Source organism: Neobacillus soli NBRC 102451 (assembly GCF_001591665.1).
In the GTDB taxonomy this organism is placed as follows: Bacteria; Bacillota; Bacilli; order Bacillales; family Cytobacillaceae; genus Neobacillus; species Neobacillus soli.
Window position 1 is genome coordinate 1 of record NZ_BCVI01000065.1, and the last position, 50508, is coordinate 50508.

Annotated in this window: 62 protein-coding genes, 3 pseudogenes and 1 riboswitch; of the genes and pseudogenes, 43 read left to right on the forward strand and 22 right to left on the reverse strand. The window is 36.1% G+C overall.

Features of this window, described 5'->3' with window-relative positions:
- Nucleotides 1–490: 490 nt before the first annotated feature.
- From BSO02S_RS21875 to celB, 5 genes are all read left to right on the forward strand, one after another.
- Nucleotides 491–2428 carry a BglG family transcription antiterminator gene (locus tag BSO02S_RS21875; RefSeq protein WP_066072730.1) on the forward strand — a complete coding sequence of 646 codons (1938 nt, stop codon included), beginning with the start codon at nt 491–493 and terminating at the stop codon, nt 2426–2428.
- Between the two features lie 193 nt (nt 2429–2621).
- Entirely contained in the window at nt 2622–2951 is a 330-nt protein-coding gene (locus tag BSO02S_RS21880; protein WP_066072732.1) for a PTS sugar transporter subunit IIB, read from the forward strand.
- Nucleotides 2952–2994: 43 nt separating this feature from the next.
- Nucleotides 2995–3318 (forward strand): PTS lactose/cellobiose transporter subunit IIA, encoded by a 324-nt coding sequence (locus BSO02S_RS21885; RefSeq protein WP_066072733.1) that lies wholly within the window; start codon nt 2995–2997, stop codon nt 3316–3318.
- Between the two features lie 76 nt (nt 3319–3394).
- A complete protein-coding gene (locus BSO02S_RS21890; RefSeq protein ID WP_066072735.1) occupies nt 3395–4483 on the forward strand; it encodes a DUF871 domain-containing protein in 1089 nt (362 codons plus the stop codon).
- A gap of 43 nt (nt 4484–4526) precedes the next feature.
- The gene (gene celB, locus BSO02S_RS21895) at nt 4527–5804 is read left to right on the forward strand and encodes a PTS cellobiose transporter subunit IIC (protein ID WP_066072737.1); all 1278 of its coding nucleotides are present in this window, start codon (nt 4527–4529) and stop codon (nt 5802–5804) included.
- 222 nt (nt 5805–6026) lie between these two features.
- On the opposite strand, the gene BSO02S_RS21900 is transcribed toward celB, so the two are convergent.
- The 5 genes and pseudogenes from BSO02S_RS21900 to BSO02S_RS21920 form a co-directional block, all read right to left on the reverse strand.
- On the reverse strand, nt 6027–6425 hold the full coding sequence (locus BSO02S_RS21900; protein WP_066072739.1) for a cytidine deaminase: 399 nt from the start codon (nt 6423–6425) through the stop codon (nt 6027–6029).
- Between the two features lie 297 nt (nt 6426–6722).
- The gene (locus BSO02S_RS21905; protein WP_066072741.1) at nt 6723–7727 is read right to left on the reverse strand and encodes a DUF3231 family protein; all 1005 of its coding nucleotides are present in this window, start codon (nt 7725–7727) and stop codon (nt 6723–6725) included.
- Nucleotides 7728–7799: 72 nt separating this feature from the next.
- Entirely contained in the window at nt 7800–8279 is a 480-nt protein-coding gene (locus tag BSO02S_RS21910) for a glutathione peroxidase (protein ID WP_066072743.1), read from the reverse strand.
- A 213-nt stretch (nt 8280–8492) separates the two neighbouring features.
- Nucleotides 8493–9662: an MFS transporter gene (locus BSO02S_RS21915; protein WP_066072745.1), complete on the reverse strand. Its 1170-nt coding sequence runs from the start codon at nt 9660–9662 to the stop codon at nt 8493–8495.
- A gap of 90 nt (nt 9663–9752) precedes the next feature.
- Nucleotides 9753–9853, reverse strand: a riboswitch (purine riboswitch).
- Between the two features lie 224 nt (nt 9854–10077).
- Nucleotides 10078–10533 (reverse strand): annotated as a pseudogene (locus BSO02S_RS21920) (catalase); the annotation flags it as partial.
- Nucleotides 10534–10739: 206 nt separating this feature from the next.
- Here BSO02S_RS21920 and BSO02S_RS21925 point away from each other — a divergent pair.
- From BSO02S_RS21925 to BSO02S_RS21950, 6 genes are all read left to right on the forward strand, one after another.
- Nucleotides 10740–10937, forward strand: coding sequence for a hypothetical protein (locus BSO02S_RS21925; RefSeq protein WP_066072838.1), 198 nt, complete (start codon nt 10740–10742; stop codon nt 10935–10937).
- Between the two features lie 97 nt (nt 10938–11034).
- Nucleotides 11035–11244 (forward strand): hypothetical protein, encoded by a 210-nt coding sequence (locus BSO02S_RS21930; RefSeq protein ID WP_066072749.1) that lies wholly within the window; start codon nt 11035–11037, stop codon nt 11242–11244.
- A gap of 254 nt (nt 11245–11498) precedes the next feature.
- Entirely contained in the window at nt 11499–12029 is a 531-nt protein-coding gene (locus BSO02S_RS21935; protein WP_066072751.1) for a P-loop nucleotide/nucleoside kinase family protein, read from the forward strand.
- Nucleotides 12030–12225: 196 nt separating this feature from the next.
- Complete coding sequence (locus BSO02S_RS21940; protein ID WP_066072753.1) at nt 12226–12693, forward strand: VOC family protein; 468 nt, start codon at nt 12226–12228, stop codon at nt 12691–12693.
- A gap of 173 nt (nt 12694–12866) precedes the next feature.
- Entirely contained in the window at nt 12867–13079 is a 213-nt protein-coding gene (locus tag BSO02S_RS21945) for a helix-turn-helix transcriptional regulator (protein WP_066072754.1), read from the forward strand.
- A 2-nt stretch (nt 13080–13081) separates the two neighbouring features.
- Complete coding sequence (locus BSO02S_RS21950) at nt 13082–13492, forward strand: hypothetical protein (protein WP_066072756.1); 411 nt, start codon at nt 13082–13084, stop codon at nt 13490–13492.
- Between the two features lie 143 nt (nt 13493–13635).
- Here BSO02S_RS21950 and BSO02S_RS26620 read toward each other — a convergent pair whose 3' ends face one another.
- Together BSO02S_RS26620 and BSO02S_RS21960 are read right to left on the reverse strand one after the other, a co-directional pair.
- Entirely contained in the window at nt 13636–13938 is a 303-nt protein-coding gene (locus BSO02S_RS26620) for a tyrosine-type recombinase/integrase (RefSeq protein WP_342351977.1), read from the reverse strand.
- A gap of 471 nt (nt 13939–14409) precedes the next feature.
- Entirely contained in the window at nt 14410–14898 is a 489-nt protein-coding gene (locus BSO02S_RS21960) for a pyridoxamine 5'-phosphate oxidase family protein (protein WP_066072760.1), read from the reverse strand.
- 222 nt (nt 14899–15120) lie between these two features.
- Here BSO02S_RS21960 and BSO02S_RS21965 point away from each other — a divergent pair, with 222 nt between their 5' ends.
- From BSO02S_RS21965 to BSO02S_RS21995, 7 genes are all read left to right on the forward strand, one after another.
- Nucleotides 15121–15507, forward strand: a complete 387-nt coding sequence (locus tag BSO02S_RS21965) for a DUF5071 domain-containing protein (protein ID WP_066072762.1) — start codon at nt 15121–15123, stop codon at nt 15505–15507.
- 132 nt (nt 15508–15639) lie between these two features.
- The gene (locus BSO02S_RS21970) at nt 15640–15837 is read left to right on the forward strand and encodes a hypothetical protein (protein ID WP_066072764.1); all 198 of its coding nucleotides are present in this window, start codon (nt 15640–15642) and stop codon (nt 15835–15837) included.
- Nucleotides 15838–16044: 207 nt separating this feature from the next.
- Nucleotides 16045–16536, forward strand: coding sequence for a DinB family protein (locus tag BSO02S_RS21975; protein ID WP_066072766.1), 492 nt, complete (start codon nt 16045–16047; stop codon nt 16534–16536).
- 242 nt (nt 16537–16778) lie between these two features.
- Entirely contained in the window at nt 16779–17444 is a 666-nt protein-coding gene (locus BSO02S_RS21980) for a hypothetical protein (RefSeq protein ID WP_066072767.1), read from the forward strand.
- A 342-nt stretch (nt 17445–17786) separates the two neighbouring features.
- Nucleotides 17787–18368 (forward strand): TetR/AcrR family transcriptional regulator, encoded by a 582-nt coding sequence (locus BSO02S_RS21985; RefSeq protein ID WP_066072768.1) that lies wholly within the window; start codon nt 17787–17789, stop codon nt 18366–18368.
- Between the two features lie 24 nt (nt 18369–18392).
- Nucleotides 18393–18734, forward strand: coding sequence for a DMT family transporter (locus BSO02S_RS21990; protein WP_066072770.1), 342 nt, complete (start codon nt 18393–18395; stop codon nt 18732–18734).
- Between the two features lies 1 nt (nt 18735).
- Entirely contained in the window at nt 18736–19050 is a 315-nt protein-coding gene (locus BSO02S_RS21995) for a DMT family transporter (RefSeq protein ID WP_066072772.1), read from the forward strand.
- A gap of 90 nt (nt 19051–19140) precedes the next feature.
- On the opposite strand, the gene BSO02S_RS22000 is transcribed toward BSO02S_RS21995, so the two are convergent.
- Nucleotides 19141–19866 (reverse strand): DUF421 domain-containing protein, encoded by a 726-nt coding sequence (locus tag BSO02S_RS22000; protein WP_066072774.1) that lies wholly within the window; start codon nt 19864–19866, stop codon nt 19141–19143.
- A 139-nt stretch (nt 19867–20005) separates the two neighbouring features.
- On the opposite strand from BSO02S_RS22000, the pseudogene BSO02S_RS26625 reads away from it, so the two are divergent.
- Nucleotides 20006–20152, forward strand: a pseudogene (locus BSO02S_RS26625) (VOC family protein); the annotation flags it as partial.
- Nucleotides 20153–20367: 215 nt separating this feature from the next.
- Entirely contained in the window at nt 20368–20925 is a 558-nt protein-coding gene (locus BSO02S_RS22005) for a DUF5412 family protein (RefSeq protein ID WP_066072776.1), read from the forward strand.
- Between the two features lie 65 nt (nt 20926–20990).
- Here BSO02S_RS22005 and BSO02S_RS28115 read toward each other — a convergent pair.
- Nucleotides 20991–21499, reverse strand: a pseudogene (locus BSO02S_RS28115) (tyrosine-type recombinase/integrase); the annotation flags it as partial.
- Between the two features lie 244 nt (nt 21500–21743).
- On the opposite strand from BSO02S_RS28115, the gene BSO02S_RS22010 reads away from it, so the two are divergent.
- The 7 genes from BSO02S_RS22010 to BSO02S_RS22050 all read left to right on the forward strand — a co-directional run bounded on the left by BSO02S_RS22010 (nt 21744) and on the right by BSO02S_RS22050 (nt 26822).
- A complete protein-coding gene (locus tag BSO02S_RS22010) occupies nt 21744–22310 on the forward strand; it encodes a hypothetical protein (protein ID WP_066072778.1) in 567 nt (188 codons plus the stop codon).
- A gap of 111 nt (nt 22311–22421) precedes the next feature.
- Nucleotides 22422–22649, forward strand: a complete 228-nt coding sequence (locus BSO02S_RS22015) for a hypothetical protein (RefSeq protein ID WP_066072780.1) — start codon at nt 22422–22424, stop codon at nt 22647–22649.
- Entirely contained in the window at nt 22646–23014 is a 369-nt protein-coding gene (locus tag BSO02S_RS22020; RefSeq protein WP_066072782.1) for a hypothetical protein, read from the forward strand. Before BSO02S_RS22015 ends, BSO02S_RS22020 begins: the two co-directional genes overlap by 4 nt.
- A gap of 238 nt (nt 23015–23252) precedes the next feature.
- Nucleotides 23253–23717, forward strand: coding sequence for a P-loop nucleotide/nucleoside kinase family protein (locus BSO02S_RS22025; protein WP_084375139.1), 465 nt, complete (start codon nt 23253–23255; stop codon nt 23715–23717).
- A 652-nt stretch (nt 23718–24369) separates the two neighbouring features.
- Nucleotides 24370–24663, forward strand: coding sequence for a 50S ribosomal protein L7/L12 (locus BSO02S_RS22035; RefSeq protein ID WP_066072788.1), 294 nt, complete (start codon nt 24370–24372; stop codon nt 24661–24663).
- Between the two features lie 684 nt (nt 24664–25347).
- Entirely contained in the window at nt 25348–25767 is a 420-nt protein-coding gene (locus BSO02S_RS22045) for a GNAT family N-acetyltransferase (RefSeq protein ID WP_066072792.1), read from the forward strand.
- A 515-nt stretch (nt 25768–26282) separates the two neighbouring features.
- Nucleotides 26283–26822 (forward strand): hypothetical protein, encoded by a 540-nt coding sequence (locus BSO02S_RS22050; RefSeq protein ID WP_066072794.1) that lies wholly within the window; start codon nt 26283–26285, stop codon nt 26820–26822.
- Between the two features lie 212 nt (nt 26823–27034).
- On the opposite strand, the gene BSO02S_RS22055 is transcribed toward BSO02S_RS22050, so the two are convergent.
- Both BSO02S_RS22055 and BSO02S_RS22060 read right to left on the reverse strand, forming a co-directional pair.
- Nucleotides 27035–27427: a hypothetical protein gene (locus BSO02S_RS22055; protein WP_066072796.1), complete on the reverse strand. Its 393-nt coding sequence runs from the start codon at nt 27425–27427 to the stop codon at nt 27035–27037.
- Nucleotides 27428–27613: 186 nt separating this feature from the next.
- On the reverse strand, nt 27614–28189 hold the full coding sequence (locus tag BSO02S_RS22060; RefSeq protein ID WP_066072799.1) for a dihydrofolate reductase family protein: 576 nt from the start codon (nt 28187–28189) through the stop codon (nt 27614–27616).
- Between the two features lie 561 nt (nt 28190–28750).
- Between BSO02S_RS22060 and BSO02S_RS22065 the strand changes: the two genes are divergently transcribed.
- Together BSO02S_RS22065 and BSO02S_RS22070 are read left to right on the forward strand one after the other, a co-directional pair.
- Nucleotides 28751–29029: a DUF2277 domain-containing protein gene (locus tag BSO02S_RS22065; protein ID WP_066072801.1), complete on the forward strand. Its 279-nt coding sequence runs from the start codon at nt 28751–28753 to the stop codon at nt 29027–29029.
- A 252-nt stretch (nt 29030–29281) separates the two neighbouring features.
- Nucleotides 29282–29581, forward strand: a complete 300-nt coding sequence (locus BSO02S_RS22070; protein ID WP_066072802.1) for a hypothetical protein — start codon at nt 29282–29284, stop codon at nt 29579–29581.
- 299 nt (nt 29582–29880) lie between these two features.
- Here the strand turns inward: BSO02S_RS22070 and BSO02S_RS22080 are convergent, their stop codons facing one another.
- A complete protein-coding gene (locus BSO02S_RS22080) occupies nt 29881–30093 on the reverse strand; it encodes a hypothetical protein (RefSeq protein WP_066072806.1) in 213 nt (70 codons plus the stop codon).
- A gap of 172 nt (nt 30094–30265) precedes the next feature.
- Between BSO02S_RS22080 and BSO02S_RS22085 the strand changes: the two genes are divergently transcribed.
- The 4 genes from BSO02S_RS22085 to BSO02S_RS22100 all read left to right on the forward strand — a co-directional run bounded on the left by BSO02S_RS22085 (nt 30266) and on the right by BSO02S_RS22100 (nt 32146).
- Nucleotides 30266–30607: a hypothetical protein gene (locus BSO02S_RS22085; protein ID WP_169802785.1), complete on the forward strand. Its 342-nt coding sequence runs from the start codon at nt 30266–30268 to the stop codon at nt 30605–30607.
- Nucleotides 30608–30838: 231 nt separating this feature from the next.
- A complete protein-coding gene (locus BSO02S_RS22090) occupies nt 30839–31063 on the forward strand; it encodes a cyclase (RefSeq protein ID WP_066072810.1) in 225 nt (74 codons plus the stop codon).
- A 165-nt stretch (nt 31064–31228) separates the two neighbouring features.
- Nucleotides 31229–31660, forward strand: a complete 432-nt coding sequence (locus BSO02S_RS22095; protein WP_066072812.1) for a hypothetical protein — start codon at nt 31229–31231, stop codon at nt 31658–31660.
- 123 nt (nt 31661–31783) lie between these two features.
- Nucleotides 31784–32146, forward strand: a complete 363-nt coding sequence (locus BSO02S_RS22100) for a hypothetical protein (RefSeq protein ID WP_066072814.1) — start codon at nt 31784–31786, stop codon at nt 32144–32146.
- A gap of 72 nt (nt 32147–32218) precedes the next feature.
- Here the strand turns inward: BSO02S_RS22100 and BSO02S_RS22105 are convergent, their stop codons facing one another.
- The gene (locus tag BSO02S_RS22105) at nt 32219–33058 is read right to left on the reverse strand and encodes a tyrosine-type recombinase/integrase (RefSeq protein WP_066072816.1); all 840 of its coding nucleotides are present in this window, start codon (nt 33056–33058) and stop codon (nt 32219–32221) included.
- A 211-nt stretch (nt 33059–33269) separates the two neighbouring features.
- Here BSO02S_RS22105 and BSO02S_RS22110 point away from each other — a divergent pair, with 211 nt between their 5' ends.
- Together BSO02S_RS22110 and BSO02S_RS22115 are read left to right on the forward strand one after the other, a co-directional pair.
- Nucleotides 33270–33665 carry a hypothetical protein gene (locus BSO02S_RS22110; RefSeq protein ID WP_066072818.1) on the forward strand — a complete coding sequence of 132 codons (396 nt, stop codon included), beginning with the start codon at nt 33270–33272 and terminating at the stop codon, nt 33663–33665.
- A gap of 278 nt (nt 33666–33943) precedes the next feature.
- Entirely contained in the window at nt 33944–34432 is a 489-nt protein-coding gene (locus BSO02S_RS22115) for a hypothetical protein (RefSeq protein ID WP_007085799.1), read from the forward strand.
- 386 nt (nt 34433–34818) lie between these two features.
- On the opposite strand, the gene BSO02S_RS22120 is transcribed toward BSO02S_RS22115, so the two are convergent.
- A complete protein-coding gene (locus BSO02S_RS22120; protein ID WP_007085798.1) occupies nt 34819–35175 on the reverse strand; it encodes a winged helix-turn-helix transcriptional regulator in 357 nt (118 codons plus the stop codon).
- Nucleotides 35176–35351: 176 nt separating this feature from the next.
- On the opposite strand from BSO02S_RS22120, the gene BSO02S_RS22125 reads away from it, so the two are divergent.
- The 4 genes from BSO02S_RS22125 to BSO02S_RS22140 all read left to right on the forward strand — a co-directional run bounded on the left by BSO02S_RS22125 (nt 35352) and on the right by BSO02S_RS22140 (nt 38085).
- Entirely contained in the window at nt 35352–35681 is a 330-nt protein-coding gene (locus tag BSO02S_RS22125) for a putative quinol monooxygenase (RefSeq protein ID WP_007085797.1), read from the forward strand.
- Between the two features lie 176 nt (nt 35682–35857).
- Nucleotides 35858–36409 (forward strand): NADPH-dependent FMN reductase, encoded by a 552-nt coding sequence (locus tag BSO02S_RS22130; RefSeq protein ID WP_007085796.1) that lies wholly within the window; start codon nt 35858–35860, stop codon nt 36407–36409.
- A gap of 302 nt (nt 36410–36711) precedes the next feature.
- Nucleotides 36712–37104: an Rrf2 family transcriptional regulator gene (locus BSO02S_RS22135; RefSeq protein WP_066072819.1), complete on the forward strand. Its 393-nt coding sequence runs from the start codon at nt 36712–36714 to the stop codon at nt 37102–37104.
- 78 nt (nt 37105–37182) lie between these two features.
- Complete coding sequence (locus tag BSO02S_RS22140; RefSeq protein WP_066072841.1) at nt 37183–38085, forward strand: NAD(P)/FAD-dependent oxidoreductase; 903 nt, start codon at nt 37183–37185, stop codon at nt 38083–38085.
- An 802-nt stretch (nt 38086–38887) separates the two neighbouring features.
- On the opposite strand, the gene BSO02S_RS22145 is transcribed toward BSO02S_RS22140, so the two are convergent.
- Nucleotides 38888–40150, reverse strand: a complete 1263-nt coding sequence (locus tag BSO02S_RS22145) for a Vps62-related protein (protein WP_066072821.1) — start codon at nt 40148–40150, stop codon at nt 38888–38890.
- A 540-nt stretch (nt 40151–40690) separates the two neighbouring features.
- Here BSO02S_RS22145 and BSO02S_RS22150 point away from each other — a divergent pair.
- The 3 genes from BSO02S_RS22150 (at nt 40691) to BSO02S_RS22160 (ending at nt 41751) form a co-directional block, all read left to right on the forward strand.
- Nucleotides 40691–41008 carry a hypothetical protein gene (locus BSO02S_RS22150; RefSeq protein ID WP_066072823.1) on the forward strand — a complete coding sequence of 106 codons (318 nt, stop codon included), beginning with the start codon at nt 40691–40693 and terminating at the stop codon, nt 41006–41008.
- Nucleotides 41009–41218: 210 nt separating this feature from the next.
- Nucleotides 41219–41482 (forward strand): hypothetical protein, encoded by a 264-nt coding sequence (locus BSO02S_RS22155; protein WP_066072825.1) that lies wholly within the window; start codon nt 41219–41221, stop codon nt 41480–41482.
- Entirely contained in the window at nt 41455–41751 is a 297-nt protein-coding gene (locus BSO02S_RS22160) for a GNAT family N-acetyltransferase (RefSeq protein WP_169802786.1), read from the forward strand. The genes BSO02S_RS22155 and BSO02S_RS22160 overlap by 28 nt, the downstream gene beginning before the upstream one ends.
- 514 nt (nt 41752–42265) lie before the next feature.
- On the opposite strand, the gene BSO02S_RS22165 is transcribed toward BSO02S_RS22160, so the two are convergent.
- The 6 genes from BSO02S_RS22165 to BSO02S_RS22190 all read right to left on the reverse strand — a co-directional run bounded on the left by BSO02S_RS22165 (nt 42266) and on the right by BSO02S_RS22190 (nt 47055).
- Nucleotides 42266–42478 carry a hypothetical protein gene (locus BSO02S_RS22165; protein WP_066072829.1) on the reverse strand — a complete coding sequence of 71 codons (213 nt, stop codon included), beginning with the start codon at nt 42476–42478 and terminating at the stop codon, nt 42266–42268.
- 315 nt (nt 42479–42793) lie between these two features.
- The gene (locus BSO02S_RS22170) at nt 42794–43675 is read right to left on the reverse strand and encodes an ABC transporter permease (RefSeq protein ID WP_084375136.1); all 882 of its coding nucleotides are present in this window, start codon (nt 43673–43675) and stop codon (nt 42794–42796) included.
- Nucleotides 43662–44432, reverse strand: a complete 771-nt coding sequence (locus tag BSO02S_RS22175) for an ABC transporter ATP-binding protein (protein ID WP_066072846.1) — start codon at nt 44430–44432, stop codon at nt 43662–43664. Before BSO02S_RS22175 ends, BSO02S_RS22170 begins: the two co-directional genes overlap by 14 nt.
- Before the next feature lie 19 nt (nt 44433–44451).
- Nucleotides 44452–45507: an ABC transporter substrate-binding protein gene (locus tag BSO02S_RS22180; protein WP_235846983.1), complete on the reverse strand. Its 1056-nt coding sequence runs from the start codon at nt 45505–45507 to the stop codon at nt 44452–44454.
- Between the two features lie 14 nt (nt 45508–45521).
- Nucleotides 45522–46559 (reverse strand): Nif3-like dinuclear metal center hexameric protein, encoded by a 1038-nt coding sequence (locus BSO02S_RS22185; protein ID WP_066072831.1) that lies wholly within the window; start codon nt 46557–46559, stop codon nt 45522–45524.
- 142 nt (nt 46560–46701) lie between these two features.
- Entirely contained in the window at nt 46702–47055 is a 354-nt protein-coding gene (locus BSO02S_RS22190) for a Na-translocating system protein MpsC family protein (RefSeq protein WP_066072833.1), read from the reverse strand.
- Nucleotides 47056–47476: 421 nt separating this feature from the next.
- Between BSO02S_RS22190 and tatC the strand changes: the two genes are divergently transcribed.
- Nucleotides 47477–48217 carry a twin-arginine translocase subunit TatC gene (gene tatC / locus BSO02S_RS22195; RefSeq protein ID WP_066072835.1) on the forward strand — a complete coding sequence of 247 codons (741 nt, stop codon included), beginning with the start codon at nt 47477–47479 and terminating at the stop codon, nt 48215–48217.
- 107 nt (nt 48218–48324) lie between these two features.
- Here tatC and BSO02S_RS22200 read toward each other — a convergent pair whose 3' ends face one another.
- Nucleotides 48325–49278: an NAD(P)-dependent alcohol dehydrogenase gene (locus BSO02S_RS22200; protein WP_066072836.1), complete on the reverse strand. Its 954-nt coding sequence runs from the start codon at nt 49276–49278 to the stop codon at nt 48325–48327.
- Nucleotides 49279–50508: the final 1230 nt, after the last annotated feature.

A 50508-nucleotide genomic window follows, 5' to 3' on the forward strand; every position in this document is an offset into this window, starting at 1 on the left:
GAAGTTATTTGGAAGTTGTGGAAAATCCCTCATACTTACGACATATTTTCCGCCACTTACGACATATTTTCAGAGACTTACGACATTTCATGGAAGTTATTTGGAAGTTGTGGAAAATCCCTCATACTTACGACATATTTTCCGCCACTTACGACACAATTTTAGCCACTTACGACATATTTTCAGAGACTTACGACATTTCATGGAAATTAATTGGAAGTTGCGGAAAATCTCGAATACTTACGTCGCAATATCCTCCAAATATTCAACTAAAGAACGCCATTTGTTGCATATCGCTTCGTCCCATATTCAGTTGCAGCACTATCCAACCAATTTCTGCAGACAGTTAGTCCTATTAATTTTCGACAAAATTCGGGTGGTGCCTGGCACGATATGAGGCACGATATGATACAATGGTGTTTAAAATAATTAAAAATTCAAATAGTATCAGTAGTAATGATAGCTGCATTTGCTGGAAGGATTGATTTGAATGTTATCGTTAACGAAACGCCAAAAAGATATTCTACAGTTTCTAACAGAGTCCACTGAACCGATAACGGCTGAATGGATGGCGAAAGAAATAGGTATTAGTGACAGAACCGTCCGTAACGAGATAAAACAGTTGCAGCAAGACAGCAGTATGCTGGGGATTCAGATTGAATCCATTCGGGGAAAAGGCTACCAATTGAAAGTGTTAAGCTCAGAAATTTTTTCAAATAAATCCTCTCTATTGTTTGAAGAGAATAACCGGTCAGCCACTCTCATGGAGCAGGAAGATAGGGTTCGATATCTATTAAAACGATTGCTGCTGGCTCCGGATTTTATTAGATTTGAAACGTTAGAGGAAGAAACGTTTGTTTCCAGATCAACGCTGCAGCAAGACTTGAAACTAGTCCGGCAAATGATAAAAAAATATAAATTGAAAATCACGAACCGCCCACACTACGGAACAAGGGTAGAAGGGGACGAGTACAAGAAAAGATCCTGTTTATCCAATTTGATCTTAAGAAAAAATGGGGATATTTCCTTGAAAGGTAATCCTTTACAACTAGTAGAAGGCGAACTTTTTGATAAGATAAAAGAGGTTCTGATAAAAAAGGTACATGATCATCCGATTAACATTTCGGATGTTGAACTGGAAAACTTGACCATTCACATTGTGATTGCATGTAAAAGAATACAAGAAGGCTTTATTATCGATCCATTGGGTGTTCAATTAGCGAATGAACACGCATTTGAAAAAATGGTTTCAATGGAAGTTATTAAAGAAGTCGAGTCGATTACCGGGTTATCTTTTCCGAAATCGGAAATCGATTATATTATGGTCCATTTATTAGGGACAAAATTATTAACCCAAGAGGAAGTAACCAATTTTGGCGAATTTGATGAAGTAAATACTCTTGTGAATTGCATGATTGAAACATTAAGGACGGAGTTTAATTGGGACTTCCATAATGATTTAGAATTTATTAAAGGGATCACTTTACACCTCCGGCCAGCGATGAATCGATTAAGATACGGTCTAAATATGCGAAATCCGTTATTAAGCCAGACGAAGACAAAATTTCCAAGCGCATTTGAAGGCGCTGTTGTGGCTAGTAAATGTATAGAGGATTACTTAAATAAAGAAGCAGGTGAAAACGAAATCGCCTACATTGCGTTGCATATTGGAGCGGCTCTCGAAAGGATGAAGGAAAAACAAAAACAAGCAAAAAGGGTTTTACTTGTGTGTGCAACCGGTATGGGAAGTGCACAACTTCTGTTCTATCACTTGCAAAATGTATTTAAAAGTGACATCGAAATAGTGGATACCATAAGTTATTATAATCTAACCACCTATAACTTATCGGGGATTGATTTTATTATTAGCACCATTCCAATTAAGGAAAGCTTAGGTATCCCGGTTCTTGTGGTCCATACATTTATAGAAGAGGAAGATATAACAACTATCAAGAAAAAATTAGTTTCCTCTAAAAGTGATCAACAGGAATATTTACATCCATCACGAATTTTTATTCATCAAGAATTGGATACCAAGGAAGATACGATTCGATTCTTATGTCATGAATTGTATAAACAAGGTCTTGTTTCAAAGGATTATCTAGAACTTGTAGTAGAGCGGGAAAACCTGGCAACCACTTGTTTTGGCAATTTAGTTGCAATCCCGCATCCCATTAAACCCGTATCAAATGAAACATTTTGGACAGTATGTACGTTGAAATCACCGATCCAATGGGATGAACAAAAAATGGTTCAATTTGTTTGTTTATTAAATATTAAAGAAGGCGATACCGGTAATTTAAATCAAATGTATCAGCAATTAATTCAAATTATCGAACATAAATCCATTGTTCAGAAATTAATTAAAAGCAGCTCCAAAGAGGAAATCATCAAAACCATGTATGAACAAATTGGTCACCTGAGCTGATTGCTTACAAAAGCAATTGGCTTTTTTATTTTCAATTGCCTCCTTTTCTTTACTCAGCAGGTCATCATTTTATTTAACGAGTACTTCTTTCCGTTACCCAAAGGAAATATCTCAACTTAAAAATAAAGCGGTTACATCTTATACTTACAGTGTAAAGTAACTGACATGATAAAAAGTGGAGGGGAAATGAAAAATGAGCACTAAGAAAATTCTACTTGTATGTTCTGCGGGAATGAGTACAAGTTTACTAATGACTAAAATGCAAAAATCAGCACAGGAGAAAGAGATCGATGCCGAAGTTACCGCGCTGTCTTCTAACGAAGCGACTAAGTTATTGGCAAAGGAAAATGCAGATGTTATCTTGATTGGTCCGCAAGTCCGTTTCATGAAAAGTAAATTTGAAAAATTAGTGGCCGATTCCCATATTCCGGTCGCAGTCATTGATATGAAGGACTACGGTAGAATGGATGGCGAAAAAGTGTTAGGCACTGCATTAGAATTGATTAAAAACAATGGAAATTAATTGTTAGGGCAATCTAACAAGCTAAAAGGAAGGGATACATCCAGTGGAAGAGCCAAAAAATTTAGAAGTTGTCATGGGTTTAATTATGCATAGCGGGAATGCCAAAAGCTTTGGAATGGAGGCCGTCCAGGCTGCTAAAGAAGGGAATTTCGAAAAGGCTGGCCAATTACTTGAAGAAGCAAATGAGGAATTAGTATTAGCACACCATGCACAAACTGGTTTGTTAACTCAAGAAGCTTCCGGGGAGAAATTTGAGGTTACGCTATTAATGGTTCATGCACAAGACCATTTAATGAATGCGATTACATTTTTGGATTTGGTAAAGGAACTAATTGATGTGCATAAAAAAGTGAATGTACCTGATTAATATGGATATCCAAACCGATTTGGATGAAAGTGTTGCTTTTTCAAAAGTCTATTAAATATTCAGGAGGCAAAAAAACATGAAACGTATTGGTGTATCGATTTATCCGGCAAAGAGCAGCTTTGAACGTGACAGGGAATATCTGGACCTTGCAAGAAAGTATGGATATACAAGAATTTTTACTAGTTTGTTAGAAATTGACGGCGAACAAGATGAGGTTGTTACTAAGTTTAAAAACATAATAGAATATGGCAATTCTATTGGTATGGAAACTATCTTGGATATTAACCCTCAATTATTTGAGCAGTTACATGTCAGTTATAACGATCTTGCCTTTTTTAAAGAATTAGGTGCGACAGGAATTCGTCTGGACCTGGGTTTTACCGGAGCAGAGGAAGCGAAAATGACAAAAAATCCATTTGGTTTAATCATTGAAGTCAATATGAGCAGTGGCACTAGATATATAGATACGATCATGAGCTACCAGCCTAATATGGATTATTTATATGCTTCACATAACTTTTATCCTCAAAAATATTCTGGGATTTCCCAGCGCCACTTTGAACAAACGACAAGTATGTTCAATCAACATCATATCCATACGGGGGCTTTTGTCACCTCTCAAGAGGGCGATTTGGGACCTTGGCCGGTTCAGACAGGATTATCCACGTTGGAACAACATAGAAATTTACCTATTCATACTCAAGTTACCCATTATCGATTAATGGGAACGATTGATGATTTATTAATTGGCAATGCGTATGCGACGGAAGAAGAATTAAGGGCTATGTCAGATGCGTATCTAAACACCCACCCGACCTTTCAAATTGAATTTTCATCCCATGTTTCAGAATTAGAAAGGAACATGATTCTCGATGAGGTTCACCAGTATAGAGGCGACCGATCTGAATACATGATTCGCTCATCTGCCACACGTGTTAAATATACTCATGAGGATATTCCGGCCAATCATACCCTCCCTATTAAAAAAGGAGATATTGTAATTTGTAATAATCATTTTGGCCAATATAAAGGAGAAACTCAAATCGCGCTAAAAGATATGGAAAATGACGGAGATAGGAATGTCATTGGCCATCTTACAGAAGAATCAATCTTTCTATTAGACTATCTAAAGCCTTGGTCTAGCTTTATGTTTATTCTTTCATAAAAGAACTTTTTTTAGATAAAAACCTAATAAAGGAGTGAGTAAGTTGTTAGAAAAAGTAGAAGCAATCGCCGGGAGAATTGGTAACCAAAGACATCTCCGGTCATTACGGGATGGAATTTTATTAAGTATGCCCCTTATTATTATCGGATCGATCTTTCTTATATTAGGAAACCTACCGATCAATGGATACACTGATTGGTTGGCTGACATCGGTTTAGCGCCTATTTTCAGCAAAATCGTGAATGGCTCTTTTGGACTGATGGCGCTTGTTGCCGTTTTTGGAATGGCCCATAGTTTAGCTGAGCATTATGAAGTGGATGGCGTTGCCGCTGGAGTTATTGCCTTATCCAGTTTTGTCATCGTTACGCCAGACCTCATTTCGAAAGCGGGTTCCGGAATTTCCTATTCCTACCTCGGCAGCGGCGGCTTATTTGTTGCCATCGTAGTAGGTTTGCTCTCTGCGGAAATCTTTAGATTCTTCGTCCAGAAAAATTTTACGGTAAAAATGCCGGAGGGCGTACCGGTAGCAGTAGAGAAGTCCTTTGCTGCCTTATTACCAGGATTAATGGTGATCTTGTTTTGGGGTCTCGTTTATTTATTCTTAGGACTAGCAGGTATTGATAACATTCATACGCTATTAACAAATACGCTAGGGAAACCACTTAGTGTTCTTGGTGGAAGTTTATGGGGCACATTGGTGATTATCGCACTAAATTCAATATTTTGGTTTGTTGGGATTCACGGTGCAAACACCATCAACCCGGTGATTCAACCAATTTGGTTACAAAATACGGATGCCAATCGACTGGCATTTCAAGCCGGAAAGGAATTGCCGCATATTGTTACAAATGAATTTATGTTTAACTTCGTTTGGATCGGCGGCGGCGGAGCCACCATTGGACTGGTTATTTGCCTTTGGTTATTTTCAAAAAGTAAAAATAATAAAGCAATGGGAAAACTCACGGTTGCACCAGGACTATTCAATATTAATGAACCAGCGTTATTTGGACTGCCAATTGTCTTAAATTTCAAATTGCTCGTCCCATTTATTCTGGCTCCAATGGCTGCTGCGCTAATTACCTACTTTAGCATGGCTTCGGGATTAGTAGCAAAACCAATCGGTATTGTCGTGCCATGGACCATGCCTCCAATCATTAGCGGGTATCTGGCAACGGGTGGAAAAATCAGCGGTGCCATTATTCAAGTCATTACTCTTGCTGTAACAATAGCCATTTACTACCCATTTGTAAAACTCTCTGATAAATCTCAGCTAAAAGAAGAAGCCCACGAGGAGTCAGCTGAACTATCAAAAACGGTTTAAGGTCATTGTAAAAGCTTTTAACGTGTTACGTATGATTTTTCGCTTCGAAGTATAATAGATTATTATAAAAAGGAGAGGTGCAGCTAGCACCTCTCCCTGCAACCTCCACCGTCAGGGTGGTAGTTGTCTAAGTAATTATTTTAGAATGAAGCAAGGGGACGGTTGTCTTGCTTCATTTTTTATGTTTAAAGCACAAGTACCGTCCCTCTGCAACACTTCGCTTTACATCTCTAGATCTGTAAATGCGTAGGGTAAGAGGTCTCTTAAGGTTAATTCTAGTATTTCTTTTTTGTCGTTTGTTAAATAAACTGGCATTTCAGGTGAGCAAAATTCTGCTAAAACTTGCCGGCAAATGCTGCAAGGCGGAAGAAAATCTTCTGTATCGCCAGCGATAGCGATTGCCTGGAAATCTCCCTTTTTAGAACCATTCGCAATGGCTGTGAAAATAGCGGTTCTCTCTGCGCAATTCGTTGCACCAAAGGAAACGTTTTCAACATTTACGCCGTTAATTACTTGACCATCTTTCAGTAACAATGCTGCTCCCACGGCGAATTTAGAATAAGGACTATAGGCATTTGCTTTCATCTCACGAGCGCTTTCCATTAATAACTCTTTATCCATACTATTCATCCTTTCTTACGATTAAACTCATAACAGTCCCCTTTGAGGGGGATCACCAGCATTTTCCGGAAAACATACACTATGAAAATTTCAATCTCAAATTCTTTGAAAAAACAGGAAGAAAGTATGTATGTTTTTCAAGTATTTTGCTGGTAGGACCTATTATATTAATGATTTATTCCATGTATGTCAACCACAGAAATGTGACAAAAGTAGCGAGGTGAAGCAAAAGAACCGTCCTAGACCAGTGAAAAAATATCTACTTTTTCACTTGGTCTAGGACGGTTCCCATGGCTTCTATTGATTTGCCAATTGATCGCGGTCTACGGAAAGGGGTGGTTCCTCCAGCCAGCCATTTTGAATCATGATGTTAGCGCCATCCAAGGCATATGAACCAATTTCGGCGGATAGCTTAACGTAATGAAGAGGTAAATCTTTTCTCATGCTGGTTGCCATACTGGTTGCATAATATCCAATACTTAGAGGGATTAACGCAGTTGTCATAAACATCATCATTTTATCTGAAAATGGAGCGGTTGTGGCATCTGTTATGCCAATATCCCACGCCATTGGTACAGGCAAATTATCTTCTTCTAACACGGACCCAAGTACCTTCATATGTTTAAACGCAATCTCTCTTCCCCTTACCATGAATTCTCCAACCTCTTTTGATTGAGCCACTTGGCTATATCCCATCATTGTTGCATAACCAAGTGCATTATTTTGGAAGTTCAAAAATAAATTTGTTATTTCGATTACGGATAAGGGCCTTTTCTTCCCTAATAAATCAGCCATCCAATTTTGATCTTTAACAAAATTCACCTCATTTGGTGGGGCTACATAGGGGGAACGAATGTATAAGCCTTTTGATAACAAAAGACTTTTAACCATCGTATCAAAATCCCTCAATTCAAGAAGACATTCAGAAAAGTAAGAATCGATATCTGACCGAACGACTAATGTTTTGGAAAGTGCATAAAAATTTAGTGCAGGTCTTCCCATATTCTGACTGAAAAATAAAATGAAATTGTCTGTAAATAATCTGGGGGCGGAGGTATTCACATCTTCCTCTACGTGAAATCCGTATGGCACTGGGTGACCTTCCTTTTGGAAAATTGCCGTTAGTTTTTGGATATGAGTTTCCGAAAGTTCTAATCCGTGCTTTATGATTGACCGTATTTCGGTATCTTCCACTATTTCCAAGAAGTATGTAAACAAACATCTACTCATGCTGCTATTCATGTATGCTGTCCAAAGTTGCGATACTTCCGAAGACGTTAATTTAATGTGTTCAGTTCTCATCCACTAACCCCCATACATTCTGGCTATTGGTTAGTATGAACAGCAAAGAATCATACTATTCTCAGCGAAAGTTCAAGATAATAATTTTACTAAATCAGCCTGGATGCTACTCGGATCGATTGCAGGGGCATAGCGTTTCATCACCTGGCCATCTCGGTTGACAAGGAATTTCGTGAAATTCCATTTGATCCTTGAGGATAGAATACCTGTCTTTTGTTCTTTTAAAAACTTGAATAACGGATCGGCATTAGAGCCGTTTACCTCTACTTTTGCAAAAATGGGAAAGGTTACACCATAGTTTACCTGACAAAATTCAGTTGTTTTTTCAATTTGGTCATATTCCTGATTATTGAACTGGGAACAAGGAAAACCCAATATCTCTAACCCGTGATCCTTGTATGTATCATATAATGTTTGAAGACCTTTGAATTGGGGGGTAAACCCGCATTTGCTGGCAGTATTGACAATAATTAATGGCCGGCCCTCGTATTCTTGTAAGGATTTCTCCTCGCCATTCGGTAATTTTACCTGAAAGTCATAAATTGTTTTCATTTTATCGCTCCTTACTTTGAAAAGTGCCTTCAAATGAATGGGATAAGTTATAGTTTATTTCAGTATATACTATTTTTTAGCAATCATGTTTATTGGATAAACGGATATAATTGAAGTCCAAGCTTCTTTCGCAAATGAAGGTTAAAAACGGGCAGAAATCGGCTTCTCACCGATTTCTGCCCATCTGGTACAAGCTTCTGAACTCTGGGGAAACTAGGCGGCAGTCGTGGTTTCCCTTGTTATGGTCGGTCTAGTTAAAGAAAAGACTGCACAAAGTAACGAGATCATGACAATGGCACTTCCAACCCAAGCCGTACTGGAAATTGTACCGGTTTGGTTTAACACGAGGCCACCAATTGCCGACCCAAGCGAAATACCGATTTGCAATGCGGAATTATTAAAGCTTTGCTGTATATCGGACGAAGCAGGGTCGGTTTGAATCAAATAGCTTTGTTGCGGCGGTGCCAAACTCCAACTTAATGCTCCCCAAACCATCATCACGGGAATGAATAAGACAAGTGAAAAAGTGGTTAATGGCAATACACATAGTACAATCGCAAATGCACTAATGACGATGATGATGCTTTTGCGAGCGCCAATCCAATCCGAAAGCGTTCCACCGAATGCTCCCCCGCCTACAGCTGCAATACCAAATACAAAATAGCAGATACTGATCCAATAAGAATTCAGATGAAGATTTGTTTCCAAAAATGGTGTGAAATAAGCATAAATAGTGTAATGTCCCGCTAACATAAACATGGTAGCAAGATGGGCACTACCAATTTTCGCACTGGCTACTGCTTTTAATTGTTGTGAAAGTGGAATCGTCTTGTCCCCAGGAATACGCTCCAAATATAGTGAAATAAGCACCATTGACCCGATTGATAACACAGCGATTCCTAGGAAGATTACACGCCATCCTAATGTATTGGAAATCAAAATTCCCAATGGCACGCCCAACACAAGTGATGAACTAATGCCCATATAAATGAGACCCAAAGCCTTTGCTTGGTGAGCAGGGGCAACAATTTTTGCAGCAATAGTCAAGGAAAGTACAACAATAAGTGCTGTACTCGTTGCAGTCAACACCCTTGCTATCATCATAAAGGTAAAATTCGGACTGAAATATGTCATAATATTCCCGAGGAAAAAAACGAACAAGGAAGCAAGATACAATTTCTTGCGCTCGATTTTGCTGGTTACTACCAGCAAAACAGGCCCGGCAATGGCATAAATAAGCGCGAACACCGTAATTAGCTGTCCGGCCTTGCTTAATGAAATGCTAAAATCATCGGCGATGGTGGGCAAAATCCCACCTACTATTAATTCAACCAATCCAACTGCGACGGTCGATAATGCTAGTATAATTACTTTAAAATTCATAATCTATTTCGTCCTTTCTTATTTGTTCGTAAAAAAATAAGGCTTTGTGGGTTCTTTTCAGAAAATAAAAAAAAATCCTGATTACAAAAAACGAATAAATTCATTTTCTGTAATCAGGATTTTTAAGGTTCCTGGTAGAGACCCTCAAGCCGTATTCTTGAGGTTATACAGGGATTATATAGTTTAGTAGGAATCACCTTGAAAATTCTACTACGCTTCATCCTATTTTTCAAGTGTAAAATTATTCAATATTGAATTAGGCAGTTAATCCTTGTTGTAGTGCGTAACAAATCATCAACAGCATCGGGATTAGTTTGAAGAGAATCTTAACAGTGTGCGGGCTATCAGGGATGATGAAAATGTACAAAAAGCCATGCCTCCAATCAAATAAGAGCATGGCTTACTGAGCATAAGATTATTTTATCCTATTCCAAAACCTGCCTTGTGCGATTCCATCGATAAAGCTGTGGATACTGGCAGAGGATACATTGAATACACCTGGGTCATCTTTGTTGATGCGGCTATCTGCTAGCGCATTTGGATTACTCATGGCTAAAGCTAATGGCTTGTAATGTTTATAGGTCGTTTGAATGAATTCTAACGCAGGTGTCTGAATAAATGGTTCATTGTTCATTAATAGTGCCGCATCAAACAGGCTGGAATCGGCTGTTGCGTAAGTATCTGTCACTTTTACGGTCATATTTAAGTTACGAAGCTTACTATCTATAATACTGTAATTAATCTTATGTTTGGCGAAAGTCTCCAGCCAGGTTGTTAACAAGTCAACATCTGGCTCCCCATTGAGAAGGATGGCAACATTCTTGGTATCAGGTTTGCTGATGGTGTTTGCCATGCTGAGGGCGGGGGATTTTAGCCATAATGATCTGAAATCATTTCTTTTATCCGTTAAACCTATTTAAAGGGATATGAAATCCTGCGAATAAGCGAGTATTCGGGAGAAAATCGTATTAAACTGAGGGAGTGCAAGTAGAAATAAACAGTAAATACCGTTATCCAAAATCATCACTTAATAGTACAATAAAAGGAAAAACAACCATTGTAAAGAAAGGGATCCATATGAAAGACTATTTTATTAGGTTGATTTTCGGACTATTAACTTTCATGATTGTCTCAGGTATAGCCTCCATTTTTAATATTGATAGGATACAATTTGGAAAACCTGTGAACAACTTTATTTTACTAATAATATTTATGGTAGGAGGTTGGGGCGGGTGGTATCTTTACAAAGCAAGTAAAAAGAATAGTAATGAATAACCACTTTTTATTGAAGTAATGGAGGCGTTAATCTAAGAAGGATTAACGCTTATTCTTGTTGAATACTTTATGAACTAAAGATTGAAATGGGGATGTTATGAACAGGTTATTTGGACTTTTAATAATTAGTTTATCATTGCTTACAGCCTCAATTGTATTACAAGTTGCTTGGCTAATTTTAATTGTTTTAATCTTGGGCATTTTATTGTTAATTCCTAATAGTAAGAACCAAACCAATAAAGAGAAATCTGTGTCAGACGAAGAAATAGAGGCAGAATTATTGAATTCTAATCATAAAAATAAATGAAATAGTGGAGTGTGCTGTTCTGGTGAGGTCAATGTTTTTCAAGCATTAAAACAAGTGGTAGCATTCCTGTAATAAGTTTGTGTACAAATGCACTTAAACTAAAGGGTGCGATTCTTCAAAAAAGGATTGCTTTTTTCTTATTTAAGTAACGGGGCAGTTTAGTGGAATAAGCCTATAAAGCAATTATATAGTTAATAATAAGATATTTATAGAATTTGTTTATAGCTGAACATCAGAGGGGTGTATATTGATGGTTGAAAAAATTCAATTTAGATTACCAGATTTATCGTGAAAGAGCTGATTTTACACCTATAGTGGTAATGATGTGTGGTGTAGCAGGTTCTGGAAAAACTACATTCGCCCAACAATTAGAAAAAGAAGGTTTGGTACGCCTTTCTATTGATGAAGAAATTTGGGCTACAAATGGTCGGTATGGGATAGATTTCTCAGTTGAAAAGTATGAGAAATTCAAGGAAGACGCGGAAATAAAATTGAGGAATCAATTGATAAAGTTAATTCACGAGAAACATAATGTGGTAGTTGACTTCAGTTTTTGGCAACGCTCTAGAAGGAACCAATATAAACAGTTAATTGAAGAGGCTGGAGGTAAATGGAAACTTATTTATCTGAAAGTTCATCCTAATGATTTGCGTGAACGACTTAAGATACGAAGCCAATGTTTTGATGCAAATGCTGCCTTCGCTATAACAGATGAAATTTTAACTTCCTTCCTTAGTGGTTTTGAAGAACCAACAGGCGAAGGAGAAATTGTAATTAAACAATAGTAAAACTTCCTTTTTAATAAAGCTAACAGGTACTTACATTAAAATGGGAAAAGCCTATTTTCTTATTGAAATAACGAGGTGCGTTTCAACAATATGTGGGGAAGCTTTTTACTAAAGGGATAGGATTGTTGAAGAAGAGATTCTTTTTGAAATAATTTCCAGATCATAAATTCTACAAACAAAGGGGATGGGAGAAATGATAAAGGGGCTATATGAAGCACATTTACCTGTAAAAAATCTAGACGTTTCAATTGAATTTTACCGGAAATTAGGTTTGAAGTTAGCTTGGCGTGATGAAGACACCGTATTCTTTTGGATAGAAGAAGGCAAAAGCTGGTTAGGATTGTGGGAAGGAAAGGAGTACCAAACTCCATACCACCCTTCTTTAAGACATATTGCTTTTCGAGTCACATATGAGGATTTAAAAGTGTCTGTAAAATGGCTTGAATCCATCCAAGTTGAACCTGCACCTTTTGGAAGAAGAACATCGATTGAGCCTTTTGTAAGACCAAATCAAGGAAATGCTTCGGTTTACTTTGATGACCCAGATGGAAATAGCTTAGAATTGATGTGTTATGTTAAAGTACCAAATGAATTAAAACATATTACGGAAAAGCTGTCATTTAAGGACTGGGAGAATTTAGTTAGTAGTAAATTGACATAATCAAGCCCCCTTTCTTTAATATTGTGAAGGATTGTACTTAAAGAAACGAGCAGGTTTGTTGAAGAAGAAAAGGAAAAGGTTACAACTAAACGTAAAGATATCTTTACATTTAGTTGTAATTTTTTTATAATCTTATGTAAAGATATCTTTACTTCCTGTTTGGAGGGTTTTTAATGAAGGTGGTAAATCATATTAAGGAAATTCGACAGAAAAAGGGCATAACACAAGTCAAAATGGCAGAAGACTTACAAATTACACGTCAAACAGTAAATGCAATTGAGAAGAATAAGTATAATCCAAGTTTGGAATTGGCACTAAAATTAATACAGTATTTTGATGTGCCAATTGAAGAATTATTTTATTTAGAGAAACCAGAGGGGGAATAGCTATGAACAACCGAAAGTTACAAATCACTATTTGGTCTGTTGTAATTGGATCTATGATTATAGGTGGCTTTTTAGGTGTGTATCTCATAGGAAAAGAAACTGGTGAATACAACTACGAAATGGCTATCGCTATTATAGGGGGGACAGTCTTAGGATTTATTTTCTATCTGCTTATTTCTATGTGGAATAAAAAAAGAAATGGAAATGTTCCAGATGTTGATGAAAGAAGTATTTTACTAATGAAACGTTATCTAATGTGTGTACTTTATGTTGTTCTTTTGGGTAGTGGAGCTGTTTTATTAATTCTATATTCAATGGGTGTTCATTTTATTGAAACAGGTATGTTGATCGTATGTATGATGGGATTATATATGTTAATTGGCTTAGGTGCTGTTATTACAAAGCAATTATAAAATGTTATTAAGCTAACTGGTGCAAGAGTTTAAGAATGGGAATGCTGCGGAAATCCTTTTTCTTGTTCAACTAAAAGGGGCAATAGTAAAAAAAGGCAGCGTTAAACCCTTCGCATTTTTCACTCTAATTCTAAAAGTATTTTCTATAAAAATTCTCTTTTAATGATTCCACTTAACTGAGCATAAATCCTAGTGGCCTCGCTTTTTTCGTGTCCTAGTAAACTTTGAATGACATCGAGAGGAGCTCCGTTTTTCAATAGGGGTGTGGCATAGCTGTGGCGTAGTTGGTGTGGGTGGATTAACAAAGAAAAAGTTAGCTTTGAAAAAATATTCAAGACAAAACTAAAATGGAGTAACTTTATGACCACAAAAAAACTCGCGATTTCTGCATTTACTGCTGTAATTCTTATCATTGTTATTCGTGCGATACTTCGTGGTAATGGCATTCACAATTTCCTTAGCGACAATTCAATTGGTGGATTCTTATTATGTTGGGTCGCTTTTTCATTGATTTCATTATTTTTTAGAAGGCAGTCAGATAAATAAGACATATATATTAGATAAATCAATTAATTGGTAGCTTTACCTTAACAACAATGGGGGCTGTTTTTCGGCAGTTCTTTTTCATTATCGAAGGTAGTCACTTCTCTCAGTATTTAAAGAAATTTAATACTAAATTAAAAATCAGGAAGGAAAAAAGGACAATACCTAAATGAAAGTATTATCCTTTCTTTTTTCATAATCGAAATGATTTTGCTTATTAATTCTTTTTAATCTGAAGAAACTTATTTCACTAACAAAAGTAGAACAAATTGCTCTTTCAGTATTAATCCAGAGATTAATGTAGTTACAAATGGATCAACATAACCCAACAAAGCAAAATGATTTGTCCTATAACCAGACAACCCTTTTTGCTGTTATTTATTCAATTCAACCGTTTCATTAATATCTGTAGATTTAGAACTCTGCCCTGTCATGCGTTTATATAGAAAGGCGATTTTCTTCGTAAAATTACCGGTTTCCCAATACTCGGCTGCTTCCGCTTTTACCTTTATCAAGATAACGTTAGGATCATCATAGGAAGTTTGCATAAATTTCTCATATGCTTTGCTCCACAATTCCTTTTTCTTGTCTAAATCATCAACGATTTCTGCTCTTCCACGGACGGAAACATAGGATTTACCTGCATAAGCCACATTAACATCTTGATCATGTAAAATTTCTTCATATTTATTAGTCTCTTTTTTAGTGAAAAACCATAAATCACCATCAAACTCTACTTCTTGTGTTTTCATAGGACGAGAAACAAGCCCTTCTTCAGTTACCGTAGTCAGCATGGCCGTGTCTACGTCTTTGATTAACTCTCTTAATGTTTCCATTTCTTCTTGTTTCATCATGTTAGACATTTCCATCACCTCATTTATGTTTATAGAGGTAATCTACCCTTTACACCAACTTTTATTCAGATATGGCAGATTACTAAACTAACTATAAGAACTAAAGAGTCAGCATTCAGGTAATAAGCATTTAGTTAATAAAAGAACAGTAAAAAAGGATAACTTTGTGAAGAAATATACTTAAACTATCGGGGGCTTTACTACAAAAGAATGTTAATGGAGGTGATGAATATGGAAAATTTTTACGAAATACTGCCCAAAGACAAATTTGATATTGAATCAGTAGAAAAAATAAGAAAGCTTAGTCGTGTAGAAATTATATCTCTTTTTCCAAACCTTCTTGAATGGATTCAGGATATGAATTGGGTAATTGCTCCAAAGGTTGCCGAACTGCTTTTGGATTTCCCAAATGAATTAGTCCTTCTAATAAGAAATGTGTTTGAAACTGAAGACAATGTATGGAAATTCTGGTGTTTAGAAGTTTTGGTTAAATATCTTCCGACTGAATCAAAAATGGTATTAAGGAACGACTTGATACGATTAGCAAAAACCCCTTCTGAAGAAGAGAAATTAGAGGAAGTTGACGTTATTGCTAAGGAGATTTTAGAACAGCTATGATTTTACTAACTGGGTGCATTGATCCAAGAAGGATTAACCACCTTTTTTGTTGAAGTTATTAAGCTAACAAACAGGATATTTCATTAAGAAATTTTAAATCATAGATAAGGAATATGGGGAGGTTGGAATCATTTGAGATGGTTTTTTGCTATTCCATTTATTTTTCTTGGAGCTTTCTTATGGTCATTAACCATTGACCAAATGGGAATTAAGGGTCATATCATTATGAAAATTATAGGGTTTGGGTGTTTTATTCTTGCTAGTGTTTTTGTTAGAGGAAAGAAAAAAACAATCAATTATTTTAAACAAACGGGTGAGATTCTTCAATAAATGATGGATCACTTTTTCCTAATTCAAGTAACGAAGCAGAATAGTTGAAAAATGATTAATACGATAACCTAATCTTTAAGATGGTGAAATAATGGAACAAGTAATAAAAGAAATTCTGTCTAGAGGAATACTCTTTAACTGATACGAATCTATTGTATGGTAAGCAATATTAAATTCAATCTAGGATTAAATTGGAGGGAATAGAAAATGGATGTAAAGACACTTTTGTTACAGCAATGGGCAAGCTGCTTAGATGAAGAAGACTGGTTTCCACCACTTGAAAAAGTGCTAGAGGATATTACTTTTGAACAGGCGATTTGGAAACCAGTTGAGGGGGCAATGAATTCCATTTGGGAATTAGTTTGTCATTTACTTTTCTATGAAAAGAGATTTCTGATGCGATTTCTTGGTGAAACAGCGAATGAACCACAGGCAGAAAATAATGATTCTACATTTCGATTACCAACTGAGACTTTAGAAAATTGGAAGGAAACAAAACAAGAATACTTTTATGTTCATCGTGAACTTGAAAAAATACTAGCAAAAGCAGAACATGATGATTTGTATAGACAGATCCCTGGAGAAAGATCATTAGTGCTTGAACTGAAGAGTTTAGCATTGCACGACGCATATCATATTGGGCAAATTGTATCCCTAAGTAAAATGCAAGGAGCTTGGGCAGGGAAACGCAGCTTTTAAAAAAGCTTCATTAGCTTTTTAGTTATTCTATTATAGGGGGCTTTAATGGAATAAGAACGGGAACATCCAAATCGGACGTTCCCATATTTTATACCTGAAAAACAAAAATCGAACCATTTTCTTGTATAAGGAAAGGAATAATATGGAGTGACTCCAATATTTAATTATTTCAGGAACAGTGTGAAATTTGAAATATAATAGGAATTAGTAAATTAGATTAAATGAAGCAGGGGGTGTAAACGATGATTCGAAAAAGAACTTTACATATTCTAAATGGGCAAGCTATGTATAATTTTTTTAAAAGGACAAATTTTCTTGAACAAGAATTGATGGTCCCATTTAACGAGGCTATGTGTTATGGAAAAACGTATAATGATCTATTTTCAAATGAGTTTACTGAAATACGAGCTAAGGTTCATCACGTATCTCCAGTGCAATATAGTGAAACCATACTAAAACCATTGGTGCCACTCTTTAGTGAAAAATTCACTCATATAGCTTTATGGTTTGATGCTGATATGTTTTGTCAAATCAATATACTATCCCTTTTAGCTTGGTTAGACCAAGCAGAGCATACAGATGCTATTGATCTTTATATAGTCGGTGATCAATTTAAACCTATGAGTCATTTTACCTTAAAAGCGAAGGGTTATTATGCTATTTACAAACAAGTGTTGATTGATAAAAAGATGCCTGAAAATATCTATCCAGATCCTTTAAAGAAGGGGGTTGAGCTATATTTGAATTACCTAAATAAAGACAGTGATCTTATGATGTATATTTACAAGTATAAAGATGTTCCAGAAGAAGAACTTATGTTAGCATTACTAAAAAATTTTAAACATTATGGGTTAGGAGATACACAATATTTCGAAATAATAAAATCTCTTCGCCAAAAACATCAATAAGATTTATTTCCTTTATTCGTAGGATTTATAATAATAAATTTGAGTTTGTATGTTCCTACCTATTTAATAATCCTTTAGAGGAATTACTAAATTCCGTTTATCAGTTAGTAACGAATCTGGCTGATTTTTTGTTGAAATCCTTATTGAGCTATCGGTTAGTTTAAAAAGGATAAGTCGAAAATGTGCATTGATCCATGCTGGATTGAGCACTTTTTTTATTTTTAATAAACAACATGTTTCGTTAAAGAAGAATTGTTTCTAATATTAATGAAAAAATAATATTTGACTTGGGAAAGGGTAAGTGTTAAATTTACCTTACGACCGTTCGGAAGGGTGAATGATATGACAGCAGAACAAATAAAAGAAGTTTCTTTAAAGCACTTCGCAAATAATGGATATGAAGGTGCATCATTGGCACATATTGCCGAGGATGTAGGGATAAAAAAGCAGTCAATTTATACTCATTTCAAAGGGAAAGATGAACTGTTTATCCAGCTATGCAGGGATGCGAGTGAAAATGAAATAAAATCTGTTATTAATTTTATAGAGTCTAATCAGACTCGACCCATCAAGGAGTTCTTATACGATTTTCTATTGCGAAGCATAGACCGCTATGGAAAGAATGTTTCATATAAATTTTGGACTCGTACTTCTTTTTTTCCACCGAATCATCTCAATGAGTCGGTGATGAATTTGGTTAACCAATATCTTGATAAGTTAGAAGAGCTATTTATTCCGATCCTTAAAAAGGCTTTGGCGGAAGGAGCAATTAGTTCAATTATTGGTGAAAAACGAGCAACTGCTGCATTCTTAGGGATGTTAGATGGAATATTGGTTGAAATGGTATATGGAGGTCCAGAACGCCTAACGAAGAGATTGGATGCTTCTTGGTATGTTTTTTGGCACGGTCTTTCAAAGGAGTAATAATATTTATGGGAGGAAAAAACGATGAATCGAAATTGGGTATTAGTCCTACTGGCTGGATTTATAGAGGTTTTGTGGGCAATAGGATTGAAGCATGCTAGTAACTGGCTTACTTGGGCTGGTATTGCTCTACTTATATATATTTCATTTATTTTACTATTAAAGGCAATAAAAAGTTTACCTGTTGCTACAGTTTACGCAATCTTTACTGGAATAGGAACGGCTGGGACCGTTGTGGTGGAGATGGTGGTATTTGGAGTTGCCTTTAGTTGGATGAAAGTATTTTTTATTCTCTTACTTCTATCTGGTGTTATAGGTTTAAAACTTGTCACAAATGAAACTAGTAAGAAAGAGGGTGCAGTGTAAAATGGCTTGGGTGTATCTCATTCTAGCAGGAACCCTTGAAGTAGTTGGGGTTACAGGAATGAATAAAGTAGCTAAAAACAATAATTTACAAGCATATATGGTATTGCTCCTTGGATTTATATTTAGTTTTAGTTTTCTAGGCTTAGCTATGAAGACCATCCCCGCTGGAACAGCCTATGCCGTTTGGACTGGGATAGGAACAGTTGGTGGAACGCTAGTTGGAATGCTTTTCTATGGAGAAGCAAAAGAATGGAGACGGATATTATTTATAGGTCTGATATTAGTAGCAGTTATTGGACTGAAAACAACTACGTAGATTTCTATTTACAAGACAATGATTATTACCTTATATTGATAAAGCAGTGGATAAAAAAGCATTTATTATCGGCTGCTTTATTTATTTTAATCAAATAGAAGGTATTGATTTGCCCTGAGTTTCTTTATTGGTACTGTTTATTTTAGATATATACAGTTTTTTAGTATTATCTAACCCAGCATAAAAAACCTCTGAACAATCTTTGATATTTTGTTTATTAAGTTCAGATGTTAGCCATTCTTTATCTAGTCCAGCACTTGTTAAGTTTTCCTCCATTATCGTTCCATCAATGATTATATCTTTTTCAAAACCTGAACTTGTTGTTTGAATGTTCATATGATAAGGAGTAAGTGGTTTTTTATCTGGTTTGGGTAATACAGATAATTTACCATCTGTTTCCATTATAGCGAATTCTACGTCCGCCACATTGAAAGTATCCTTTTCTCTTAATTTCATCTTTAATTCATTTATGGTCAATTTCACTTTCCTCATATTTTCATCCACAATGGTTCCATTTTCAATCAAAGTAATCGGTTCGGAATTGATTAGCTTCCTTATTGTGATATTTTTCAAGCTTAAATATCCAGTGAACACAGTCAAAATGGCAAATAATATTAAGGCAGTAGTACCTGATAGTGTTGCAAATTGCTTATCAATAATAGCATTTGTGACTAATGAACCCATTGAAACCCCCATAATAAAATCAAAAAAATTCATTTGTGAAATAAGTTTTGTTCCTATTCTTCGGGTTAAGAATAATGCTAAAACGTATATTCCAATACCTTTTAGAATTGTACTGAGGAAAATATTTCCCATATATGTACTACCTTCCTTTTATCTTAGTATCATCTATAGATAGTAGTATTAGAAGGGAGTTAACTGGATATTCATTTATCAACCGATATTTTATTTTACTTAAATCAGGGAAATACAGACTAATGGCGGGAGTACCACTGAATTAGAAAATTGGAATGGGACTATTATCAAACCCTATTCAGGAAATGAAACTATCTTTTTTTTCTTTACTGAAGATGATAGCTATTTCCCAACAGAACAGCAAGTGATGGTAAATTTCCAAGTTTATAATCTAAACGAGACAGTGTTTACCTTCAAAAATGAATTATGTGCTTGTTCAACTATGGAATGCATTCCTTTAACAAGGGATATATTTTTTTTATGGAAGTAAAGTGGCAGGTTTGTTCAATAACTATTGCTTATTTATGGTAATAATATTATAATGTCTCCATACATAGAATGTCTATATACATAAAATATCTAAGTATAAAAAATTTAATCTGTAATTGGAAATGGGGGATTATGATTTTAATTTTATTTGGTTTCTTGATTTCTTTCATTACCGTTATATTATTATTGATTTTATGTGCAAAGATAATAATTTCTTTCATTAAAAAGAAACCTTTTCCTAAAAAGTTACTGATTTCATCGTTGTCTGGGGTTGTTCTGGTATCTTCAATCTATATATATGAAATGTACTTTTTTACATTTAGTGATATTGATAGAGGATTTATCCAAAAGGGTCCTGGACCTGTAATATCCCCCACTGAAGAATACACAGCTAATGCTTATTATGAACCATATGGTGGTGCAGCAGGCGGTGTTAACGTATGGGTTGAAATCACAAACATTAATGAGGAAAATAAAGTTCAAACTGTTTATTATAGCGATGCAAAAAGTAATTTTTCTATGGAATGGATGGATGAAGATACGCTGTACATTCTAAATGACGAGCCCAATTATCCAAATTCAAATAGAAGTATCGAATTAGAAATCGGTAAAGAAATTTATCACGAAAATGGTTTGGCTTGTAAAAGTTTGTTAATGAAAGACGAATATGAGACTTGCTACCAAAACTAATACTTATTGCATTAACGGGTGCGATAGTGAAAAGGCAGCGGCGGATTGCTTTTTGCCATAGATTTTTAAAAATATTTTCTGTAAAATTCACTTCTAACGCTTCCACTTAGCTGAGCATAAATTCTGGTGGTCTCGCTTTTTTCGTGTCCCAGTAAACTTTGATTAACATCAATGGGAGATCCGTTGTTCAATAGGTGTGTGGCATAGCTGGTGTGGATGAATTTCTTTGTTGATCCCTGCCCGACTTGATATTCGTTTTATGAAATCTCTCATTTGTTTAATACTCATTCTATGTGGGTGCCTTCAGTAACAAAAATTGCTGGGTCTTTATCCTGACGAAAATCTAAGTATCATTTCAGCCAAATTTCACAACGTATATTAAAATAGACCTCCCCTTCTTTATCCCCCTTTCCTGGACAATGGTAGAGCGATTTGCCCAATTGATACAATTCTTTTCGAGAGAAACTATTTCACCAATTCTACAACCTGTGGAAAACATAAATTCAAATAATGCCTTTTTCATTGGAGTAAAACACGCTTCCCTTAAATGCTCAATTTCTCTCTCTGCTAGGTATCCATTCAACTGATCGGTGGTTACTGATTCAATACTCACATCGTTTATGTGATGGATGAGTAACTTAGATTGGAGCCTATTAGAGGAATTATTGCCTTGAATATAGAAATGAAGATGTTAGATATTGAAGTAACGGTCAGCATTCCTGTAATGAAGTAGGAGAAGGAGCTTTTGTTATTTGTTGAGAATTTAAAAAAGAGTTAATGCTAATTTAATGCATATATTGACGGAGGGGAGCCAGACAGTGAATAAATCAGCAATTGAATGTATAGATGAAATGGTATTTATGGATAGAATTAATCTATTTGAAAAACCTGATGTTATTCTTTATCATCCAGGTCACTTTCCAGAGCTAAATGAACAATTATTGGATTACTATGAGAAATCTGGAGCAAATTTAATTATGATTCCCGAAGTTTTTAATGATTTTTTAAAATGTAGTGAATTTGATTTTTATTCCCCACTTTTAATAAAAAAAGGTATCGAAAAGAAAAAACTAATGCCAATTCCTACTAGTAACGGTATAAAAGGGGTGGACGGTGTAATTCAATCAGCATTTAGTTTTCTCAACACCACCAGTAATAAAAATATCTTATTGGCTGGAAAATCATTCTTTTGTAAACGATTCTATTTCTTGGCTTCTATCTATGCAAATGACGATAAGGTTTTAGATGTATTACCACTACAAGATAATAGAGATATAATACCTACCAAATGGACACAAAGTGAGAAGGGTAGAGCAAGGATATTAAACGAAATTGAACAATATGCAAATATTATAAAAGAAAAAACGAGTGCTTTGCTTTTATGAGGTGGGAAGAAATTTCTCTTATTCGGGTAACGGGAGTTTAGCTTAATAAAGAGAAGTATTCCACATGTAATAGAAATATTATTATTGAGCCAAAATTGGTGGGTGAAATTAGTGAATTTAATGAAATTAAATATTCGACAATCAATTTTTGTCATATTTCTAATAATAATTTTGTTGCCTTTATTGGGCTATTTTGTAACGATATACACGGGAAGTACGGTTTATATTCCATTTATAGCTATTGCTATTTCATTGGTTGGATGTTTAATAGCAACTACATATAAGGGGCAGAAGCGTTTAATAAGAGATAATGAAAACAGGGGGGCAGAAAAAGTATGAAAATCAAAAATATTATCATCGCAGTATCTGTTTTATTGAATGTTGTATTAGGTTTTCTATTCTATAATGAGACTACAAAAGAAGGTCCCGTTGATGTTGGACTATCGTTTAAAGAAGCAGTTAGAATTGAAAATTATGAACTTGCTAAAACACTTATGGCAGAAGGCAGAAAAGAACTTATATCAGAGGAAACATTAAAGAAAGTAAATGAAATTATGAGTGCTGGTACAAGCTTTAAAACTTATGAATTTTTAGAATTTGATAATGGAGAAATGGTATTACTTAACTTAACACCAGATGCAAAATATGAAATACAAGATGTTGCAATTGTTCCTAATGACCTAAAATCATTCTTCAAAAGATAGACATTCTTATTGCGTTAACGGGTAGCTTGAGTTTAAGAACACCAGCAGCTGCTTTGGCGGCTTTTTTGCTTGTTCCGCTAACGGGGTAGGTTAGTGACAGAAGGAATCTTATAAGAGAGCACAGAATACCTATAATAATTATGGGAATGGATTATTAAAAGGGGGAAAATGGGTGCTTGAAAGAACTGTCTTAGAAAAACTTAATCGTGAAAGAGATGACTTAAACCCTTTAGTTGTAATGATGTGTGGAATAGCAGGTTCTGGAAAAACTACCTTCTCACAAAAGTTAGAAAAGGCTGGGTTTGTACGTCTTTCTATAGATGAAGAAGTCTGGTCTACTAATGGTCGATACGGAATAGATTATCCAATTGAAAAATATAGAGGGTATTTGGATAAAGCACATTTAAGATTGCGTGATAAACTAGTAAAGTTAATTCTTAATAAGCAACAAGTAGTGGTTGACTCTAGTTTTTGGAGACAGTCTGAAAGGGTTGAATATAAGCATCTAATTGAAAATGCTGGAGGTAAATGGCGTCTTATTTATTTGAAAGTTAATCCTAATGAGTTGCATGAACGTCTAAAGATAAGAAGTAATCGGTTTGATGCAAATGCTGCTTTTCCAATAACAGAGGAAATATTAACTTCCTTCCTTAATGGATTCGAGGTTCCGATAGGAGAAGGAGAAATTGTAATTGAATTTTAAGAAGAGCTTTCCTTTTCATTAGGCAAAAAGTAAAATCTTTAAAAGCTTTTATCGTTTCAAAGTATCGGGTGTAATTAAGCCAAGAGAATTAAAGCACTTTCTTTGCAGGTATAGGGGCGGGTAATTTTAAATGAAAAAAATATAGTTTTGTGCAATAATCAGGTTAGTTTTATTAAAACTCATTAGGTTCTGGGGGATAAGTTTTTGAAACGATTTTTACGATTCTCCTCATTTTTCTTAGTTTTTTTTATTGGAAATTTGATTGTAAACATATTATTTAAACATAATTGGAATGTTGATACAGCCTTTTCTGTCGCTTTTGGTACCTCTTTGGGAATCGCAATTGTGGATTATTATATAACTAAGAAATTGAAGAAAAAGTAACTTTTACATAGTTCCTTATTAAACAAACAAATGCTTGAGTTTAAGAGCACCAGCAGCTGTTTCGGCGGCTTTTTTGCTTGTTCCACTAACCGGGCAGATTGTGTAAAAATATTTAACTAATATTAGGTTGCTTGTTTCATAGTAACACATTTTTTGTTGAATTTATTGAACTACAGGGGCAGTTTTCTTGAAGAAGGGTTTTCATTTATGACGAATTAGCATAGAGAATTATTATTAATATTTCTGATTAAAATGGAGGAGACAAAAGATGAATGAGAACATTATTTGGATTATTGTAGGAATATTATTGGCAAGTAAAGTAATTGATAGTAGTCTTTTACGAAGTGAAATTGCACGATTAAACTTAACTCTTGATAAAATAGCTAAGCATATTGGAGTATTCGATGCAGTAACACAAGAGATAAATGAAGAATTAAAGAGTCTTATTGTAGAAGGTAAAAGAATTAAAGCGATTAAAAGATATAGAATGGTTACTGGATTTGGTTTAAAGGAATCCAAAGAATACATTGATTCCTTAATTAATAATGATACAAATAAGTGAAAAGTTTAGATTTAATGAAATTTTCTATTGAGGTAACGGCAATTTACTCTCTTTAATTTGTAGTGATGATTGTGAAACGATGTACTTAAGCTAACGGGGGACTTACTTTAAGATCAGGCTGCCATATTGGCGGCCTTTCTTATCTAATAAAATGCGTTCTTGAATAAAAAGGGAATTTCGCTTTATCTGTCGAATATTAGCAAAAAAGAGGTGGGCAATTCAAATTTTATCTTCAATTAAATGTGTGAAGTATTGTTAAATAAGAATGTAGGGTGGTGTGAATTTGAATTCCTTTATAATGTTGCTTTCTTTATTGGCTTCTACAATTGCATCTGTTTTGGTATTAAAAAAGAGAAACAACAAATGGTTAGGTTTGATATCGGCATTTTGTATAAATACACTTATTTTAGTAGTAACAATGTGGGTTTTATACAGTTTTGACGAGGAAGTAAGAGTGTTTGGCTATGGTTATCATTTTAGTCATTTTGTGTTGATACAATCTATCCCTATAATAACTTTGATTAACTTTTTAATTCTTAAATTTGTAAAAAGTAGAAGAATAACAATAAAAGATTAAGTTACTATCTTATTCTAGTAAAGGGCAGGTTGCACAGGAAGAGGAGTAAATAAAACGATGTCGAATACATATTTATTGGTGAAATTTGAGGCATTGGGGGAAACATTTTGAAAGAATATAAGATTGAAAATAATATTCCGACATTGGAAGAATACAAATATTTGTGTGAGTCTGTGGGATGGACCAAATATATGAATTTTGAAGTGGTGGAAACATCACTAAGGAATTCTATTCACTGCATCACAGTCAAGGATAATGAACAAATTGTGGGTATGGGAAGAATTGTTGGCGATGGGGCTATTTATTTCTATATCCAAGATATAGTGGTTCATCCAGATTATCAGAAAAATGGTATTGGAAATGAAATAATGAATCTTTTGGTTGAATACTTAAATACAAATGCCCCAGATAAGGCGTTTGTTGGTTTGTTTGCATCACAAGGCAAAGAATCGTTTTATGAGAGATATGATTTTAAAGACTACTCCCCCAATATGACAGGGATGTTTACTGTAATTTCAAAAAAATAGACATAATCGATTTAAAATTACGTTGGTTTGTTAAGTGGATTTGATTTGGCTAAATTAACATATGCAAGAGTTGACACATATAATATTATTTTTTAAAAAATTAGTAGAAGTACTAGTTGGGCCTGTTATTCTCTGAAAAGGACATATGGAAGATTAATGATATTGCTTACGAAGTGAATAGACAAAAAATTTTTATGGTTACTTTATTCTGCTGTTAGCAGATCTATATATCTGCTTGTTTCTAAGTTGCGTAAGAGAATGAAATTTTGGAAAGCACTCTTAGAAAGTAATATTGTTGCTGGATTACTGCCTTTATACACTATTATTAACTCAATAAATAGGATACAAAATCTAATTTACTGATTACTCAATTAATAGATGCGATTGTTCTATATGAGGAGTCGCTTTTTCACTAACTGGAAGGTTAGTTGAAGAAGTGGATATTGTAAGGGCTTCCGAAAGGAGCGGGGGAGTGCTGATTTTTCTAGAATAAAGATATGAGGGGGGATTAGTTTATGGTAATTAAGAATAAAAAAATTCTTTATGTTGGTTTAGTAATCATAGCACTTATTCTAATAACATTCATATTAAACGCTACGAAGAGAGAGTATGGTAATGATGAAGAATCCATCTTTAAGGTGATCAGATCAATTGACGGCTATAACTCTCAACCTATACAAATATTAAAAATTAAGGATATAAAAAATGAACGGGTTGTTCCATTTTTAATAAATAATAATCCTGGTTATATTCAGTTTACCAAGAATAAAAGAGGGAACTTTGAATGGAAACATATTGAGAAGACGGAAAATCAGTCTTTTGCTTCGTTCCTGGTCAATCTCCAAGGTGAGGAGTTACCTAATTTAAAGTTTTTGTTCGTGACTAATGAAGATAATGAGATTGCAAAAGTAGAATTAGACGTGAACGGTCAAGTCTTTAAAAAGGAATTTAAAGTACACGAAAGTTTAGTAGCGTGGATCGATTTGCCTAAACATAAATCTGCGGAATATAAATATAAGTATTATGATGAAAATGGAAATTTAATCGAAGAATAGAAAAAGATTTATAGGCTTTATTTATACAAAGGACATCATTGGTTTTTGAACTAACGGGGCAGTTTGATTTAAGTGTAATAATTCACAATCTGTATTATTAAATGTCCTTTTCCTCCACACAAAAAGACTCCCACCACATGAAAAAGGAGAATGAATTCATTATGGAATCATCCCCTCAAATAGTTTGAATATGCTTATACTTATATTACACATCAATGACTCGCTAAACGTTTTTCAAAATCCGCCTTAAACAACAGAATAGCATCAATATTTACAGCAAAATCATGGTCACTGATATTAAAATTACTTATAAACTCGTCAGATCTCTCACGAACCATAATTGTCGGACGGATATTGTCTCCAATAGCGTCCTTAGTTACAGCACTTCCATAGAAATACCAGTTAGTTTGAGTAGGCGCATTTGCTGCATTCTTAGATAAGTCATTTTTTATAAATTCGCATAATTGATCCATAAAATCTTCATTAAGCTTAATGGTTTTTCCATGGTGACCATCAACAGATATATCAGCATATCCATACCAAATATTCCTGCTTGTAAGCTTTCCGTCTTTTGAAGTGTATGTTTCATCAAACAAAATCTTCATTTCATACCCTCCGTTAGTATAAAATTTTTTCACACTATTATACACCAATTAGAAAATGTAAAATAGCTTGCTGTTAGTCTCACTATACTTGTAAGAGTTAGGCAAGCTAACTTCATGGTAGGGTTCCTCCTAAAGTTGTGAGTTAGAGTGGTGTCTATCTGACGTAATCTGCTTTAGGAGACAAGGTCATCTCACCGTCTGGTAAACGAGGGCTATGGCTCCAGAATCAAATGTCTTGTTTTCGATAAGTTTAAGATTAATCTTTTCCTTGTGACCTTGGAATAACGGCAACCCGCTGCCGATCAGGACGGGAGAAACCGTAATTTTATACTCATCTATTAAATCAAGCTGCATAAGGTAGTGTGCTAACCTAGGACTGCCAAGGATGACCATATCCTTGCCTGGCTGCTGTTTGAGGTTTTTGATCTCTTCCTCGACATCTTCTTTCACCAGTCTCGAATTATTCCATTCGGCTTTCTCCAGCGTCGTGGAAAAAACGATTTTGGCTGTATTCTCGATCCACTCGGCATGATTCCGTTCATACTGCGAAGCTGATGGGTCCGAAGGCACAGATGGCCAGTAACTGTGCATCATCTGATAAGTCCCACGTCCCCAAATGACAGTGTCGGCAGTACTCAGAATTTCTTTCGCGTGTTTCTCCAAGTCAGCATCGTAGGAAACCCAGCCGATGTCCATTTCACCATTCGGACCTTCTACAAAACCGTCAAGCGATGCGTGCAGAAATAGAACGAGTTTTCTCATTTTTAGTTCTCCTTTGTACATGAGGGATATTTTTTCCATACCTCTTACCTTCAATGTAAGTATAACCAATTTTTTATAAATTTGGGCAAAAAAGTTCTATAAGTTACACTAAAAATAAAAAACAGGCATTGCCTGTTTTATGCTTTTGTCCAATATTCCATACTGTTCGATTTCATACTAACGCGTTCTTCATTTCAAGGAGTGCAGCCGTATCGTCTTTTTGCCATAAAAAAAGAATCACTCTCCTCGGGGAATTGTTTTATTATTTATGCTATTCCCAATTCTAGTGTCAACCACTTTATCAAAAATATTTGATTTATTTTTCAGACGGAAATAAAATGGGAAGAGCAAATCATATTTAAGCCAAGTTTTTGAAGGATTACACTTAAACAAACGGGGGCGTTACTTGAAGATCCGAAGATGCAAGTAAGGCTGCTTTTTTTATCGAACAAACGGAGGTCTTGCTTGTAGTATAGTAAGCTGTCAAAAATGGCAGCTGTTCTTCTTTAAAGGGACAGGTTACATAAAGAAGGGAAATTTTTTAACAAAAAGGAGTAATTTATGTGCCGGAACATTAGAACATTATTTAACTTCGACCCACCAGCTACCGAAGAAGAGATTCATGCAGCATCTCTTCAGTACGTCAGAAAGATAACGGGTTATAACAAGCCCTCAAAGGCGAATGAGGAGGCGTTTATTCGTGCAGTCAATGAGATTGCAATGGTTTCTAGAGAACTATTGAACACTTTGGAAACGAGTACCGAGCCACGGAATCGTGAGGTCGAAGCTGAGCGTGCTCGTACTAGAGCAGCTAAAAGGTATGGAACAAAAGAGGACTAAAGAATAGAAAAAAAATGAAAGCTTTTTTGGATCTTTCATTATTCCGCAATCGGGCGCAATTCTACAGTAAGAATTGTGCTCTTTCTTTATGTTAAGGGCCAGATTGTTGAGGAACGTATTCAATAAAGAAATAAATATTAATGTTGAAATATAGAGTAAAGATTGTGGAAGTTTTCACTTAAACTAACGGCAGGTTAGTGCAATAAGGTTATTAATCTGGTTCAAGGGAGATAAATTAATGGAGGTGATAAAGTGGAAACCAATATTTTATTTTATAAAATTAAAAAGGGTACAGTTTCAACTGAGGATTATGTAAATTGGTCTCACATTTTATTAGAAAAAGATGTATCGTCACCATCCATAAATATTATCTCTTCATTTTCATTCGATGATAATATATTTGAAGTCGAATTGTATTTTAAAAGAGCATTAGATGAATTGGTATTAAAGGAGCCAACCTTTGGGATATGTGCAAGAGCCTACATAGATCTTTTAGCAAATAGAATAATAAAAGCTAATAACCATAAAGAAATTTTCAATTTAGTAATATGATTTTTCAAGTTGTTGCTATTGAGTTAGAAAATGCAGATGGTCTGTATGCTTGGTTTGAAATTAGTGAATTGATTGATAGGCTTGATTATGATGATAAATCTTTTGTGTTGAATGAAGAGGATATAATATCAAGGATAAAGAATGAAGTTGAAATCTTACTAAGATTAAATCATTAACATTTCTTATGGTGCTAGCAGGTGCTTTAGTTGAAGAAAGCCACTGATTTTTTATCAGTGGATTTTTTGTTTGTTTAATGGAAGACCTTTACGATGAACTATTTATTCAATCACGGCGGAATTCTAGTTACTTAATTCCATTAATAATTCATGGACAGCGTGTTGTCCAAAATCCTTTGGCTTATCCAAAAGTATCCCTCTTCTTGACGCAGCTGCAATTATTAGTCCTAATTCATAGTACATATTTTTAGAAACTAATCCTTTTGAAATCATTTTCTTCACTTCATAATAAAATTGAATCAAAAAATCATTTGGTAATTTTTCATACAAAGACATTTTTGAAAACACCCACTATTCCTACTGTTCTAATATGAATAATACCAATTAAAACTGAAATTGGAAAGAGTATTTCTCCAGATTTGTTTTGAAAACCCAGTTAAAACCATATTTAAAACCATATGGTTTACTCGTTGGGTTGCAGCATTTAATTAATACCATGGGACTCATTATGTTTCTTGGCTTATTTGGCTATTATATTGGCGGCTTTTCCTTCGAAAAAGTACGAGGCTTGGACATCCCAAATTCCTATACGAAAGAATGGGCTGGTCTGATAGGGCAAAACTTTAACGAATTTATACGGGCTCCGTGGATTGCATTGTCACCGCTACTTTGCTACTTTTTCATAATCATCATAATAAATATGATTAAAAAAGAACTGGAAGCAACAATGGATACGAATTTATTAGGCTTTGATTATAAAAAGAAGAGAACAGCTAAAAGGACAACTAAAAATGAAGTCAATAAAGCTCCCATTTCTACTGATTTTAACATAATAGAAAACAGACGGTGAATAGGGATAAAACAGTCACAAAGATTGGGACAAATGGAAAGATTTCTTATTATGAACAATTGAAGAAATTTTTATTAAACTAATGGAGGCTTTAGTTAAACACTTCGGTTGCTGTGGCAGCCCTTTTTCTTATTCCACTAACGTGGCAGGTTAATTCAGGAGGTTATTGTTTCATTCGACTAGAATATGAATATAATAATCAACCCAAAACTAACATAAGGTGGATTCAAAATGGATAAAAGAGTTCAATTCGACTTTGAAATCGAGTTTACTAATGGTGGTGGAATACAAGGGCAGGATTTTCGTCTTGATATTGTTGGAGATGACATTTCTGACGAAGAGTTAGCTAAGTATATCGTAGAGGATATGAGGTTGCTAATGGTTGGTGAAGTTAGGATACTTAACAAAAAAATAATTAATGAAAATCATAAGCGAATACCTGCTGATGAGAAATAATAAAAGTTTATTTTACGGCACTTCAATTTTAAGCTGCCTAATGAGGTGGCTTTTCTTCTTAGACTAACGGGCAGGTTAGCTTAATAAAATCTATAGGTATCATTTGTTTCTATGGTAAAATAAGGATAGGGGAATTATCAAAAATTTAATATAAGGGGCATAATTATGACCGTAAAAAAATGGACTATTTTATCTTCAATCGCTCTGTTAATATTAATTTCTTTTGTGTATTATAAACAAACTTACTTACCAATTTGGGGATTTCATCTTTCTAAAAAAGAATTAAAAGATGTAATTTTTCAAACTGATAAACATTCCTATCTTATTACAGACAAAAAAATGGTTTTAAAAATTGCGGAAAATGTTTCAAAATGGAAAAAGTATTCAAAAATTGAATCATTCCCTCCTCAAGCTAAGCCTGAAAAATACAAAAAACTTTTAATCCAAACAGCAGATAATATTACTTATGGCGGAAGTATATGGGTTACAGAAAATAATGCTTTATTAGATAGTAATGGCTACTATTGGGATTTGAATTACGAAGAATTAAGTAATAAGTTAAATGAGTCACTTAAGAATGCCACCATATTGAACTAACGGGTGCTTGAGTTTAAGATCAAGCTGCCATTTTTGGTGGCTTTCTTCTTGTGCTAACGGAGCAGGTTAATGGAATAACGGAATTATCGTTTAGGAAGAATAATCCTGAGGTGATAATAGTTCGTGAAAAAAATTGGCATATTGTTTGTTGGCTTACTCTTGGTGGGATGGAATAGAGGGTTTTCAAAAAATGAATTGCTCGAAGAAACTTTATATGCAAGATACCATTCTTATCTCGACCAAAAATATTCAGATTTTATATTGTGTCCAAGAATAGAAATCGAAAGAATAGAAGGCAATACTCGCAGACATATTGTTTATGCAAGTGCATTGAATTATGGTTCGCATCATGGCGACGTTCCCTACGAAAGAATTCATTTCACATTAACAGATACTCCAGATAAGGGTGTTGAAATCAAAAAGGTTAGAATACAAAAGGCGATTTCTGAAAAGGAAAGTCAAAAACAGTGTAGAAATAGAAACTAAAAAATTTTCTTCAACTAACGGGTGCAATAGTGAAAAGGGCAGCGTAATTCCGTTGCCTTTCTCACTACATCTTTAAAAATACTTTCTATAAAATTCTCTTCTAATGCTGCCACTTAACTGGGCATAAATCCTAGTGGTCTCGCTTTTTTCATGCCATAGTAGACTTTGAATAACATCAATAGGAGCTCCGTTGTTTAAAAGGTGGGTTGCATAGCTATGGCGTAGTTGATGTGGATGGATTTCTTTGTTGATCCCTGCTCGATTTGATATTCGCTTTATGATGTACCTCATCTGTCCAATACTCATTCTATGTGGGTACCGTTCAGTAACAAAAATAGCGGGATCTTTATCCTGGCGAAGGTCTAAATATCGCTTGAGCCAGATTTCACACCGTATATTAAAGTAGACCTCCCTTTCCTTATCACCCTTCCCAAGCACAATTGCAGAACGATTGGACCAATTAATACGATTTTTATCAAGAGAAACAATTTCGCCTATTCTACATCCTGTTGAAAACATAAATTCAAATAATGCCTTTTCCAAAGGAGTAAAACACGCTTCCCTCAAATGTTCAATTTCTCTCTCTGTCAAAAACTTTGGAATCCGTTTTCCTTGTTTAGGTTCTTTGATTTTGGCAGCTGGATTTTTGGGTATATGCCCTTCCTCGTGTGACCAACGAAATATCGATTTAATGAATCGAATTCGGTGAGCCAAACTTGACGGCTTTAAGTGTTCACTGGATTTTGCTAAATACCTTTTCAGTTGATCTGTCGTTAATGATCCAATATCCACATCGCTAAAGTGTTGAATAAGTAGCTTAGATTGTAATCTATATGCTTTTAATGTCTGTGGAGAAAATCCTTCAATTCTTTTATCCGATTCATATAATTCCCAGGCTTTTGATAATAACAAAATAATTCCTCCTTATCGGTTATATTAGAGGAATTATTGCCTTGATTATAGAAATGGAAACATTAGGTATTGAAGTAACGGGGCAGGTTAGTGAAAGAAGGAAATATCAGTAATTAGGTAGAACTTATTAGTAAATAATCACTATTCGTGGTGCTTACCCCTATTTGAAATAACTGATATTTTTTATTACAAAGTAAGGGAAGGTTTTTTAATGAAAGAATTATTAATCCAAATAGCAGCTATCATCGTGGCAGCTGTATCTGGTGGTATTGCTCTGTTTCAATTCTTACTCTTTTTTGGGTTGCCATTAGCGGAATATAGCTGGGGTGGAAAATATCAAGGAGTGTTACCGAAGAAAATGAGAATCATGAGCTTGCCATCAGCATTATTATTACTCTTTTTTGGTTTCATTTTCTTAATTCATTCAAAAGTTCTATCAGTGGGTATCCATTTACCAACAAAAATTTTTGTAATAATGATTACTATTTTCATGGGATTAAATACATTAGGAAATTTAGTTTCAAAAAGTAACAAAGAGAGATTGGTAATGACTCCTTTGGCAGGTATAACATTTTTATCATGCTTACTTGTACTCATATATAGTTAATAAATTGGATTCTCATACTTTGTGAAAGAAAGGGAATCAATATGCTCTTCTTTAACTAGGGGCTTTTGCGGAAGAACAGGGCTGCCGAAACTGGCAGCTTTACTTATTGAAGTAACGGGGCAGGATAGTTGAATAAGGTTAGTCATGATTAGGAGTATTTTACTTTGAATATTGAACTAGTTGAAATAAATAGAAAGTAGTTTATTCGAAAGCGAAAAGGACTATTATTTGGTATTATATACCTTGACTACTATCGATAATAAATCAGAGGAGAATAGATGAGACAATTTTTTAAAGATAATAAGTGGATTATTCCTATTTCATTATTGATTGTATTAATCCCTGTGGGTCTAAATATCTTTTATATATATGGTGATTTAAATACAGGTAAGGATTTAGGTAATGCCGAATGGTTGGCGTTTTGGGGGAGTTATCTTGGAGGGGCAGCAACCTTAATCGCAGTGTGCTTAACATTAAGCCAAAATATGAAGGTTATTAAACAAAATGAAAAGATTTTTATTCAGAATCAAGAAAATTTAAAATTTCAAGAAGAGCGCTCAAGGATAGCTCTTATGCCGTATATAGAAGTAATGGTATCTCTTGATGAAGATATGAGTTTGCATAAAACAAAACTTCATCCTCCTAATGGTTTTATAATCTTAAAAAACAAAAATGATGCCATAAGATTTAGTTCTGATTTCCCCGAAAAGTATCATCAAACTATTGAACAGTTATGTGAATGGGGAGAAAAAAACCGTAATAATTAACTTCTTTTGTATAGATAATGAGAACCCATTTGGAAACAGAGTGAGATTAATTCAGTATTTTATATTAGAGAACAGAAAACAGTTACCTAATTGGTAACTGTTTTCTGTTCTAATAGTCGTGCCAGTAATCCTGTAGTAAAAAGTAAAGAAGTTCTACTTATGTTACAACAGGGCAGAATCCCTATAATAAATGGGTTAGCGTCAGGAAAATTCGGATTTCAACGTAAGTAGATTCCAAGGACGCTACCCCCGTCTTTAACTACATTAAGGAAGCTTTAATGGTCTTAAAGAATCAGTCGAGGCCATCTACTTCGAATTAAAATGGCCAAATCTTAGTACAACAATAAAATACCTTACATATAAGGTGTTATAAGCTGGTTTCCTCATTAAGAAGCCTCTTCTGGTTGTGCGATTTCAAATTCACCTTCTGCATACTCTTGCTCCGCATAATGGCTTCCCCATTGACAGAGCTCCTGCAAGATAGGTTTAAGAGATTCTCCAAGTTCAGTGGATGAATATTCAACCTTCGGTGGTACTTGATTATACATCTTTCTGCTCACAAGTCCACTGTCTTCAAGCTCTCTAAGTGTTTGAATCAGCATTTTCTGAGTTATATTTGGGACAATGCGCTTTAATTCACTCGTTCTCTTTGGTCCATTCATTAAAAAGTATAATACAAGACCTTTCCATTTTCCGCCAATAACTTCCTTTGTCACTTCAAAACCACAACTAAATTTTTTCAAGTCTAAACCTCTCCATTCCACATTTATTACTTTTTAGTTACTATATCACAAAAAAGTGGGTACTTCCGTTAATGTGCTTACTGAAGGATACTATATCTTGTAAGTTGTTCTTCAAGTACTTGGGGAATGGTGTAACGGAATCGCCGCAAAATATAAAATTTATAGGAGGAGTCAATATGACCAATCAACAAGTTCAACTCAATATTCGTTTTAAGGCTAAACCAGGGAAGAAAGAAGAATTCCGCAAGGAGCTATCTTCCCTTATTGAGGAGATGTCATCCGAGAAGGCATTCATTAGCGCCATTGTATCGGACGATCTGGATCAGCCGGATGACTTGATCATTTATGAAACATGGCAAGGCACGAGAGATAGCTGGCTTGCGGAAGAATTTATTAAACCATACCGCAAGAATTACGAAGGAACACTGGGCGATTTAATTGTGGATAGAAGCGTCAGCTGGTTGCAACCGAAGGGCGAATGGGGAAGTCATATAACGAATGCGTGATGACGTTGAATCTTTAATCATTTAACCGAAGAAGGCAAACGCCTTGAAAGTGTGGTTATCCCTATTCTTAGGGATAACCATAAAACCGTATTGAATGGAATAACGGATGAACAATCCGAAGTGTTACATAATTTAATTTCAAAAATTATTACCAATACATCAGGAGGAAATAAAGGATGAATATTGTTGTACTCGTAGGAAGTCTAAGGAAAGAGTCTTATAACATGCAGCTGGCTAAAACAATGCAGGAAAGATACAAAGAAAAAATGAACTTGGAAATTGCCGACATCCGTTCCTTGCCTCATTTTGATCAAGATGAAGAAAACAATCCGCCGCAGTCTGTAAAAGAATTCAAAGAGGCAGTTTCAAATGCTGACGGAGTTGTCATTATTACTCCGGAATACAACTGGTCGATTCCTGGTGTTTTGAAAAACGCCTTGGACTGGGCTTCGAGGGTGGATAAGGTTTTCATTGGCAAACCAGTCATGGCTCTCGGTGCGACTATGGGAATGCTCGGAACCGTCCGTGCCCAAATGCATTTGCGTGAAATTCTGGATGCCCCTGGCATTCAAGCAAGAATCCTTCCTCCGGGCGGAAATGAAGTACTAATCGGTTTTGCCCATCAGAAGTTTGATGAACAATCAGGCCAATTAGTTGACGAAGGAACGCTTAATTTCTTGGACAGTAAAGTCGAAGCATTTATTGACTTTGTAAAATCACAAAATTAAATGAACAACAAAAAGACCGGCCCGCAATATGGCCGGTCTTTTCGCTTACCTGAGGAGGTGTCTGCCAGGTAAGGTGGATATGGCGGCTAACGGGATCCTCCTCCTATGGACAGGTACGTTCTACCCCGGCTACCGTAATGATAAAACTATATAAAAAATGGTCACCCAGAAATATCTGGCTGACCTTATAATACGAACGTGGCAGGTTGAATAAAGCAGGTATCTTGACAATCGTTTTTACACAATTCTAATAGATATTAGAGAGTCTTATAGTCTTTAATAGATAGGAAGGGTTGAATACATTGAAGTACTCAAAAGCAACTAATTACGCTCTTCATACAATGTTAAATTTAGCCTTGTCAAAATCAAGCAAACCAATAGGGGTACAGACACTAGCAGAAAAGCTGAATGTTTCACCAACTTGCTTATCTAAAATCCTAACCAAGCTTGTAAAAGAAGGAATGGTATCTTCTGTGTCAGGAGCAAATGGTGGATATTCATTGACAAGAGGCTGGGAATCCATTTCTTTTCTTGATATTATTTTTGCTATTGAGGGAAAGTCATCATTGTTTGAGTGCGGATTAGACCATGGACCTCAATGTCAGATCCAAAAAGTAATGTTGAAGTCCGAAGAAAAAATGGAAGAAGAATTAAGGCGGCAAACCCTGGCAGATTTAGCTAAGACATCTGAATAATTAAATGATGTCTTTTTTTATCCTCCTATTATAGATAATAAAGGTCTTTAATATATTTAATTAAAAGGAGTGTATATTATTATGTTAGATTGTGTAATTGTAGGTGGAGGTCCAGCGGGTTTAAACGCTGCACTTGTATTAGGCAGGGCAAGAAGAAATGTGATTTTATTCGACAATAACTCTCCAAGAAACGCAGTTACCCAAGAGTCGCATGGATTTATTACAAGAGACGGAATTAAACCAAGGGAATTTAGAGAAATTGCTCATCAGGACATAGCCAAGTATCCTTCTATCATGATAAGAAATGAAAAAATTATTGATGTAAAAAAAACGGGAATGCATTTCGAAGTCGTGACCGAAAAAGGAGAATGTATTGAAGGGAAGAAGGTGATTTTAGCTACAGGACTTAAGGAAATTCATCCGGCAATAGAAAACATTATGGATTTCTATGGAAAAAGTCTTTTCAGCTGTCCTTATTGTGATGGCTGGGAGTTGAAAGACCTTCCGCTAATGATTATTTCAGAAAGCCACTCTGCTTTCCATATGGCTAAAACAGTTTACAATTGGAGCAAAGACTTAATTGTTTGTACCAATGGAAAGAAGATATTAACCGTAGAGCAAAAGAATATGTTACAAAGAAAAGGAATTAAAGTATATGAGCAAAAAATTAAATCTCTAATTGGCGGAAATGGGAGTTTAGAAGCTGTAATTTTTGAGGATGGTGAAGAGGTAAAGAGGAATGGAGGATTTGTGACACCTGAATGGATTCAAGCCACCACTTTCGGTCAATCTTTAGGATGTAAAACACACGAGCTCGGTGGAATTATAACTGATCAATTTGGCAGAACTAATATTGAAGGGCTATATGCCGCTGGAGATACATCAGTTATTGCTCCTTCACAAGTGATTATTGCAGCAGCGGAAGGTTCTAGAGCCGCAATGGGAGTCAATACAGACTTATCTCAAGATGATTTTAATTAAACTATTTAAAAACTTTGTGAAACAATGTACTTAAACTATAGGGTAGCTTGAGCTTTGAAAATGATCGCTGCGGCGATCTTCTTTTGTTATTGAGCTAACTGGCAGAATAGTCTAACAGTGGGAGGTTTATTATGTTCGTGCTTAATATGCTATTAGCAATAACGGGAATGGCAATATTGATGTTAAATCTAATTTTCTTTGCATCCAAAATACTACGAAACAAAAAGAACTTTTACTCTTGGTTTATCTAAGCAATAATCGTTTTCTTTTTAGGAGTTGCCCTTTGGCAAAGTTTAAGCCGTATCAAATAAGATTAATTCTTATTCAAGGAACGGGGCAGGTTACTTGAATAAGGAATAACTGTCTTTTTAACGAATCTTAATTTGTTAAGAGGGTATATTTTATGTCAGATTCTTGGGAATTTTTTTTAGATATAATAGGTTTAAATCAAGACATAAGGGAACAAGCTAACTTAAATGTAGGAGTCTCGCCAGCATTTCGCGAAAAACAACGATAAGCAACATTCGACAAGCAATTCATAGCCATTTTATAGGCTAAGGTATTAAGAGTTTTCAAAAACTTCGTATTTTAGTCTTTTCTGGACATTGATTATTAGATGGGTTGTTGAACAATACTAAAAGGTAAAATCCATATAAACCTTTTACTCATATGGTATTCAGCAATTCCTCATTTTCTGTACAATCCCTTAGCGTATGTTTTGAGCTTTTAGTTGGTGGGACCTCCTATAAAAAAATCGCCTTTTTAAGGGCGATTTTTTTAACATCTTAAATTCCTGGTAAGATTAGTGTTTATGCTTTTTTCGATTATTAAATTCATCATGTTGGACGATTGAAACAGTTAAGTTCGGGTATTGTGAGATTGCTACACTAGGAGTCTTAAGCATTAGAGCAGGACCTATTTGACTTCTGTCTCCACGCAACACTTTTATATTGTAAGAAGATGACCAAATTCCAACGGCAGTTTTCGCTGAAACGGGAATTTCACTGGAAATAGTCTCATTTGTGAATTCACGAACTGTGTTACTTTCTTCAAATCCAAGCTCCGAATTGACAGTGCAACTAATTTTCCCTTCCCCCCCAAATAATGAAAATCCGGATTCCGCTGATATTGAGATACCTGTTTTTTTGCTCCAAGTTTTAGAATTCTCTTTCTCAATTCCAGACTCATACTGATATTTCAAAGTTCCCTTATCCGATGTTTCATTATCTTGGAAAGCTAAAAGGGTGTAAAAATTTTCTCGTTGCATGTAATAAAAAGGACTGTTTTGTAACTTCCAACTTATCGGGAATTCATTATCATTGACGCTAGTCATCGGAATTATTACTTCTCGATCCAGTACAGGTGGTGTTGACTTTGTAGGTGAATGTTTACCATTTAAAATTGGTGCTAAAGAATCATTAAATTTTGTAGTGGGCAAAGGTAATCTTAGGACGCTAGGGACAGTCTGAGGTTTTGCATGGTTTCTATTACCTATAAAAGTGCCCGGGGCAAACAAACCAAAGTCTTGGTCATACAACTGTCCTGAAACGCAAATTTTGTGAGCACTAAAATCTTCGCGTGCTCCTGAGCCACTGTCATCGTAAATCCAGTCACCCACTATTCCAGAGTATGTTAGATCACTTCTAACACACACTACATCTTTCAAAGAAGGCTTATTGTGATTACCTACAAAAACGTCTCCCAAAGAGACATATCCCTGAGGTGGTACGGGTCTCCAACAAGATCCATCCATTTTTGATCCTGAGCGACTATCGTTCCATATATAAATGTAATCTACAGGGTGCGCCAATGCATTAGTTCCTGGGGCAGCTTTAACACACATTACTGCCATCCCGTTGTTAATATCATAATAGCCGCCAACTCCGACTGATCCTAGAGGAAAAAAACCATTTTTACACACAGGATGAAAGAAAGAAACATCGTGTTTTCCGCCACTACCCTTATCATTCCACCGAAATGCAAACATTCCTGTGAATGAAATAATGAGATCTCCAAATCGAACTTCACTTAATTGAACGGTTGATACTGCTTGATCAGATGTCATACAGTTCCTCCTAATATAAATTGATTTACTTACATTACAACTTTTTTAGTTAATTGGACGTTTTAAGTTTATGTAGATATAAGTATAGTAGACCACTATGAAAGAAATTCTTATGAATGGATACTTTTTTCCGAAATAACCAAATATTTCTACTCGCTAAGTCTTAAGTCTTTTAAGATTGACATAAGCCGAGTTATGTTCGGTCAAAATTACAAAACAAAAGCAACCTCAGGTGTCTTTTTTTAAATAAATTGTAGTCCGTAGTTTTTGTCTTCTAATTAATAGTAAGTAAAAAGTTAGAGATTGTGAAACTTTGCACTTAAACAAACGGGTGCAAGAGCTTAAGATCGGATCGCTGCGGCGGTCTTTTTTTCTTCTTGAAGTAACGTGGCAGGTTAGTTGAATAAGCCTTGATGATAAAATTAATTAAATTATACCAATTGTGGTGTTATAAGTGATTGAGTATGCTAGTATTCAAACCAACAGGATAAAATTAGACGAGGTTTCTCTATTAATATTAAATAAAGGATGGTAATCTCGATGAAATACGTAACAATCTTTCTCGCCATATCACTCTTACTTTGTGGATGTGGGAAAGAGAGAATAGAAAAAAATAGCCAAAAATCAATAAACGAAAAATTGACCAAAGAATTTAAGGCGAATGTCATAAAAGCTGAACAACTTGCTTGCGAAGAAATAAATATCCAGTTACCAAAAGCATACTGTCAAACAAACGTAATAATGGAAGATGTGGCGACGGTTGAAGTCTTTGAAAATGAGAAAATCGTAAAAGAAGTGGAAGTAAATCTAAAGACGAACAAAGTAACAATCAAACAAACTAATGACACGTCGGAATGACGTCTTTTAAATTAAAACCGTTCTTTTTCTTGTTCAACTAACGGGTGCAAGAGTTCAAGAGCAGCTGCTATTTTGGCGGCTGTTCTTATTGTGCTAACGGGCAGGATAATTAATAATCTGTACACATTGATAGAGGTTTTTTCCTAGGGAGTAGAGAAGAATTACTATATGTACCAAGCTAAAACATTATTAATAGAAAAGGATGATTAAATGGAAAGAGATTATAAAAAAATCCCATATTTTTTAAAGGGACAAGAACCTATAAAACATACAACAAGCAGATTACAGTTTAAGAAGGTAACTGAAGGTTTAGAAGAAGAATTTAAAGGAAATATCGGAAAGATTATAATAGGATCTTTAGATTCTATGGACCAAAGATTGCTTGATAAACAAGCAACCATTGAAGAATTAGTGATGAATATTGGTCAGTGGATGAGAATCACTTTGTGTATAAGAAGGATTGGTGGAAGATAGCATACTTGGAAGGGACCGTGGTCGGAATTACTCAACCAGTAGTCTATAAAGGTAGCGAAATAGATGGATTGGTGGAAGGGACAATCCACTACATTGGAGTATTGCCTGAACATAGAGGTCAAGGATATATAATTGACCTTCTACAAGAAGCGACTGAAACTCTAAAATCTATTGGTGTGTGGCGAATATTTTCTGATACAGATATTAACAACTTACCAATGAGGAATGCTTTTGAAAAGGTCGGATATTCCGTTTGGAGAAAAAATTAATTCGTAAAATATTCTAATTATCGACTCAGAAAACATGATTAATAACACATACTTTGTGAACAAATTTACTTAAGCTAACGAGTTCGACGCTTCAATATCGGAGGATCGCTTTTTCCTTCTTCAATTAAAGGTCACGATAGTTGGAATTCGTTTCTCTTTTATTCATATTTGTCACCTTTCACTTCTTGATCCTTTTAGACTCACGATAAGACACTATTCCAACTAGGACTTTTTTTTAGCTATTTCAACTAATACCTCGAGCAAACCAATGGGATTTCTATTAAGTTCAATAAGACCAATTTTTATCGCCTCAAAGTACAAGTTATGAAAGAATTTTTCCGTTTACAGAGAGAATATTCCGCTTTTCGTACCATAAAAATTGCAATTTATTTGAAGGGGATGTATTCCCTTTAAAGGAAGCTTAACAATTAAAAAATGACTTCCAACAGGAAGTCGTACATAAGGAGAGGTCTTTTACTTAAAGAAGGTAATTCAACTAAAGTAGGGTCAAATCTTATAATTTCTTACGTACTGCTGTTGATAATGGGACAGCAAATTCTAGAGGAGCTCCTAGAGGAATTAATGTAGTTCCAACTGTAGTAAATCCAACAGGAGTGACTCGTGGGGTTTTAGCAGCCCCAGAACCAATTTGCAAAACTCCACCATTGACCATCGAACCAATTTGCAAAGTCCTGATATCAAATGATTGTTGAAGATGTTCATCCATTTTAATCACCTCTTATTAATATATGATTAAGAGTTAGGTTTAATTCTGATAATAATTTAATGCCAAAAAGTAAACGAGAAATTAACTCATATTGCGAGGTGTGATCATGAAAATTCTTGTTTGTGGTTATTGTGGAGGAAAAAAATCGGGTGCCAGGCACCATCCTAGTAAGAGGTGCCTGGCACGCCCCGAAGTTTGTCGAATATTGGTAGGCTGTAATTGTTATCCTTTGGATCAACCAAAGCCATGAAATGGAGACACTTGGGACAAGGAGAAAGCCACTACCTATAGATAGTGGCCTTGCTCTCCCTATTTCTAATCAAAATGGTAGATTTTCTGCATTTTCTTGCCGGCCATATTCACTAACCAGTACATCAGGACTGACAAGACGGCCAAAAGGGTAATGCTGGTCATTACTAGATTCATTTGGAAAACTTGACCCCCATAGGTAATGAGGAAGCCTAAACCCGCTTTGGAGGAGAGAAATTCACCCATAATTACTCCGACAAGGGTAAGCCCGACATTCACTTTCATGGTCGCAACAAAATTTGGGATGCTGGCTGGAAGAAGGACCATTCTCATCATTTGCCAGCGTGTAGCGCCAAATGATTCCATCAGCTTCATTTTGCTTTTGGAGATCTCATGGAAGCCGGATTGGACCATGATTACGGTGACGATGATTGAGATAGCAATCGCCATTCCATAGATTGATAGCCGGTCTCCAAGCCAGATGTAGAAAATAGGTCCAAGCGCCACTTTCGGCAAGGCATTCAGTACGACAATATAGGGCTCGACCACTGCGGAGAGAAAACTGGAACTCCAGAGCAGGATTGCGATAAGTGTGCCAATCAACATGGATATGATAAAACCTAACAGTGTTTCCTTCGAGGTAACCCATGTATGATGCAGAATATCACCTTTAATTAATAATTCTTTAAAAGAAGCGAGAATTTGGGAAGGTTTACTTGTCAACATAGTGTCAATCCAATTCATATGTGCCGCTAATTCCCAAACACCTAAAAACACGATAAGAACTAGCCATTGTACCAAGCGGATTGATAGGTAGTGATGCCGCTGCTTGCGTAAGTAAGATTGGTATCGAACGCTGGGTGATTTTCTGTTTGGTACCCGTGTCGCAATAGATTCTGTTGCGAGATTGCTTGAAGTCGATAATACCTTAGGGTTAGGTACGGACATTTTCTTCCAACTCCCTCCAAATTTTATTAAAGTAAGTATGGTATTCCGGGGTCTCCCTCGTACAAAAAGGAGAAGGCCGTCCGTTAGAATATTCCATTCGATAATCGGACTGAATAGTACTAGGTCTTCGAGACATCACAATCACTCGATCGGCCATCGAGATGGCCTCGGAGATGTCATGGGTGACCAAGATTGCTGTTTTCCCTTGTTCGCGCAGGATGGAGGAAATTTCATCAGATAAATTCAGGCGAGTTTGATAGTCTAATGCAGAAAAAGGTTCGTCCAACAACAAGATCTCCGGCTTCACGACTAAGGTTCGAATTAGGGCAACTCGCTGTCGCATTCCTCCAGAAAGCTGTTTTGGACTGTGATGAACAAATTCCCCCAAGCCATAGCGATGCAAGAGATGTAGGGCCCGATCCTTAGCCTCTTGTCGATCCATTCCGCGGATTTCCGCACCGACTAGGACATTGTTCAAAATATCTCTCCATTCAAATAAGTGATCATGCTGCAGCATGTATCCTATTCGCTTGGAAGGCTCCTTCACTTTTTCTCCGAAGAGTCTTACATCTCCTTCAGTCGGCTTAATCATCCCTGAGATGAGGGAAAGGAGGGTGCTTTTTCCGCACCCGCTAGGACCGACAATGCTGATGAACTCTCCTTCTTGTATAGAGAGGTTGATATGTTGTAAAGCTTTTGTTTCCTCTTTTGGCGTAAAGTAATGCAGGGAAACATCACGCAATTCAATCTGCGTCATCACTTTCAGCTCCTTCACCTTAATTTCCTTCTTGTACTGCTTTCTCTGCAAAAGTTGTTTCAACGATATCTTCATGCTTGACCTTTTGATTGGACGGTAGTACTCCGCTATCAACCAGAATGTCCTGGAGGGTATCCAATTGTGCCTGGTCTAAAACGGGATTTTTAGCCCACGAATTCTGATTGGCATATCGTTCCACTGATTTTTGGATTAACTCTTTGGATGTTCCTTGGAAATAAGGCTCTAGAACGGCTGCTGCTTCCTCGGCTGAATGTTCATTCAGCCATTGGATAGCCTTATAGACCGCATTCGACCACTTTTGCATAATTTCAGGATTATTCTTGATAAATTCATCCGTTGCTACATACGATGTCTCCGGATAGGATCCGATGGCGTCCCCCATGGATGCGACTAGTTTAGCCTTGCCTGATTGCTCCAGCATGGAAGCGAGAGGCTCAAACACCTGGATATATTCGCCTTTACCGCTTTCGAATGCCCCAACCATGGCAGTGGAGGCAAGATTGGTGATCAGGTCAGTCTTACCGACTTGATTTTTCTTAAGTAATTGAGACATCACCATCTCCGGGGAACTTCCCGGCCTCCAGCTCACCACGGCTTGGCCATTCAAGTCGCTCCATTGAAACTTGCCCTTGGGGTTTCGTGCCATTAAGAATGAGCCATCCGTTGCCGTAAGCTGATAAAACACCTTTACGGACTTTTTCCCGTGTTGATTAAAGATAAAGACAGCCGACTCTGGACCTACCAAAGAAATGTCTGCTGTTCCGGACAGTAATGCTGCTGCCCCTTTGTCCGAGCCTTGGGCCGTCATCATATCGACTTTTATGCCCTCTTCCCGGAAAAATCCTTTTTCCATGGCAATATAATGAGGGGCATAAAAGATAGAACGAATGACTTCCGAAAATCGAACCTCAACCATCTTTTCCCCCTCCTGCTTGGGGACAGCACCGTCCTTTGTGCTCGTGGTTTGTGCCGAATTACTACAACCAGTTAACGTCAACGAAAGTGCGGTAAAACAGGCCATCATTACTCCTGAGATTTTTTTCAAACTGTACATAACTCAATTCCCCCTTAAATTTTAATTGGTTCCTTTGACACCAAATAATTTAACGCCATATCCTTTCCATAATTCTGAATCTCCGGATGTCCTGCGTGTGCAAGCGGCATCGCGGTAACCCGTTCTCGAAGGACATAAATTTCGATCTCCGGCAGCAAATATTCCAGGGCATAGGCTAAGGGAAGGCCATTTTCTAAAATTTCCACGGAGTGTGGATTTCCGATAATAAAGGTTAGCCCCAGGCGTTTCGCTTCCATGACCAACGGATGATTCTCCCGCACTCGGCTGATGCTTGCGATAATCGTATCGGTCTCTGGATACAGGTCAAGAGCTTGGTGTAGATGTTCGACAGTAAACCCGCTATGCGGGAAAAAGTGGAGGATATGCTTGACTGGAGTGTCCTGATTTCCATTCAGAATCTCCGCTGGATTGGCCAATGTTGCCTCTTCCAAAAAATTGGTGGACCGGATATCTTGTTCGGATTTTAATAGAGCGGATTCAATCGGGCGTCCGATGTATCTATCGAGACGCTTCAGAATATCCCCTGCCGTTTGGATTTCCTCCATGGCGAGTCCTTTGTGCAAGACATTCCCATGAATTCCTCCAAAACTAGTGTCTGTTTTGAGCTTCTGATGACCATGCAAATAGGCTAATCCAGGATGAAGCCCATGAAAGGCTTCATGCAGTTCAATGACGGATAAATTGTAAAGGGGTAGGTACTGTGCGAATGGGACTCCGCCTGAATTGGCAGCATCCGCCACCGGATGATGGACCACAAGGAGGTCAAGCCCCATCCCGGAAGCTAATTCAATTCCGCATTCCGTCATGGTCATGGCTACTCCGATTTTTTTTACAGGTGCATTCATATCGCCAAACACAAGTCCTGGGATTTCAATCACGCTTTTTCCAGGGATATTGGACGTCTTTGTCACCACAAAAGGATTGCTGCCTTTGGAAATTTCATTCCAATCCATTATCATGCGGCCTTTGGTAATGACATTCAAGGCTTGCATGACATCATGGATGGTTAACTCATTCTGAATATCTATCATTTTCTTTCCTCCTATAAAGTTGGTGAAAAATAAAAACCGCTTACCAAGAAAACACACCAAAGCCGTTAAGCTTTAGCTAGTTTCTTGATAAGCGGTTTGAAAGCCTCTACATAGTGGACCTTAAACCTGCTAATCGTTCTCTTTATTCAATCGTTTCTTTAAGGATAATGACCGTCAACGCCTGTTCTGTACGTGGATCATAGTCCTTAAAAATAACTTGAACCGGAAGGCAGAGCGTTTCTTCAATCTTGGAAGCTAGTATATCTTTGTATGCTTCGATGATGGAGGAATCAACTGCTCGTGTCAATAATCGCTGTGTTTCATCTAATACTTTCAAAGCGGGGATCCTTTTATGGAGGGCATAGATAAATACCTTGTCCCCCATCACTTCAATTCGCTGTGATTTTATCCCGATTCCAAAAAGCTCTTGATTCACCGTGTTGTAGATTTTGATAATTTCAAGCTTTAATTGGTTAACGGAGAGCTGCAGCTTCATCCTTTCACCTCAATTAATGTTTGCTATTAATCATAGTAGGATTGTACATACCCATAATATACATATACTTGATACTATTGTCAATATTCTTAATATTAAATTATTTATAACCACCTTAAATGAAACTATAATCTCTCATAATAATAGGGATAAATCTAACAAAAAGGAGTTAAATCAATTAAGCACCCCCTCGGTTCCGTCTCCTTGCTAGGATTCTGAAAATGAGGGGATAGTAAACAAATATGTAGGTTCAAACGGGATGTAGGGACAGGCTCCTTGTCGAACTAAGTGGGACGAGGAGCTTGTTCCTATTCATGTAAGGTGGGTCATCGATGGTTTCATTATTCGACAAATTTTGCGTGGAAGGATGCACCGTTCGGATGATATAATACATACTATCCTAGAATTGAGGAGCGCCTCTATGAAAAATAACGAGCTTCAAATAATGGATCATTTAGATGAATTACGAAAAAGATTGATCATTACCGCTGTTGCTTTTATTCTCTTTCTTTCCCTTGGACTTTTCTTTGCAAAAGATATCTATAACTTTTTTATGGGTAACCTTGGCTATAAGCTCATGGTATTGGGACCCAGTGATATCATCTGGATTTTTTTCCACTTGGCCACCATCATCGCCGTGGCAGGAACCATCCCTGTATTATCGTGGCAAATTTGGTTATTTGTAAAGCCTGCCTTGAAGGCGTATGAAAGAAAGGCGGCACTATCCTATATACCAGCGATGTTTTTTCTTTTTCTCGCGGGGCTTGCATTCGGATACTTTTTTATCTTTCCAAACATCATGACGTTTCTGCTGAAAATGGGCGACGGTCTCATGATCCCTTCGTTTACAGCAGAAAAATATGTTGGTTTCTTAATTAACATGACGCTGCCATTCGGCATCGCCTTTGAAATGCCGCTCGTATTAATGTTTTTAACCACCCTGGGCATCTTAAATCCCTATAAAGTGGTGAAACTGCGCAAGTATGCCTATTTCATACTCGTCATTATCGCATCGATGATTTCTCCCCCAGAAATCATGTCGCATCTATCAGTAGCCGTACCGCTGATACTCTTATTTGAAATTAGTATCTTCTTAGCAAAGATTGTCTTTAAAAAAAAGCAAATGCGCCAGAATCTTTTAGATTCGGCGGAAATGGGTTAAATAGTAGAGACCGGATTCAGGAGATGAATCCGGCCTTCTGCACTAACCTGCACCGTTTGTTTAAGAGGGCATTCACTCCATCAATGCCCCCAATATGTACAATTACTCTATTTGACTCTAAGAACAATCTTCCCCTTTGTACGCCCACTTTCAATGTGCCGGTGTGCCTCTACAATGTGTTCCAAAGGAAAACACTTCTCAATAACAGGTCTTAATTTTTCTTCCTCCACAAGACCACTTAAGAAACCCAAGTCCCTATCATTTGGTTTTGTAAGATGGATCTTTGCTTTTTTGCGACCTATAAATGAACCTATCATCAATTGAAACGGGTGGTATTTAGGGGAAAATAGGTGTTCCGTAATGTAAACCCCTTTCTCGGTTAAAGAGGGTAAACAACTGAAAAAGGTTCGCTTGCCAACTGCATCCAGAATAACATCATACTTATTTCTATTATCCGTAAAATCTTCCTTGGTATAATCAAGAACATAATGTGCCCCAAGTTCCTTAACCCAATCAAGATTGGAGGTACTACAAACAGCAGTTACCTCAGCCCCAAAGTAATTGGCAAGTTGTAAGGCAAAGTGTCCTACACCCCCAGATGCTCCATATATTAAGACTTTTTGTCCTTGCTTTACCTGTGCTACGTCTCTCAATGCTTGTAGGGCAGTTTGAGCAGCACACGGTATAGCAGCTGCTTCTTCGAAAGTTATGTTTTTCGGCATATGACATAGGAAATTCTCACGTGGAGAAACATATTCAGAATGGGATCCAAAGCAACTCCCGAATACGTGATCACCCACCTTAAATTTGCATACATTTTTACCGACAGCCTCAATAGTACCCGCAACATCTATGCCCAGTATGGAATTTTTGGGTTTTGTTAGTCCATTATCTAACCTTGTAGGAAAATAACCCTTTCGGTACAAATAGTCTAAAGCATTGATAGATGCACTGTGCACACTAATCAACACTCTATCTTGATCCTTGATGGATGGCTGTTCGACATCCTTTATACCCATAACTTCAGGGGGACCATAGGTACTATAAACAGCTGCTCTCACCTGAATTACCTCCTTAATAGTTAGAACTAGTCAATGCTCTCTTCCCCCAAAAAAAGGAGAATAAATTAAACTACAGCTGAAAAATAAGCAGTTTTATTAATTCTAATATTAAAGTCAGACGAGGATCATTCGTTTTAACTTTATATATTCATCTAATTAACTTTTATGACCTACTGAAATCATTAAAAATATTTAAGGTAAAGAAACACTCAATACTCAAAAAATGAATAATAGTTGTCGAGTCTTTCTTTGCTTTTTGAGTAGCACTCTATTTGTACTATCCTGCATCGATAGTTCAATACCTTACGTTTCCATTTCTATAATCAAGGCAATGATTCCTCTAATATAACCAGTTTTGAGGTCAGACCCCCGCGCTAATAAAAATTTAAAGCGATAAAGCGTGAGAGAAAAGCGGAGAAGATATATATTGCTAACGGGTTCCGTACTGCTGCTTTTATCTTTCGAAAAAAATCCCCAGAAAACAGGAAAACCAACCTACGCCGTCGTAAGGAGCGCACTGAAAATAATAAAATCAGCAGGTTTTCAGTGCCCTTGGAGGATGAAAATGGATGCCCACTGGCACTCAGAGAGGTTTTCAGTGCCCATGGAGGGTGAAAATGGATGCCCACTGGCACTCAGAGAGGTTTTCAGTGCCCATGGAGGGTGAAAGTGGATGCCCACGGGCACTCAGAGAGGTTTTCAGTGCCCATGAAGGGTGAAAATGGATGCCTACGGGCACTCAGAAAGGTTATTAGTGCCCATCGTCGTAAGCAAAAGGGTGGTTTACGCAAATAACTTCGCAGATAACCACCATTCGTCCTTATTTTTAAAGGCAAGGGGTAACAAAGGTTTATATATCAAGGTTAAGGGCATTTTTAATCAAACGTTTGAATGATCATTTATTATGGGGAAATGAGATGAAATTTGTCTGCGCTTCTGTACCAGGGTAGTAAGCAGCAGACCCGGTAACAGTGGGGTAATCAATTTGAAAGGGAAAAGTAGAAGTAGAACTCGTCTACCTCGATGTTTCTTGGATTTTAAAAGCTAGAAAGTTGAAAAAGCCGGCTTCATCACTAATCCGGCCCATTCTATATTAAACAAGTTCATAATCAGTCACATTGCCTACAAAAGGGTTACTAGCAGAAAAGCGGGTGCCAGGCACCATCCAACTAGTGGAAGATCAAGAATATGATTATGATTGCTGCCTTAAGTTTGTTTAACTAACGCAAA

Bases quoted from the DNA above. Each gene is read 5' to 3' on its own strand.
- BSO02S_RS21875 (WP_066072730.1), top strand. From the start codon at position 491: ATGTTATCGTTAACGAAACGCCAAAAAGATATTCTACAGTTTCTAACA.
- BSO02S_RS21880 (WP_066072732.1), top strand. From the start codon at position 2,622: ATGAGCACTAAGAAAATTCTACTTGTATGTTCTGCGGGAATGAGTACA.
- BSO02S_RS21890 (WP_066072735.1), top strand. From the start codon at position 3,395: ATGAAACGTATTGGTGTATCGATTTATCCGGCAAAGAGCAGCTTTGAA.
- BSO02S_RS21900 (WP_066072739.1), bottom strand. From the start codon at position 6,425: ATGGATAAAGAGTTATTAATGGAAAGCGCTCGTGAGATGAAAGCAAAT.
- BSO02S_RS21905 (WP_066072741.1), bottom strand. From the start codon at position 7,727: ATGAGAACTGAACACATTAAATTAACGTCTTCGGAAGTATCGCAACTT.
- BSO02S_RS21910 (WP_066072743.1), bottom strand. From the start codon at position 8,279: ATGAAAACAATTTATGACTTTCAGGTAAAATTACCGAATGGCGAGGAG.
- BSO02S_RS21915 (WP_066072745.1), bottom strand. From the start codon at position 9,662: ATGAATTTTAAAGTAATTATACTAGCATTATCGACCGTCGCAGTTGGA.
- BSO02S_RS21925 (WP_066072838.1), top strand. From the start codon at position 10,740: ATGAAAGACTATTTTATTAGGTTGATTTTCGGACTATTAACTTTCATG.
- BSO02S_RS21930 (WP_066072749.1), top strand. From the start codon at position 11,035: ATGAACAGGTTATTTGGACTTTTAATAATTAGTTTATCATTGCTTACA.
- BSO02S_RS21940 (WP_066072753.1), top strand. From the start codon at position 12,226: ATGATAAAGGGGCTATATGAAGCACATTTACCTGTAAAAAATCTAGAC.
- BSO02S_RS21945 (WP_066072754.1), top strand. From the start codon at position 12,867: ATGAAGGTGGTAAATCATATTAAGGAAATTCGACAGAAAAAGGGCATA.
- BSO02S_RS21950 (WP_066072756.1), top strand. From the start codon at position 13,082: ATGAACAACCGAAAGTTACAAATCACTATTTGGTCTGTTGTAATTGGA.
- BSO02S_RS26620 (WP_342351977.1), bottom strand. From the start codon at position 13,938: ATGCCATTACCACGAAGTATCGCACGAATAACAATGATAAGAATTACA.
- BSO02S_RS21960 (WP_066072760.1), bottom strand. From the start codon at position 14,898: ATGTCTAACATGATGAAACAAGAAGAAATGGAAACATTAAGAGAGTTA.
- BSO02S_RS21965 (WP_066072762.1), top strand. From the start codon at position 15,121: ATGGAAAATTTTTACGAAATACTGCCCAAAGACAAATTTGATATTGAA.
- BSO02S_RS21975 (WP_066072766.1), top strand. From the start codon at position 16,045: ATGGATGTAAAGACACTTTTGTTACAGCAATGGGCAAGCTGCTTAGAT.
- BSO02S_RS21980 (WP_066072767.1), top strand. From the start codon at position 16,779: ATGATTCGAAAAAGAACTTTACATATTCTAAATGGGCAAGCTATGTAT.
- BSO02S_RS21985 (WP_066072768.1), top strand. From the start codon at position 17,787: ATGACAGCAGAACAAATAAAAGAAGTTTCTTTAAAGCACTTCGCAAAT.
- BSO02S_RS21990 (WP_066072770.1), top strand. From the start codon at position 18,393: ATGAATCGAAATTGGGTATTAGTCCTACTGGCTGGATTTATAGAGGTT.
- BSO02S_RS21995 (WP_066072772.1), top strand. From the start codon at position 18,736: ATGGCTTGGGTGTATCTCATTCTAGCAGGAACCCTTGAAGTAGTTGGG.
- BSO02S_RS22000 (WP_066072774.1), bottom strand. From the start codon at position 19,866: ATGGGAAATATTTTCCTCAGTACAATTCTAAAAGGTATTGGAATATAC.
- BSO02S_RS22005 (WP_066072776.1), top strand. From the start codon at position 20,368: ATGATTTTAATTTTATTTGGTTTCTTGATTTCTTTCATTACCGTTATA.
- BSO02S_RS22020 (WP_066072782.1), top strand. From the start codon at position 22,646: ATGAAAATCAAAAATATTATCATCGCAGTATCTGTTTTATTGAATGTT.
- BSO02S_RS22025 (WP_084375139.1), top strand. From the start codon at position 23,253: ATGATGTGTGGAATAGCAGGTTCTGGAAAAACTACCTTCTCACAAAAG.
- BSO02S_RS22035 (WP_066072788.1), top strand. From the start codon at position 24,370: ATGAATGAGAACATTATTTGGATTATTGTAGGAATATTATTGGCAAGT.
- BSO02S_RS22050 (WP_066072794.1), top strand. From the start codon at position 26,283: ATGGTAATTAAGAATAAAAAAATTCTTTATGTTGGTTTAGTAATCATA.
- BSO02S_RS22055 (WP_066072796.1), bottom strand. From the start codon at position 27,427: ATGAAGATTTTGTTTGATGAAACATACACTTCAAAAGACGGAAAGCTT.
- BSO02S_RS22060 (WP_066072799.1), bottom strand. From the start codon at position 28,189: ATGAGAAAACTCGTTCTATTTCTGCACGCATCGCTTGACGGTTTTGTA.
- BSO02S_RS22065 (WP_066072801.1), top strand. From the start codon at position 28,751: ATGTGCCGGAACATTAGAACATTATTTAACTTCGACCCACCAGCTACC.
- BSO02S_RS22080 (WP_066072806.1), bottom strand. From the start codon at position 30,093: ATGTCTTTGTATGAAAAATTACCAAATGATTTTTTGATTCAATTTTAT.
- BSO02S_RS22085 (WP_169802785.1), top strand. From the start codon at position 30,266: ATGTTTCTTGGCTTATTTGGCTATTATATTGGCGGCTTTTCCTTCGAA.
- BSO02S_RS22090 (WP_066072810.1), top strand. From the start codon at position 30,839: ATGGATAAAAGAGTTCAATTCGACTTTGAAATCGAGTTTACTAATGGT.
- BSO02S_RS22095 (WP_066072812.1), top strand. From the start codon at position 31,229: ATGACCGTAAAAAAATGGACTATTTTATCTTCAATCGCTCTGTTAATA.
- BSO02S_RS22110 (WP_066072818.1), top strand. From the start codon at position 33,270: ATGAAAGAATTATTAATCCAAATAGCAGCTATCATCGTGGCAGCTGTA.
- BSO02S_RS22115 (WP_007085799.1), top strand. From the start codon at position 33,944: ATGAGACAATTTTTTAAAGATAATAAGTGGATTATTCCTATTTCATTA.
- BSO02S_RS22125 (WP_007085797.1), top strand. From the start codon at position 35,352: ATGACCAATCAACAAGTTCAACTCAATATTCGTTTTAAGGCTAAACCA.
- BSO02S_RS22130 (WP_007085796.1), top strand. From the start codon at position 35,858: ATGAATATTGTTGTACTCGTAGGAAGTCTAAGGAAAGAGTCTTATAAC.
- BSO02S_RS22145 (WP_066072821.1), bottom strand. From the start codon at position 40,150: ATGACATCTGATCAAGCAGTATCAACCGTTCAATTAAGTGAAGTTCGA.
- BSO02S_RS22150 (WP_066072823.1), top strand. From the start codon at position 40,691: ATGAAATACGTAACAATCTTTCTCGCCATATCACTCTTACTTTGTGGA.
- BSO02S_RS22155 (WP_066072825.1), top strand. From the start codon at position 41,219: ATGGAAAGAGATTATAAAAAAATCCCATATTTTTTAAAGGGACAAGAA.
- BSO02S_RS22165 (WP_066072829.1), bottom strand. From the start codon at position 42,478: ATGGATGAACATCTTCAACAATCATTTGATATCAGGACTTTGCAAATT.
- BSO02S_RS22170 (WP_084375136.1), bottom strand. From the start codon at position 43,675: ATGTCCGTACCTAACCCTAAGGTATTATCGACTTCAAGCAATCTCGCA.
- BSO02S_RS22175 (WP_066072846.1), bottom strand. From the start codon at position 44,432: ATGACGCAGATTGAATTGCGTGATGTTTCCCTGCATTACTTTACGCCA.
- BSO02S_RS22180 (WP_235846983.1), bottom strand. From the start codon at position 45,507: ATGTACAGTTTGAAAAAAATCTCAGGAGTAATGATGGCCTGTTTTACC.
- BSO02S_RS22185 (WP_066072831.1), bottom strand. From the start codon at position 46,559: ATGATAGATATTCAGAATGAGTTAACCATCCATGATGTCATGCAAGCC.
- BSO02S_RS22190 (WP_066072833.1), bottom strand. From the start codon at position 47,055: ATGAAGCTGCAGCTCTCCGTTAACCAATTAAAGCTTGAAATTATCAAA.
- tatC (WP_066072835.1), top strand. From the start codon at position 47,477: ATGAAAAATAACGAGCTTCAAATAATGGATCATTTAGATGAATTACGA.